Raw genomic sequence first — 53,757 nt, forward strand, 5'->3', positions numbered from 1 at the left:
CGCCGACGAGCTGCTCGCCGACCCGAAGGAGCGCAGCGAGCACGTCATGCTCGTCGACCTCGCCCGCAACGACCTCGCGAAGGTGTGCGTGCCGGGCACGGTCGCCGTCACCGAGCTCATGGCGATCGAGCGCTTCAGCCACATCATGCACATCGTCTCGACCGTCGAGGGCCGGATGCGCGACGACGCGAGCGCCGTCGACGCGTTCCGCGCCACCTTCCCCGCCGGCACGCTCTCGGGCGCGCCGAAGCCGCGCGCGCTCGAGCTCATCGATGAGCTCGAGCCCGCCCAGCGCGGCGTCTACGGCGGCGTCGTCGGCTGGCTCGACCTCGCGGGCGACGCCGACCTCGCGATCGCGATCCGCACCGTCACGATGCGCGACGGCGTCGCGCACGTGCAGTCGGGCGCCGGCCTCGTCGCCGACAGCGACCCCGAGGCCGAGCTGCAGGAGGTGCGCAGCAAGGCGGCCGCGCCGCTGCGCGCCGTCGCCGTCGCCTCGTCGATGCGCGCGCCAGGAGCGCGCCCGTGACCGAGCGGCGAGCGCCGAGCGGCCGCGTCGTCGCGGTGCTCGGGCTGCTGCTCGCCGGTGCGCTCGGGCTGCTCTCGGCGACGCAGCCGTGGGGGAGCGCGACGCTGCTCGACGGCCGCGAGCTCGCCGTCGCCGGGCAGGACGTCGCGGGCGCGCTCACGACGCTCTCGCTCGCGAGCGTCGCGCTCGCGCTCGTGCTGCCGCTCGCGGGCCGCGTGTGGCGGCTCGTGCTCGGCGCGCTCGCGCTGCTGCTCGGCGGGCTGCTCGCCGCGCACGCGGCTGCCTCGCGCGGCGGCGTCGGCACCGCCCTCGAGGCGCTCGTCGCCGATGCCACCGGCCTCGCCGGCACCGCCCAGCAGGCCGAGCTCGCGGCGTCGTCGACGACCGCCTGGCCCGTGCTCGGCGCGGTCGCGGGCGCGCTCGGCGCGGCCGTCGGCGTCTGGGTGCTCGTCACCGCGCGCCGCTGGCCCGAGCGGGCCGCGCGCGCCGCCCGCTACGAGCGGAGCGGATCGGGCCTCGCCTGGGATGTCATGGACGACGGCGACGACCCGACTCGATAGACTTGGGCTCGTGGCGCGCCAGCGCGCCGGAGGACGAGACCCGAGGAGCATCGTGAGCGCACGCACCGGCATCACCGAGCAGCACGCAGCTGAGCTGACCAACGCCGAGCAGGACGAGACGTTCGGCGACCCGGGCCACGGCCACTCGCGCGCCGCCTGGATCAGCGTCATCGTGATGATCGCCGCGTTCGCGATCGGCACGCTCTTCTTCGTGCTCGACATGCCCGCGCTCGTGTGGGCGAGCGCCGGTCTGCTCGTCATCGGCATGGTGCTCTGGCCCATCCTCAACCGCGCCGGCTTCGGCCCGCAGGGCCACTAGGCCGTGCTCGACGCGCTCACCGCGGGCGCGCTCGAGGACGCGGCTCGGCGGCGCGAGGCGCTGCCCGCCGACCGCCTGGAGTCGATCGCGCTCTCGACCCCGACGCCCCTCGACGCCGTCACCATCCTCGGCACGCCCAAGCCCGACTCCGCCGGCCCGCACATCATCGCCGAGGTGAAGCGCGCGAGCCCGTCGAAGGGCGCGCTCGCCGACATCCCGGAGCCCGCGTCGCTCGCCGCGCGCTACGAGGCCGGCGGTGCGAGCGCGATCAGCGTGCTGACCGAGGAGCGCCGCTTCCTCGGCAGCCTCGACGACCTGCGCGCCGTGCGCGCCGCGGTGTCGGTGCCGGTGCTCCGCAAGGACTTCATCGCCGACGAGTACCAGCTGCTCGAGGCGCGCGCGTTCGGCGCCGACCTCGCGCTCCTCATCGTCGCCTCGCTCGCCCCCGCTCGGCTCGCGCAGCTGCACGACGTCGCGACCGGCCTCGGCCTCTCGGTGCTCGTCGAGGTGCACGACGAGCACGAGATCGATGCCGCGCTCGAGGCGGGCGCGCGCATCCTCGGCGTGAACACGCGCGACCTCAAGACGTTCACGATGCATCCTGAGCGCTTCGCCGAGCTGCGCGCCCGCATCCCCGCGGGCGTCGTCGCGGTCGCCGAGTCGGGCGTGCGCGACGCGACCGACGTCGCGCGATACCGGCAGGACGGCGCGGATGCCGTGCTCGTCGGCGAGGCGCTCGTCACCGACGGCGACCCAGCGTCGCGCGTCGCAGAGTTCGGGAGGGCCGCATGACCGACACCGCAGCTTCGCTTCGAGGACACCACGGCCCCTGGTTCGGGGGCTACGGCGGCGTCTTCATGCCCGAGCCGCTCATGGCCGCGATCGACGAGCTCGCCGCGTGCTACGAGGCGTGCCGCGTCGATCCGGCGTTCCAGGCGGAGTTCGCGCGCCTGTCGCGCGACTACACCGGCAGGCCGTCGATGCTCACGGAGGCGAGCCGCTTGAGCGAGATCGCCGGCGCGCGCATCCTCCTCAAGCGCGAGGACCTCAACCACACCGGCAGCCACAAGATCAACAACGTGCTCGGCCAGGCGCTCGTCGCGCAGCGGCTCGGCAAGACCCGCCTGATCGCCGAGACCGGCGCCGGCCAGCACGGCGTCGCGACCGCGACCGCCGCGGCGCTGTTCGGCATGGAGTGCGTCGTCTACATGGGCGAGGTCGACACCGAGCGCCAGGCCCTCAACGTCGCGCGGATGCGGCTGCTGGGCGCAGAGGTCGTGCCCGTCACGAGCGGCTCCCGCACCCTCAAGGACGCCATCAACGAGGGGCTGCGCGACTGGGTCGCGAACGTCGACTCGACGCACTACCTCATGGGCACCGTCGCGGGCCCGCACCCGTTCCCGGAGATGGTGCGCGACTTCCACCGCGCGATCGGCGACGAGGCGCGCGAGCAGACCATCGCGATGACCGGCGGGCTGCCGGATGCCGTGCTGGCGTGCGTCGGCGGCGGCTCGAACGCGATGGGCATCTTCCACGCCTTCCTCGACGACGCCGACGTGCGCCTCATCGGGCTCGAGGCCGCCGGCGACGGCGCCGACACCGAGCGCCACGCGCTCTCGATCGAGCGCGGCGAGCCCGGGCTCCTGCACGGCATGCGCACGTACCTGCTGCAGGACGGCGACGGCCAGACGCTCGAGTCGCACTCCATCTCCGCCGGCCTCGACTACCCGGGCGTCGGTCCCGAGCACGCGTGGCTGCACGACATCGGCCGCGCCGAGTACCAGCCGGTGAGCGACGCCGAGGCGATGGACGCCTTCCTCGCGCTCACCCGCTCCGAGGGCATCATCCCGGCGATCGAGTCGGCGCACGCGATCGCCGGCGCGATGCGGCTCGCGAAGGAGCAGCCCGGCTCGACGCTGCTCGTCTCGCTCTCGGGGCGCGGCGACAAGGACGTCGCGACGGCGGGCCGCTGGTTCGACGTGCTCGACGAGGACGCGAGGCAGCAGTGACGCGCATCACGACCGAGGCGGCGATCCGCGCGAGCGGCAACCGCGCCCTCATCGGCTACCTGCCCGTCGGCTTCCCCGACCTGGAGACGAGCGTCGAGGCGGCCGTCGCGATCGCCGAGGCCGGCTGCACGGCGATCGAGCTGGGCGTGCCGTACTCCGACCCGGGCATGGACGGCCCCGTCATCCAGGCCGCGACGCAGTCGACGCTCGAGCGCGGCTTCCGCCTCGAGGAGCTCTTCGAGGCGGTCGCGGCGATCACCGCGCGCACGGACGTGCCGGTGCTCGTCATGACCTACTGGAACCCGGTGCTGCGCTTCGGCGTCGACCGATTCGCCGAGCGGCTCGCCGCCGCCGGCGGCGCCGGACTCATCACGCCCGACCTCACGCCCGAGAACGCCGAGGAGTGGCTCGCCGCCGCCGACCGGCACGACCTCGACCGCATCTTCCTCGCGGCCCCCTCGTCGTCCGACGCGCGCATCGACAGCGCCGTCGCCGCGTCGCGCGGCTTCGTCTACACCGTGTCGACGATGGGCACGACCGGTGCTCGCACCGACGTCGACCAGGCGGCCCGGACGCTCGCCGATCGCATCGCCGAGCGCGCCGAGGCCGCGGGCACGACGGCGCTGCGCTGCGTCGGCCTGGGCGTCTCGACGGCCGAGCAGGTGCGCGACGTGCTCGACTACGCCGACGGCGCGATCGTCGGCTCGGCACTCGTCCGCGCGCTCGGCGCGGGCGGCGTGACCGCCGTGCGCGAGCTCGCCGCGTCGCTCGCCGCCGGTACACTCGACGGCGGCCCGGCCGCCGCGCCGACCGGCACCGGCGTCTCCAGTCCCGACACCACGAGCCCCGACACCACGAGCCCAGAGAAGAGCGCAACCGCGTGACCCCCCTCCTCCAGAGCATCCCGAGCCCGAGCCCCGAGTGGCAGCAGGTGCCGCTGGGCGCATGGCTCGACGCCATCGGCGTGCTGCCGCTCGTGCAGGGCTCGGTGCCCGTCGCCATCGTCGTCGGCGTCGTGCTCGGCCTCGTCCTCACCGTCGTCGTGCTGCTCGTCTGGGCGCTCACCGGCCGGCTGACGAAGCGGGACGCGATCGGGACGCTCATCTGGTCGGTCGTCATCGGCATCGCGCTCGCCCTCTTCCTGCGCATCGTCGGCCCCGAGTGGGGCATCCAGACGTACGCGCTGTGCATCCTCGGCGGCATCGTCGTGGCGACGGTGCTCACCGGCTGGCGGCTGCGCCAGCGCGGCGTCGACGCCGGCTACGTCATCGACATCGGCGTCTGGGCCGTGCTGCTCGGCATCGTCGCGGCGCGCGCGTTCCACGTCGTGACCCACCCGGACGACTACTTCGGTCCCGGCCGCGACCCGATGACGGCGCTGTACATCTGGGAGGGCGGCATCGCCATCTTCGGCGCCCTCATCGGCGGCGCGATCGGCGTGTGGATCGGCTGCCGCCAGACGGGCGTGCGCTTCACGGCGTTCGCCGACGCGCTCGCACCCGGGCTGCTGCTCGCGCAGGCCTTCGGGCGGCTGGGCAACTGGTTCAACCACGAGCTCTTCGGCCAGCCCACAGGGCTCCCGTGGGGCCTCGAGATCGAGGCCACGAACCCGGCGTTCCCGATCGGGCTGCCGCCCGAGACGCTCTTCCACCCCACGTTCGCGTACGAGATCGTCTGGAACGTGCTCGGCGCCGCCGTGCTGCTGTGGATCGACCGCAAGCGCGACGTGCACTGGGGCCGCCTCGTCGCCCTCTACCTCGTCTGGTACGGCCTCGGCCGATCGGTCTTCGAGACCATCCGCCTCGACCCGTCCGAGCTGTTCCTCGGCATCCGCACGAACGTGTGGATGGCGTTCCTCGCGATCGCGCTCGGCGTGGTCGTGTGGGTGGTGCAGACGCGCCGCCACCCGGGCCTCGAGCCCTCGCCCTGGACCCCCGGTCGCGGACCGGAGGCCTCGGAGGGCGTAGACTCTGAGGTCTACACGGACCTCCCCGAGTCCCGCACCCAGGACGAGGCGGAGATCACCGCCGCAGAACCCGCGGCCGCTACCAAGTAGTCCTGCGCGCTCCTGGGCGCGCTCGCGGGCCGACGGCGTCCCGCTCCGACCGCACGCAACACAGCACAGGAGCACGATGCGCACCATCAGCGACCGATCGAACGGGGCCTTCACCTCGCGGGGCCTCGGCCTGCCGACGGCCTCGGGGATGTACGACCCGAGGCACGAGCGGGACTCGTGCGGCCTGGCGATGGTCGCCACGACGCGCGGGACGGCAGGCCACGACATCGTCGCGCTCGCGCTCGACGCGCTGCGCAACCTCGAGCACCGCGGCGCGGTCGGCTCCGACGCGGGCACGGGCGACGGCGCCGGCATCCTCACGCAGATGCCCGACGCGTTCCTGCGGGCGGTCGCCGGGTTCGAGCTGCCGGAGCCGGGCACCTACGCGGCCGGGCTCGCGTTCCTGCCGCTCGACGCATCCGCTCGCGCCACCGCGAGGGAGCGCATCGAGGAGATCGCCGGCCAGGAGCGGCTGCGCGTGCTCGGCTGGCGCGAGGTGCCCACCGTGCCCGACGCGCTCGGCAAGCTCGCGCGCGGCGCGATGCCCGCGATCGAGCAGCTGTTCGTCGCCGCCGCCGGCACGCCCGTCGCCGGGCTCGAGCTCGACCGGCTCGCCTGGCGCCTGCGCAAGCGCATCGAGCGCGAGGTGGGCGAGTACCTGCCGTCGCTGTCGAGCCGCACCATCACCTACAAGGGCATGGTGACGACGCTCCAGCTCGAGCCGTTCTACCCCGACCTCTCCGACGATCGCTTCGAGACGAAGCTCGCGATCGTCCACTCGCGCTACTCGACGAACACCTTCCCGTCGTGGCCGCTCGCGCAGCCGCTGCGCATGATCGCCCACAACGGCGAGATCAACACCGTCGAGGGCAACCGCAACTGGATGCGCGCCCGCGAGTCGCAGCTCGCCTCCGAGCTGCTCGGCGACCTGCGCCCGCTCAAGCCCATCGTCACGCCCGGCATGAGCGACTCGACGTCGTTCGACGAGGTGCTCGAGCTGCTCACGCTCGCGGGCCGCTCGCTGCCGCACGCGATCATGATGATGGTTCCGCAGGCGTGGGAGAACCAGACCGACATGCCGCAGGACCTGCGGGACTTCGCCGAGTACCACTCGCTGCTCATGGAGCCGTGGGACGGGCCGGCCGCGATCAGCTTCACCGACGGCACGGTCGTCGGCGCGACCCTCGACCGCAACGGCCTGCGCCCCGGGCGCTGGCTCGAGACCTCCGACGGCCTCGTCGTGCTCGCGAGCGAGACGGGCGTGCTGCCGATCGAGCCCAGCCGCGTCGTGCGGCGCGGCCGGCTGCAGCCGGGCAGGCTCTTCGTCGTCGACACCGAGGCGGGCCGCGTCGTGCCCGACGAGGAGATCAAGCGCGAGCTCGCGTCGATGCAGCCGTGGGGGGAGTGGCTCGAGTCGAGCCGCATCCACCTTGCCGACCTGCCCGACCGCGAGCATGTCGCGCACACCGCGGCATCCGTCGCCCGCCGCCAGCGCACCTTCGGCTACACCGAGGAGGAGGTGCGCATCCTCATCGCCCCGATGGCGAAGACGGGCGCCGAGCCGCTCGGCGCGATGGGCTCCGACACCCCGATCGCCGCGCTCTCGAGCCGGCCGCGGCTGCTGTTCGACTACTTCAAGCAGGCGTTCGCGCAAGTGACGAACCCGCCGCTCGACAGCTTGCGCGAGTCGATCGTGACGAGCATGTCGATGGGCATCGGCCCCGTGCGCAACCTGCTCACCGCGACGCCGTCGCACGCGAGCCAGATCATCGTCGACTTCCCCGTGATCGACAACGACCAGCTCGCGAAGATCCGCTCGATCGACCGCACGCCCGGCTCGCGCCGCACCGTGGTCGTGAAGGGACTCTACCGGGTCGACGACGGGCCCGCCTCGATGGAGCGGCGCATCGACGAGATGTGCCGCGAGGTCGACGAGGCCATCGCCGACGGCGCGCAGTTCATCATCCTCTCCGACCGCGACTCGACCGACCAGCTCGCGCCCATCCCGACCCTGCTCATGACGAGCGCTGTGCACCACCACCTGATCAAGGCATCCACCCGGATGCGCGCAGGCATCGTCGTCGAAGCCGGCGACGTGCGCGAGGTGCACCACGTCGCGCTGCTCATCGGCTACGGCGCGAGCGCCGTGAATCCGTACCTCGCGATGGAGACCGCCGAGCAGCTCGCGCTCTCGGGGCAGCTCGGCGCCGACGTCGACACCGCGGTGCGCAACGTCATCAAGGGTCTCGGCAAGGGCGTGACGAAGATCATGTCGAAGATGGGCATCTCGACCGTCGGCGCCTACGGCGGCGCGCAGGCGTTCGAGGCGATCGGCCTCTCTCGCGAGCTCGTCGACCGCTACTTCACGGGCACGCACTCGCCGCTCGGCGGCGTCGGGCTCGACGTCATCGCCGAGGAGAACCGCCTCCGGCACCGCTCCGCCTACCCCGACGAGCGCGCCCCCATCGCGCACGAGCGGCTCACGACCGGCGGCGAGTACCAGTGGCGCCGCGACGGCGCCCCGCACCTGTTCAACCCCGAGACCGTCTTCAAGCTGCAGCACTCGACGCGCACGGGGCGCTACGACGTCTTCCGCGAGTACTCGCGGCTCGTCGACGACCAGGCCGCGGAGCTCAAGACGCTGCGCGGCCTGCTGCGGCTGCGCACCGCGGCCGAGCCGGTGCCGATCGACGAGGTCGAGTCGGTCGCCTCGATCGTGCGGCGCTTCTCGACCGGAGCGATGAGCTACGGCTCGATCTCGCAGGAGGCGCACGAGACGCTCGCGATCGCGATGAACCGGCTGGGCGCGAAGTCGAACACCGGTGAGGGCGGCGAGGACGTCGACCGGCTGCTCGACCCGGAGCGCCGCAGCGCGATCAAGCAGGTCGCCTCGGGACGCTTCGGCGTCACGAGCATGTACCTGACGCACGCCGACGACATCCAGATCAAGATGGCGCAGGGCGCGAAGCCGGGGGAGGGCGGGCAGCTGCCGCCCGGCAAGGTCTACCCGTGGGTCGCGCGCACGCGGCACGCGACCGCCGGTGTCGGGCTCATCTCGCCGCCGCCGCACCACGACATCTACTCGATCGAGGACCTCAAGCAGCTCATCTTCGACCTCAAGCGCTCGAACCCCGCGGCGCGCGTGCACGTCAAGCTCGTGTCGCAATCCGGGATCGGCGCGGTCGCCGCGGGCGTCGCGAAGGCGAAGGCCGACGTCGTGCTCGTCTCCGGGCACGACGGCGGCACGGGCGCGAGCCCGCTCAACTCGCTCAAGCACGCCGGCACGCCGTGGGAGATCGGGCTCGCCGAGACGCAGCACACGCTCATGGTCAACGGCCTGCGCGAGCGCGTGAGCGTGCAGGTCGACGGCCAGCTGAAGACCGGGCGCGACGTCATCGTCGGCGCGCTGCTCGGGGCGGAGGAGTTCGGCTTCGCGACCGCGCCGCTCGTCGTCTCCGGCTGCATCATGATGCGCGTGTGTCACCTCGACACGTGCCCCGTCGGCGTCGCGACGCAGAACCCGGCGCTGCGCGAGCGCTTCACCGGCAAGCCGGAGTTCGTCGTGCAGTTCTTCGAGTTCATCGCCCAGGAGGTGCGCGAGCTGCTCGCGTCGCTCGGCCTCCGCAGCCTCGACGAGGCGATCGGCCGCGGCGACCTGCTCGAGGTCGACCGCGCGATCGAGCACTGGAAGGCCGACGGCCTCGACCTCGCTCCCGTGCTGACCGCGCCGCACGGCGTGCAGGGCGCGCCGCGCAGGACGACCGAGCAGGACCACGAGCTCGAGCTCCAGCTCGACTCACGGCTGCTCGAGCCGCTCGCGCGAGCGCTCGACGCCGGCGAGCGACTCGAGCTCGACCTCGAGATCGCCAACACCGACCGCGCCGTCGGCACGATGCTCGGCAATGCGGTGACGCGCCGCGCGGGCGCCGACGGGCTCGAGCCCGGCACCGTCGACCTGACGCTGCGCGGCTCGGCGGGCCAGTCGCTCGGCGCGTTCGTGCCGCGCGGCATCGCGCTGCGCCTCCACGGCGACGCCAACGACTACGTCGGCAAGGGTCTCTCCGGCGGCCTCATCACCGTGCAGCCCGCGGCCGACGCCGCGCTCGTCGCCGAGCAGAACGTCATCGCCGGCAACGTGATCGGCTACGGCGCGACGAGCGGCGAGCTCTACCTGCGCGGCATCGTCGGCGAGCGGTTCCTCGTGCGCAACTCCGGCGCGACCGCCGTCTGCGAGGGTGCCGGAGACCACGCGCTCGAGTACATGACGGGCGGCATCGCCGTCATCCTCGGACCGACGGGCCGCAACATCGGCGCCGGCATGTCCGGCGGCGTGGCCTACCTGCTCGACCTCGACGAGCGACTGCTCAACCAGGACTCGTTCCACCAGGGCGAGCTGCGGGTCGAGCAGCTCGCCGAGGAGGACGAGATCGAGCTGCGCGCGATCCTCGCGCGGCACGTCGAGCTGACCGGCTCGAGCGTCGCCCAGCGACTGCTCGACGGCGGGCTGCAGCGCGTCTCGAAGCTCGTGCCGCGCGACTGGGCGATGGTGCGATCCATCCGCCTCGACGCGCAGCGGCAGGGCGTCGACCCCGATTCGGACAACATCTGGCGGCAGATCCTGGAGGTGACCGGTGGCTGATCCTCGTGGATTCCTGAAGGTGACGGAGCGCGAGCTCCCCAAGAAGCGACCGGTGCCGGTGCGCATCCTCGACTGGCGCGAGATCGGCGAGCCCGGCGACCGCGCCGTGCTGCGCCGGCAGGCGGGCCGCTGCATGGACTGCGGCGTGCCGTTCTGCCACCAGGGCTGCCCGCTCGGCAACCTCATCCCCGAGTGGAACGACCTCACCTGGCGCGGCGAGGGCAGGGCGGCGAGCGACCGACTGCACGCGACGAACAACTTCCCGGAGCTCACCGGCAGGCTGTGCCCCGCGCCGTGCGAGTCGTCGTGCGTGCTCGGCATCAACCAGCCCGCCGTCACGATCAAGTCGATCGAGCAGGCGATCGCCGACGAGGCGTTCGCGAACGGCTGGACCGAGCCGCACCCGCCCGCGCGCCTCACGGGCAAGACGGTCGCGGTCGTCGGATCGGGGCCCGCGGGGCTCGCGGCGGCCCAGCAGCTCACGCGCGCCGGCCACACCGTCGCGGTGTACGAGCGCGACGACCGCATCGGCGGCCTGCTGCGCTACGGCATCCCCGACTTCAAGCTCGAGAAGCGGCAGCTCGAGGCGCGCCTCGCGCAGATGACCGCCGAAGGCACGCGCTTCCGCGCCGGCGTCGAGATCGGCCGCGACATCACCTGGGAGCAGCTGCGCGAGCGCTTCGATGCGGTCGTCGTCGCGACCGGCGCGCCGGTCGCGCGCGAGCTCGACATCCCCGGCCGTTCGCTCGACGGCGTGCACCTCGCGATGGACTACCTCGTGCAGCAGAACCGCGCGGTCGCCGGCACGGTCCCCGACAACCAGATCACCGCATCCGGCAAGCACGTCGTGGTGCTCGGCGGCGGCGACACGGGATCCGACTGCATCGGCACGGCCCACCGCCAGGGCGCGCTGTCGGTCACGAACCTCGCGATCGGCGTGCAGCCGCCGTCGGAGCGCCCGGAGCACCAGCCGTGGCCCGTGCACCCGACGATCTTCGAGGTGCAGTCGAGCCACGAGGAGGGCGGCGAGCGCAACTACCTCGTCTCGACCGTCGAGCTGCTCGCGAACAAGGCGGGCGAGGTGCGTGCGCTCAAGGTCGCCGACACCGAGATCGTCGATGGGGTGCGCCACCCGAAGGCGGGCACCGAGCGCGAGATCCACGCCGACCTCGTGCTGCTCGCGCTCGGCTTCACCGGCGCGGATGCGTCGATCGGCGAGGCGCTCGAGGTGCCGTTCGAGCGCGGCGTGCCCGAGCGCCGGCCCGACTTCAGCACCGACCAGCCCGGCGTGTTCGTCGCGGGCGACGCCGGTCGCGGCGCCTCGCTCATCGTCTGGGCGATCGCCGAGGGGCGCGCGGCCGCTGCGGCGGTCGACGCGTACCTCGAGGGCGCGACCGAGCTCCCGGCCCCCGTGCGGGCGACCGATCGGCCCTTCGCCGCGGTCTGACGGCGCGCGGTCCGGCAGCGGGCGCCTCCCTCTGGAAGGATGGGGGTGTCCGTGCCGAACACCCAGGCGGCGCGAGGATGGAAAGAGAACCCGATGAGACGAGCCAAGATCGTCGCGACGTGGGGGCCGGCGCTCGCCGGCTACGAGAGCACGAAGGCCGCGATCGCGGCCGGCGTGAACGTCGCGCGCATGAACCTCAGCCATGGAGACCGAAGCGTCCACGAGGAGGTGTACGCCAACATCCGACGCGCCTCCGACGAGCTGCGCCTGCCGGTCGCCATCCTGGTCGACCTGCAGGGTCCGAAGATCCGCCTCGGCAAGATCCCCGACGGCCCGTTCGAGCTCTCCGAGGGCGCGCGCTTCACGATCACGACCGACGACATCGTCGGCAACGGCGAGCGCGCCGGCACGACGTTCGCGGGCCTGCCCGCCGACGTGCGTCCCGGTGACCCGCTGCTCATCGACGACGGCCGCATCACGCTGCGCGCGGTCGAGGTGAGCGAGACCGAGGTCGTCACGGAGGTCGTCGTCGGCGGTCCCGTGAGCTCGAACAAGGGCATCAACCTGCCCGGTGTGGCCGTCAACGTGCCCGCGCTGAGCGAGAAGGACGAGTCGGACCTCCGATGGGCGCTCGACCTCGGCGCCGACATCATCGCGCTCTCGTTCGTGCGCGACGCCTCCGACATCGTCCGCGTGCACGAGATCATGGCCGAGGAGGGCAGGAAGCTGCCCGTCGTCGCGAAGATCGAGAAGCCGCAGGCCGTCGACAACCTCGCCGACATCATCGACGCCTTCGACGCGATCATGGTCGCCCGCGGCGACCTCGGCGTCGAGCTGCCGCTCGAGCAGGTGCCGCTCGTGCAGAAGCGCGCGATCGAGCTCGCCCGCCGCTGGGCGAAGCCCGTCATCGTCGCCACCCAGGTGCTCGAGTCGATGATCGAGAACTCGCGGCCCACGCGCGCCGAGGCGAGCGACTGTGCCAACGCCATCCTCGACGGTGCGGATGCGGTCATGCTCTCGGGCGAGACGAGCGTCGGCAAGCACGCGATCACGACGATCGAGACGATGGCCCGCATCGTCGTCGCGGCGGAGGAGATGGGCCTCGGCCGCATCCCGCCGCTCGGCACGAAGCCGCGCACGCAGGGCGGCGCCGTGACGCTCGCCGCGCTCGAGGTCGCCGAGTTCGTCGACGCGAAGGCGATCGTCGTCTTCACCGAGTCGGGCGACTCCGCGCGCCGCATGTCGCGGCTGCGCAGCGCCATCCCCATGTTCGGGTTCACGCCCGACCCCGAGGTCGAGTGCCGGATGCAGATGATCTGGGGCATGAACACGCACCTCGTCGACCGCGTCACGCACACCGACGAGATGATCGCGCAGGTCGACGACGTGCTCATCGGCAAGGGCCTGGTGGCGAAGGGCGAGAAGGTCGTCGTGATCTCCGGGATGCCTCCCGGCACCTCGGGGTCGACGAACGACCTCCGCATCCACCGGGTCGGCGACGTGCACGCCGAGGCTGCGCCCGCGTATCACGGCCTGCGCCGCATCCAGGTGCCGCACCCGTCGGCGCCGCATCCGACCGACGCGTAGCGAGCGCCGCGCGACGAAGGGCTCGAGCCGGTCTTCGGCTCGAGCCCTTCGTGTCGCGTGCCGGTGGTGGGACTCGAACCCACACTCCTCGCGGAAGCGCATTTTGAGTGCGCCGCGTCTGCCGATTCCGCCACACCGGCTCGAGACCGCGGCCAGCCGGTCTCGATGCGAACACTAGGCTAGTGGTCATGACCGACGACCTCTTCGCCGAGCCCGAGCTCGACACCGCCGCGCCCGCCGAGCCCACCTCCCGAGCGCGCACCGTGCTGGTCGCCGAGGACGAGTCGCTCATCCGCCTCGACATCGTCGAGACGCTCCAGGCGGCCGGCTTCGACGTCATCGGCGAGGCCGGCGACGGCGAGCGCGCCGTCGAGCTCGCGAAGGAGCTGAAGCCCGACCTCATCGTCATGGACGTGAAGATGCCGAAGATGGACGGCATCACGGCGGCCGAGCGCATCAGCGCCGAGAAGATCGCGCCCGTCGTGCTGCTCACCGCCTTCAGCCAGAAGGAGCTCGTCGAGCGCGCCGGCGAGGCCGGGGCGCTCGCCTACGTCGTGAAGCCGTTCACGCAGAACGACCTGCTGCCGGCGATCGAGATCGCGCTCGCGCGCTGGGACCAGATCCGCACGCTCGAGAGCGAGGTCGCCGACCTCGCCGACCGCTTCGAGACGCGCAAGATCGTCGACCGCGCGAAGGGCCTGCTCAACCAGCGCATGGGCCTGGCCGAGCCCGAGGCGTTCCGCTGGATCCAGAAGGCCTCCATGGACCGCCGCCTCACGATGGCCGAGGTCGCGCAGGCCGTCATCGAGCAGCTCGGCACCCCCAAGAAGTAGCCCGGGCAGCGCGCCCCGCGCCCCGCAGTGGCGCCTCCCGCCCCTGAGTTGTCATTCCCGCGCGTGAGTGGTCATGCCCGCGCGTGAGTGGTCATGCCCGCGCGTGAGTGGTCATGCCCGCGCGTGACTGGTCATGCCCGCGCGTGAGTGGTCATGCCCGCGCGTGACTGGTCACTCCCACCGCTGAGCGGTCACGCGTGCGTGTGAATGGTCGTCCCGCCCATGAGTGCTCATCCCCGCGTCTGACTTGTCGTTCGCGCGCTTGAACCTCCGTCAGCTCGCGGAGCGTCATGCCGTGCACAGGCTGGTTCTCCACAGCTCAGGCCGCCGCCGAGCGTCTCCCTGCAGCGATGCGAGCATCATCCTCCGCATGCAGAGTTCGTACGGCTTCACGATCAGGGAAGGCCTCGACCGGGGATACACCGCGGCCGAGCTGCGTTCGATGGCATTCTCGCGCCCAGCTCGCGGCGCCCGCATCACCGCGGCAGTCGGTGACGAGGCGCGAGCGCTGCTCGAGGCTGTCCGCGTGCTCGCGCAGGATGACCACTTCTTCTCCCACACGACCGCCGCGCGCATCCACGGCATGCCGCTGCCGTTGCGGTACGAGAAGGAGGCCAGGGTGCATCTCGCGTCTCCGACCGGCGGCTCTCGGATGCGACGGCCTGGCGTCGTCGGTCACCGCCTCAAGTCTGAGGTGGAGGAGGTCGACGGGATGCGGGTAGAGGCAAGGGCCGACACCTTCGTGCACCTCTCGACGATGCTGAGTCTCGAGGAGCTGGTCGCAGTCGGGGACTGGTTGGTATCGACGAAGCGGCGTGCTCCGCTGACCGTCGAAGACCTGAGGGATGCGCTGCGTCGCTACGAAGGAGCGCGCGGGCTCCACCTGGCTCGGAGAGCGCTGGCCCTCGTCTGCGTCGGGTCTGAATCGCCGCGCGAGACGCTCCTGCGGCTCCTGATCATCGGCGCGCTGCCAGAGCCGATGCTGCAGCACGAGGTGTTCGACGCGACAGGCGCGTTCGTAGCGCGACTCGACGTCAGCTGGCCACGACTCAAGCTCGGCGTCGAGTACGACGGCGAGCACCACAGCGATCCTGCGCAGCAGGAACGTGACCGCATCCGGCTCGAGAAGCTGCGGGCACTGGGCTGGCACATCATCGTCGTCACGAAGGACGATCTCGTCGACGGCGGCAAGGTGCTTCTGCGCCAGATCGTCGCAGCGTACGAGCGGTACTCCTCGTGGAATGCTGCCTGAGCGGCGTCGGGGGTTCGCACACGCATGCGCGCTCGAGTCCGCGGAAACCGTCGCTGACGCTCTCGAGTGGCCGCTCTGGGTGCGCAGTGCGCGCAGCGCGGTAAGCGACCACTCACGAGCGGCAGTGACCACTTGGCGTCGCACGTGACCACTCACGCGCGGAAGTGACCACTCACGGGCGGGAGTGACCACTCACGGGCGGGAGTGACCACTCACGCGCGGGAGTGACCACTCAGCGTCGCACGTGACCACTCACGAGCGGCAGTGACCACTCACGCGCGGGAGTGACCACTCAGGGCCGGGAGTGACCGCGCGGGGGCTGGCGGAGCAGGGGCGGCGCGGCGGGTCGCGGGTCAGGGACGGCGCTTGATGAAGTTCGTGATGCGGAGGGTCGAGGCGCGATTGCCGTCGTCGTCGGTGCAGACGATCTCGTGCACCGTCATGGAGCCGCCGAGGTGCACCGCCGTGCACTCGGCCGTCACCCATCCGCTCGTGATCGAGCGCGTGTGCGTCGCGTTGATGTCGACCCCCACCGCGTAGCGGCCCTCGCCCGCGTGGATGTTCGCGCTGATCGAGCCGAGGCTCTCGGCGATGACGCAGTAGGCGCCTCCGTGCACGAAGCCGACCGGCTGGCGATTGCCCTCTGCGGGCATCCGCGCGATCGAGTGCTCGGCGGAGAGCTTCAGGAACTCGATCCCCATGCGCGAGCCGAGCTCTCCGCCCGGCACGTCGCCCTGCGCCTCGAGCACCGCTCGCGTCTGCGCGTCGGGCTGGATGGGCTGGCTCACGTGGGCTCCGGGGCGGTCGTGTCGGGGGCGGCGGCTAGGCTGACTGCCGTGTCGGACTCGAAGCCTACCCTCATGGTCATCGATGGCCATTCCCTCGCGTTCCGGGCGTTCTTCGCTCTGCCGCTCGAGAACTTCGTCAACTCGGAGGGGCAGCACACCAACGCCATCCACGGGTTCCTGTCGATGCTCCTCAAACTGCTGCAGGACCACAAGCCCACGCACCTCGCGGTCGCGTTCGACATCTCGCGCTTCTCGTTCCGCACCCGCGAGTACGCCGAGTACAAGGGCACGCGCGACGAGACGCCCAAGGAGTTCAAGGGCCAGGTGCCGCTGCTCGAGGAGGCGCTCCACGCGATGGGCGTGCGCACCCTCTCGAAGGAGGACTACGAGGCCGACGACATCCTCGCGACCCTCTCGGTCGAGGGCCGCAAGGCCGGCATGGACGTCTTCGTCGTCTCGGGCGACCGCGACACGATCCAGCTCGTCAACGACGACGTGACGCTGCTCTACCCCTCGGTGCGCGGCGTCTCCGAGCTGAAGCACTACACGCCCGAGACCGTGCGCGAGCGCTACGGCATCGAGCCGGAGCAGTACCCCGAGATCGCCGCCCTCGTCGGCGAGACGAGCGACAACCTCACCGGCATCGACAAGGTCGGCGAGAAGACCGCGGTGAAGTGGATCACCCAGTACGGCACCGTCGAGAACCTGCTCGCCCACGCCGACGACATCAAGGGCGTCGTCGGCAACAACCTCCGCGAGCAGCGCGATCGAGCGGAGCGCAACCGCCGGCTCAACAAGCTGCTCACCGACGTCGACCTCGGCGTCACGCCCGACGAGCTCACGCGCGGCCAGGTCGACGAGGCGAAGCTGCGCGAGGTGTTCCAGCGGCTGCAGTTCCGCACGCTGCTCGACCGCGTGCTCAAGCAGGAGGGCAGCGGCGAGGCCGTCGCCGCCCTCGAGCCCACGGTGCAGGCGCCCGCGGTGCAGAAGCTCGTCGACGAGGAGCTCGACCTCTGGCTCGAGCGCGCCAAGGGCACCGTCGCCGTCTCGATCGCGCCCGACGGCACCGGCGGCATCGCCGGCTTCGGCGTCGCGACCGAGGGCGCGAGCGCCTACGTGCCGTACAAGTCCGGCACGGGCGACTATGACGGATTCGTCGCCTGGCTCGCGTCCGACGCACCGAAGGCGCTCCACGACGTCAAGGCGTCGATCAAGGTGCTCGAGCGCGCAGGGCTCGCGCTCGGCGGCGCCGCGCACGACACGCGCGTCGCCGCGTGGCTGCAGACCCCGACCGCGCCGCCCAAGACGTTCGAGCTCGACTGGCAGACCGAGGCGCTGCTGGGCGCGACGCTGCCGGCGCCCGACCCGAACCAGCTCGTGCCCGAGATCGAGCCCGAGGAGCTCGGCACGGTCGCGTGGCTCACCGGCGAGCTCTCCCGCGCCCAGCGACCGCGGCTCGACGAGGGCACGCTCGGCGTGCTCGACGACATCGAGCTGCCGCTCATGCCCGTGCTCGTGCGCATGGAGCGCCAGGGCGTGCACATGGACCGCGAGGTGCTGCAGCGCATCCATGACCAGATGCGCGAGCAGGCGGCAGGGCACGCGCAGGCCGCCTACGGCGTCATCGGTCGCGAGGTGAACCTCGGCAGCCCGAAGCAGCTGCAGTCGGTGCTCTTCGAAGAGCTCGAGATGCCCAAGACGCGCGCGACGAAGACCGGCTACTCGACCGACGCCCAGTCGCTCGCCGACCTGCAGGAGACCAACCCGCACCCCTTCCTCGGGCTCCTCCTGCAGCACCGCGAGACCATGAAGCTCGCGCAGATCATCGAGTCGCTGCTCAAGGCCATCCACGACGACGGGCGCATCCGCACGCGCTACGACCAGACGGGCTCCGCATCCGGCCGCCTCTCGTCGAACGACCCCAACCTGCAGAACATCCCGGTGCGCACCGAGGTGAGCCGCGAGATCCGCTCGGCGTTCACCCACGGCCCCGAGTTCGAGACGATGCTCACGGCCGACTACTCGCAGATCGAGATGCGCATCATGGCGCACCTCTCGGGCGACGAGGGCCTCATCGAGGCGTTCCTCTCGGGCGAGGACCTGCACCGCTTCGTCGGCAGCCGCATCTTCGGCGTCGAGCCGAGCGAGGTGACGGCCCTCCAGCGCGTCAAGGTAAAGGCCATGAGCTACGGCCTCGCCTACGGGCTGAGCGCGTTCGGGCTCTCGAAGCAGCTGCGCATCTCGCAGGCCGAGGCGAAGCAGCTCATGCTCGACTACTTCCAGCGCTTCGGCGGCATCCGCGACTACCTGCGCGGCGTCGTCATGCAGGCGAAGGACGACGGCTACACGACCACGATCTTCGGCCGCCGCCGACCCTTCCCCGACCTCACGTCGTCGAACCGCATCCTGCGCGAGGGCGCGGAGCGGCAGGCGCTCAACTCGCCCATCCAGGGATCGGCCGCCGACATCATCAAGCGCGCCATGATCGCGATCGACCGCCGCATCGACGACGAGGGGCTCGGCTCCCGCATGCTGCTGCAGGTGCACGACGAGCTCGTGTTCGAGGTCGCGAAGGGTGAGCGCGGGGCGCTCGAGGCGATCGTGCGCGCCGAGATGGGCGGCGCGGCCGACCTGTCGGTGCCGCTCGAGGTGCAGGTCGGTGTCGGCGCCAACTGGGACGCCGCGGCGCACTGAGCTCGCACGCCGCGCCGACGCGCGCCGCGTCAGCGGATCATCGGCGGCGGAGGGCGGAACGCGATCGCGGTGCCGAGGATGCCGCACAGCAGCAGGCCGGCAGCGAGCGCCGTCGCCCACGCGCCCTTCGGGGTCGAGAGGGCGAGGTCCGAGCCACCGATGAGCGGCACGGTCGCCGCCACACCGGCCGTCAGCAGCAGCGCCAGGCCGAGCCCCACGACGCGGCCGGCGCGCGAGCCGATCGAGCCGAGGCCGAAGCCGCCGAGCACGAGCGCGAGCGCGACGCCGATCGCCCCACCGCCGAGGCCCGCCGTGAGCAGCGCCTCGAGCGCGCCGGGCTCGAGCATCGCGAGCAGCGCGAACGCGATCGGCGCGAACCCCAGCAGCCAGGCGCGGCGCGCGCGGCGCGCGTGCAGCGCGTGGGCGAGCCCGATGCATCCGCCCGCGATCGCGCCGGGGAGGAGGACGGCGCCGATCGTCCACCACGAGAAGGCGGATGCGGTGTCGGCGAGCACGACCATGTAGGCCCGCAGCGCAGCAGCCCACGTCACGCCGATGAGCGCGCCCAGCGCGGCCGCGAGGGCCGGATGCCGCACGACCGGCGAGCCCGCGGCAGACCCGGTGACGTCGTGCACGGGGCACCCCCTCGATCCGCTCGGGGCCGAGCCGGCACCGGCGCGCTCATCGTCCTCTCAGCCGATCCGGCGGGTCAAGCGCCTCGCTCGTCCTAGGCTCGCCTCATGACTCCAGACGCACTCCGATTCGGCCTCTTCGTCCCGCAGGGCTGGCGCCTCGACCTCGTCGGCATCGACCCGGCGGCGCAGTGGCAGCGGATGCTCGACGTCGCCCAGCGCGCGGACGCGGGCGCGTGGGACTCCATCTGGGTCTACGACCACATGCACACGACGCCGCAGCCGACCGACGAGGCGACGCACGAGGCGTGGACGCTCATGGCCGCCCTCGCGGCGAGCACCTCGCGCGTGCGGCTCGGCCAGATGTGCACGTGCATGGGCTACCGCAACCCCGCGCTGCTCGCGAAGATCGCCGCGACCGTCGACCTCATCTCCGGCGGCAGGCTCGAGTTCGGCATCGGCGCGGGCTGGTACGAGCACGAGTGGCGCGCCTACGGCTACGGCTTCCCGGGCGTCGGCGACCGGATCTCGGCGCTGCGCGACGGTGTGCAGATCATCCAGCGGCTGTGGGCCGAGGGCGAGGCGACGATCGAGTCGCAGTCGTTCACGGTCGACGGCGCCATCTGCCGGCCGCAGCCGCTGCAGCTCGGGCGCGACGGCCGGCCGCGCATCCCCACGTGGATCGCGGGCGGCGGCGAGCAGCGCACGCTCCGCTACGCCGCGAAGTGGGCGGATGCGACGAACTTCGGCGGTGCACCCGCCCAGTTCGCGCGCAAGCGCGACGTGCTGCTCGGCCACCTCGAGAAGGAGGGCCGCGACCCCGCCGAGGTGCGGCTGACCTCGAACCTCAACATCGTCGTGCGCGAGACCGAGGCTGAGGCGCGCCGCGTCGTCGACGAGGTGAACGCCCGCGCCGACTCCGCCATGCGGCCGGAGCACGCCAGCACGGGCTTCTCGACGAAGGGCGCCGTCGTCGGCACCCCGCAGCAGGTCATCGATCACGTCGCGGCGCTGCGCGAGGCGGGCCTCGGCACCCTCATCGCCTACATGCCCGAGGTCGCGTTCGAGCAGGACGGGATCGAGCTCTTCGAGCGCGACGTGATGGGCGCCCTGGCCTGAACCGCGGGCCGCGCCGACGGCTCTAGGCTGTCGCCATGACTGACGCCAACGTCGGCGCACCCGCGCGCCCGCAGACCGACATCGACCGCATCGCCGAGGACTACGTCCACCGAGCGGCCCTCCTCAACCCCGAGATCAACGTCTACGTCGGCCTCGAGGGCGACAAGGCAGGATTCGGGGACTACTCGCCCGAGGGTCGTGCCGTCGGCGCCGCGCTCGCCGCCGAGACCCTCGCGAGCCTCTCGGCGGCCGAGCCCGTCGACGACATCGACTGGGTGACGAAGACCGACCTGTCGCGCGAGCTGCAGCTGGAGCTCGACGTCGAGGCCTCCGGCTGGGGCGACCGCGACCTCAACAACCTCGCGAGCCCCGCCACGGGCATCCGCGACATCTTCGACCTCATGGCGACGGGGGCCGAGGACGACTGGGCGACGATCGCCGAGCGGATGCGCAACGTGCCGGCCGCGATCGACGGCTACATCGCCTCGCTCCGCAACGGCATCGCCACGGGCAACACGCCCGCGGCCCGCCAGATCGACAACGTGCTCGAGCAGTTCGCCGACTACCAGCCCGGCGCCGGCTTCTTCCACGAGTTCGCCGGCTCCGCGAAGGCGGGCGACGCCGAGCTGCCCGAGTCGCTGCGCGCCGACCTCGCGAAGGCCGCGAGCGTCGCGACCGAGGCGCACGCGCGGCTCGCCGACTTCCTGCGCGGCGAGCTCGCCGCATCCGCCAACCCGGTCGACGCCGTGGGCCGGGAGTTCTACTCGCTCATGTCGCGCCGCTTCCTCGGCGCCGACGTCGACCTCGACGAGACCTACGCGTGGGGCATCGAGGAGCTCGAGCGCATGCGCGACGAGCAGGAGGCGATCGCGCGCGAGATCAAGCCCGGCGCGACGGTGCAGGAGGCGATCGCGTTCCTCGACGGCGACGCGAGCCGCAAGCTGCACGGCACCGACGCGCTCAAGGCCTGGATGCAGGAGACGAGCGACCGCGCGATCGACGAGCTCGGCCGCTCGCACTTCGACATCGCCGAGCCCATCCGCGCGCTCGAGTGCATGATCGCGCCCACCCAGACCGGCGGCATCTACTACACCGGCCCGGCCGACGACTTCTCGCGGCCCGGCCGCATGTGGTGGTCGGTGCCCGAGGGCGTCACCGAGTTCGACACGTGGCGCGAGCTGACGACCGTCTACCACGAGGGCGTCCCGGGCCACCACCTGCAGATCGCGCAGGCGACGTTCAACCGCGGCCAGCTCAACCTGTGGCGCCGCGCATTCGCCGGCACCTCGGGCCACGCCGAGGGCTGGGCGCTCTACGCCGAGCGGCTCATGGAGTCGCTCGGCTACCTCGACGACCCGGCCGACCGGCTCGGGATGCTCGACGGCCAGCGGATGCGCGCCGCGCGCGTCGTGCTCGACATCGGCGTGCACCTCGGCAAGCCGCGCCTCGACGGCACGGGGGAGTGGGACTTCGACTACGCGTTCGAGTTCATGAAGTCCAACGTCAACATGAACGAGCCGTTCGTGCGCTTCGAGGTCAACCGCTACTTCGGCTGGCCGGGACAGGCGCCGTCGTACAAGATCGGCCAGCGCATCTTCGAGCAGATCCGGGATGCGGCGAAGGACGCCGAGGGCGACGCGTTCGACCTCAAGCGCTTCCACTCGCGGGTGCTGAACATCGGCGGCGTCGGCCTCGACACGCTCCGCGAGGCCGTCCTCCGAGGCGCGTGACCGCGCTCGAGGCAGCCGCGGCGCAGCGCGAGCCGGTCGAGCACTTCGACCAGCTCGCGCTGCTCGAGCTCGCCGCGCTCGGCGCGCACGCGGGCGAGCCGATCGCCGTGTGCGACCGCGCCCGAGCGGAGTCGACGCGGCTCGTCGCCGAGGAGCCGCAGCCCGGGCCGCCGAGCACGGGCCTGCGCGGCCTGCTGCGCGGCCGAGCCGCGGAGCGCGAGCTCGAGGCGCGAGTGGATGCGTGGCACGAGTCGCTCGACGCGCTCGAGGCCGAGACCGAGGCGGCGCTCGCCCGCTGGCGCGCCGCCGCCGACCCCGCGCTCATCGCCGTCGCGACGGCGGACCGCGACGCCGCGATCCGCTCGCTCGTCGAGCGCGGACTCTTCGACGAGGCGCTCGGCGAGGGGATGTGCGCGGAGCCGCTCGGCACGATGCTCGTGCGGTCGGCGCTGGCACACGACTGAGGCCCACGACTCAGGCGCACGACTGAGGCCGGCGATGGAGGCCCGCGCGGCCGCCATGCGCGGTTGTCCGGGCCGACGGACCCGGTGTAGGCTTGCCGGGTCACTCGTGTGGTGACGAATCCAATCCGAACGCTGGATGGGCATCCGCATGCCCTCCGGCCCGATACCCCCAACAAGGCACCTTGAACTCTATGACCACTGCAACGACCACGGCTCCCAAGCAGGTCGCTGTGAACGACATCGGCTCGGCCGATGACTTCATGGCCGCCGTTGAGAAGACCCTGAAGTTCTTCAACGACGGCGACCTCATCGAGGGCACCGTCGTCAAGATCGACCGCGATGAGGTCCTTCTCGACGTCGGCTACAAGACCGAGGGCGTCATCCCCTCGCGCGAGCTCTCGATCAAGCACGACGTCGACCCGACGGAGGTCGTCGAGGTCGGCGACACCGTCGAGGCGCTCGTCCTCCAGAAGGAGGACAAGGAGGGTCGTCTGATCCTCTCCAAGAAGCGCGCCCAGTACGAGCGCGCATGGGGCGACGTCGAGCGCATCAAGGACGAGGACGGTGTCGTCACCGGCACGGTCATCGAGGTCGTCAAGGGCGGTCTCATCGTCGACATCGGCCTGCGCGGCTTCCTGCCCGCGTCGCTCATCGAGCTGCGCCGCGTCCGCGACCTCACGCCGTACCTCGGCCAGGAGATCGAGGCGAAGATCCTCGAGCTCGACAAGAACCGCAACAACGTCGTGCTCTCGCGTCGTGCGCTGCTCGAGGAGACCCAGTCGGCATCGCGCGGCCAGTTCCTGCAGTCGCTCCAGAAGGGCCAGGTCCGCAAGGGCGTCGTCTCGTCGATCGTCAACTTCGGCGCGTTCGTCGACCTCGGCGGCGTCGACGGCCTCGTGCACGTCTCCGAGCTCTCGTGGAAGCACATCGAGCACGCGTCGGAGGTCGTCGAGGTCGGCCAGGAGGTCACCGTCGAGATCCTCACCGTCGAGCTCGACCGCGAGCGCGTCTCGCTGTCGCTCAAGGCGACGCAGGAGGACCCGTGGCAGATCTTCGCCCGCACCCACGCCATCGGCCAGGTCGCACCGGGCAAGGTCACGAAGCTCGTCACGTTCGGCGCGTTCGTGCGCGTCGCGGACGGCATCGAGGGCCTCGTGCACATCTCGGAGCTGTCGTCGAAGCACGTCGAGACGGCTGACCAGGTCGTCGCGGTCAACGACGAGGTCTTCGTGAAGATCATCGACATCGACCTCGAGCGCCGCCGCATCTCGCTCTCGCTCAAGCAGGCGAACGAGGGCGTCGACCCCGAGGGCACCGACTTCGACCCGGCGCTCTACGGCATGCTCGCCGAGTACGACGAGCAGGGCAACTACAAGTTCCCGGAGGGCTTCGACCCCGAGACGAACGAGTGGAAGGAAGGCTTCGAGTCGCAGCGCGAGGCCTGGGAGGCCGAGTACGCCGCAGCGCAGACGCGCTGGGAGGCGCACAAGGCGCAGGTCGCCGCTGCTCGCGACGCCGAGCTGCACACGAGCGAGGCACCTGCGGGAGCGTCGTCGTTCGGCGGCTCGACCGAGGAGTCCGGCGTCGGCACGCTCGCCGACGACGAGGCGCTCGCCGCACTCCGCGAGAAGCTCACCGGCTCCGCCGAGTAGCACCCCCACGAAGCGGGCCGCACCTGACCGGTGCGGCCCGCTTCCGCGTTCCCGGCGAATGCGCGTGGCAGGATCGCTGCATGCCCCTCGTCGAGCCGCTCCCGCACGCCCTCGAGTACGCCGATCGGTGGCTCGCCTACCGGCGCTGGCGCCTGCGGATCCCGGGCGTGCAAGTCGCCGTGCGGGTCGGCGGCACCCTCGTGCTCGACAGCGCCCACGGCACGGCCGATCAGGCGACGGGGGAGGCGCTCTCCACCCGGCACCGCTTCCGCATCGCCTCCCACTCGAAGTCGCTCGCCGCGCTCGCCACGATGCGGCTCGTCGAGGCCGGGCGCGTGCGGCTCGACGACGAGGCGCAGCAGCACGTGCCGGCGCTGGCCGGCACCGACGCGGGCGCGCTGCTCGTCCGCGAGCTCGTCTCGCACGGGGGCGGCGCGGTGCGCGACGGCGACGACGTCGCGCACTGGCACCTCGCGGCCGACTTCCCCGACGCCGAGCGCCTGCTCGCGCTCGCTCGGGCGGGCGTCGCGCGCATCCCGGCGTCGACGGAGTTCAAGTACTCGAACGTCGGCTTCGGCCTGCTCTCGCTGGTCGTCGAGGCCGTGACGGGCTCGAGCTACGCCGACGCGCTCGAGTCGCTCGTGCTCGCGCCGCTCGGGCTCTCGGCGACGAGCGCCGACCTGCCCTCCGATCCGCCCGCCGACCTCGGCCCGCTCGTCACCGGCCCACTCGTCACTGGGCACGGCGCCCTCCACTCCGAGGCCGAGCGCGCGACGCTCGGCAGCCCCGCGACCGGCGCCCTCGCCGCCGCGACCGGTGCCGTGTCGACGGCGGCGGAGCTCACCGACCTGCTCCGCACCGTCACCGACGCGGACGACCGGCTGCTGGAGGCGGCGAGCCGCCGGCGGATGCGGCAGCAGCTGTGGTCGACGACGGGGCGCGACGGGAGCTCGGCCGGGTACGGGCTCGGGCTCATGCTGCGCGAGATCCAGGGCCGCACGTGGGTGGGCCACGGGGGAGCGTGGACGGGACAGGCCACGCGCACGCTCGTCGACGCCGAGCGCGACGTCGTGGTGAGCGTGCTCACGAACGCGATCGACGGTGCCGCCGAGGAGCTCGCGGTCGGCGTCGCGCGCATCGTGTCGACGGCGCTCGACCCGGTCGAGGCGCCCGACGACGAGGCACTCGCGCTCGCGCGCTCCTTCGAGGGCACGTTCTCGAGCATCTGGGGCCGCGTCGACGTCGTCGAGCTCGGCGGCCGGCTGCTCGCGATCGCGCCGACCGCCGCCGATCCGCTCCAGGCGGTCGACGTGCTCACGCCCGAGGATGCGGACCGGGTGCGGATCGCGGCCGCCACGGGCATGGGCTCCGGCCACGAGCTCGCGATCGCCGAGCGCGACGCCGACGGCCGGGTGGCGCGCTGGCGCGGGGCGTGGCACATGGATGCGGTCGCAGCCGTGCCCGGCGAGCAGCGCGCGGGCTAGGAGTCGGCGAGCCGCTGCGTCGCCGACCGCAGGTCGGCGTTGCGCCTGCGCTTCGCGGTGCGCCAGAGCGACCAGCCGAGCAGCCCGAGCATCGCGAGCGCGAGCAGCACGAGCAGCGGCGCGACGATCGCGAGCAGTGAGATGCCGATCGCGCCCACGTCCTCGATCGTCGAGACGACGGGCGCCGCGGCCCCCGCGGTCGCGACGTTCGCCGCGGGCCGTGTGACGGCCTTGCCCACGTGCACCGCGAGCGCGATCACGGCGCCGACGACGATCGGCACCCACTGGTTCGACGCGAAGAACGCGGCTGGGTCGGTGACGGCGACCGTGGATGCGGTCGACGACGACCCGAAGGCGAGCCCGCCGGCCGTCGGGCGCACGATCGACTGGATGACGTCGTTGACGCTGTCGACGGCGGGGATCTTGTCGGCGACGACCTCGACGACGAGCAGCACCGCGAGGATGCCGAGCACCCAGCCGTTCGACAGCCACGCCCACCCGTCCGGCAGCTGCAGCGCATCCGGGAAGAAGCGGTTCGCGACGCCGACGACGAGCAGCGGCACGTAGGCGTTCATGCCGGCGGCCGCAGCCAGTCCGGTGCCGGTCAGGACCTCGAGCACGATGCCTCCCCTCCGCGGCGGATCGCCGCCTGCCGCGATCGTAGCCGTGGGAGCCGCCGCGTGCGCCGACAGCCCGCCGCGCGCGGTAGCGTCATCCCATGAGCGCCCCGGGCACGGCGAGCCGCACCGACGCGGTGCGACCCGACCGTACCCGCGAGCGCGCCACCGCCGTCAACCAGCTGCTGCTCGCCGCGGCGTGCCTCGTCGCGTGCGGACTCGTGGTCGTGGTGGGCGAGCTCGCATCCGGCGACGTGCTGTTCGTCGGCATGCTCGTGCTGTTCGCGCTCACCGTCATCGCGCTCATCGTGCCCTGGAACCGCGTGCATCCGCGCTGGGTGGGCATCGTGCCGATCGGCGACCTGCTCGCGATCTTCCTGCTGCAGCTGGGGGATCCCGACTCCGAGCTCTGGCTGCTGTGGATGGTGCCCGCGACCTGGCTCGCGACCGTCGGCGGCTGGCGCGGCCTCGTGGTCGGCGCGGGCGGCTCGTCGGTGCTCTTCTGGGTCGCGCACGTCATGCTCGACCAGGCCATCAACCCCGTGGAGACCTACCTCGGCCCGCTCGCGCTCTCGGCCGCATCGATCGTGGCGTACGTCGCGGCGCGGCGCGCCGCCGCCCAGCGCGCGCTGCTCGACGAGCAGGCGTCGTACCTCGACCACGCCGTCGAGCGGGCGCGCCGGCAGGAGGACGCGGTGAGCGAGGTGCTCGACGCGGTCGACTTCGGCGTCGTCCGGATCGGTGCCGACGGGTCGATCTCGGTCGAGAACGACGCGCACCTGCGGCTCAACGCGTTCGACGAGTCCGCGGAGCTCTACGACGCCGACGGCGTGACCCGCGTCGAGCCGGGCCAGTCGCCGGCCGCGCGCGCCCGCAGGGGCGAGGTGTTCGAGAACGTGCTGTGCTGGCAGGGCCGGCCGGGCGAGGGCAGGCGCGCGCTGCAGTCGACGGCGCGACGGCTCGTCGACGTCGACGGCGCCGACGTCGGCGCGATCCTCATCACGCGCGACGTGACCGCCGAGCAGCTCGCGGGCCAGATGCGCGACGAGCTCGTCGCATCCGTCTCCCACGAGCTGCGCACACCGCTCACGAGCGTGCTCGGCCACCTCGACCTCGCGCTCGACGGCGGCGACGTCGGGCCGCACGCTCGCCGCAGCCTCGAGATCGCCGAGCGCAACGCATCCCGCCTGCTCGTCATCATCGGCGACGTGCTCGCCGCCACCGGCGACGGACCCGGGCGCTTCGACGTCACGCTCGTGCGCGAGGACCTCGCGCGGGTCGTGCAGGCGTCGCTCGAGGCGATGGAGCCGCGTGCCGCCGCCCGCAACATCCGCATCGACACCGCGGGCATCGAGTCGGTCGAGGCCGACATCGATCCGCTGCGCATCCGGCAGGTCGTCGACAATCTGGTCGGCAACGCCGTCAGCTACCACACCGGCGACGGCCTCATCGAGGTCGGCGTCACGTGCGACGACAAGCACGCGTGGCTCGTCGTTCGCGACGACGGGCCGGGGATCCCCGAGGAAGCGCTGCCGCGGCTCTTCGAGCGCAGGTTCCGCGCCGCCCCGGTCGGCAACATGTCGCCCGGCAACGGCCTCGGGCTCGCGATCAGTCGCGACCTCGTGCGCGCGCACGGCGGCGAGATCACCGTGCAGAGCGAGCCGGGCGGCGGTGCGACGTTCGTCGTGCGCCTGCCGCTCGTCAGACGAGGAGCCATGGCATGACGCTCGACATCGGCACCATCCAGTTCCTCACCGCGGTGGTCGTGCACGTCGCGGGCGGCGTGTTCGTGCTCGAGACCATGCTCCGCAAGGACGACCGCGCCGGGCGCGTCTGGGCGCTCGGCTTCATCTGCGCCATGATCGCGACCGAGGCCTACATCGTTCGGCTCGTGAGCGGCGACGCGTGGTGGCTCGTCGGGGTCGGCAACGCGGCCTGGACCGCGGCGCTCGGCCTCCTCTGGCTCGGCTGCCGCGTCTTCAACGGCCACCGGCTGCGCCGGACCGCCGCGACGGTGGTCGCCGGGGCCGCGCTGACGCTCGGCCTCGTGCTCTTCGACGGCCAGGAGGCGGAGGGCCGCTCGGCATGGCTCGTGTACGGCCTCAACGCCGTGTTCTCGGGCCTCACGGCGTTCGAGGCGACGCAGGGCTCGATGCGGCGCAGCCGCACCGCGCTGGGGCTGAGCGCGACCCTCGGCCTCGTCGCGGTCCTGCAGCTCGCGCGCTGCGTGATCGTCCTCGCCTTCGACGCCGAGCATCCGCTCCTCCAGACCCGCCTCGGCACGCCGTTCGTGAGCATCCTGACGATCTGCGTCGTGATCGTGACCGTCGTCGTCACCTCGGTGCTGCGCGCGGAGCAGGTGCGGCTGCGCGGCACCGAGGACTCGACGCTCATGGCGATCGCGCCCGACGGCGTGCTGCTGACGCCCTCGTTCGTGCGGGTGCTCGGCGGCCGGCTCATGCGCGCGAACCGTCGGGCCGAGCTGTTCGCGGTGCTCGTGGTGAAGATCGACGCGCTCGGCCGCATCTCGACCGCGTTCGGCGCCGACGAGGCCGAGCACGTGCGCCAGGCCGCGCGCGCCGCGGTGCGCAGGCTCTCGCCGACGACGGCCGCGATGGGCACCGACGACGAGGGCCAGCTGCTGCTCGCGTTCCAGCCCGCGTCACCCGCCGAGGCGCGCCAGCTCGCCTCCCGCATGCACCGAGCGATGCTCGACCAGCTGCGCACGGCGGGCGTGCCCGTGATCCCGCCGATCGGCATGGGCCTGAGCGTCACGAGCACGAGCGGCTACGACCGCGAGACGCTGCTCGACGCGGCGCGCGCGGCTGCGCGGCGCGCGATCCAGAGCGACGACGTCAGCGTGGTCGTCGCCGGCGAGGACGACGACGCCGACGGGGCCGATCGCGGCGGTCAGGCCGTCCTGCGGTAGCCCACGCCGCGCACGGTCTCGATCCAGCGCGGCTCGGACGGTGACTCGCCGAGCTTCCTGCGCAGGTTCGCGACGTGCACCTCGATCGCGCGCGCGTCGTGCTCGCTCAAGTAGTGGTCGGGCTCGCCGCGCTCGCCGCGCAGCATGCCGGCGAGCTGCAGCTTGCTCACCACGCGCCTGCCGGAGCCGAGGAGCATCCGCAGGATGTCGAACTCGCTGCGCGTGAGCTCGACCTCGCTGCCCTCGAGCTCGACGACCCGGGCGCCCGGCTCGAGCCGCAGTCCGCGGTGCTCGAGCGGCACGGCGTCGATGTCGTCGTCGATCCACGGCGTCGACGGCGGCTGCGCCGCCTGCATCGGCGCGGTGACGAGCGTCGACTGGGGCGTCGGCACCGAGGGCGCCGACGGCGCGGCGGGGGACGCCGCGACCTGCCCGACCGACGGGTGGGAGGAGGCGAGCGATCGCGGCCTGCGCATCATCGCCTCGATCCGGGCGCGCAGCTCGCGCGGCCGGAAGGGCTTGACGATGTAGTCGTCCGCGCCCGTCTGCAGGCCCACGAGCGTGTCGATCTCATCGCCTCGAGCGGTGATCATCACGAGGTAGGCCGTGCTGATGCTGCGGATCTGGCGCGCGGTCTCGAAGCCGTCGATGCCCGGCATGTTGACGTCGACCGTGACCACGATCGGATCGTGCTCGCGCACGAGATCGACGCCGGTGGCGCCGTCCGCGGCGGTGTGCACCCGGAACCCGCCCTGCGTCAGGACCTGCGCGAGCAGCTCCCGGATGTCTTCGCCGTCCTCGATGACGACCGCGACGTCCTCGTCCATTGCATCCCCACGTTCCGCACCTCGTGACGCGGTGCTTCGAGGTGATCGTACCGTCGACGCGGGCCCCTGAAGACCGTCCGGCCCGCGCGGCGGCATCATGCGGGCCGCTCCGCGGTCGAACGGGGTCCGCGCCAGAGCATCGCGGCGGCCACGAGCGCCCCGAACAGCGCGAGCAGCGGCAGCCCCACCTGCGGCTCGAGCACTGCCGCCGCGACGCCGCCCACGACCGGCACGCGCACCGTCGGCTGCCACGCCCGGGCGCCGACGATGTGCTCGGCGGCGACGGCCGGCTCGGCCTCGTCGCTGCGCGCGATGATCGACCACTCGCCGTCAGGGAGCCGTGAGATCTCGATCACCCGCTCGGTGACGAGCTGGGTCGCGCCCGCGATCGGCAGGCTGATGATGTCGCCCGGGCGCAGCTCCGCCGCCGGGACGGGTGTCGAGACGACGAGGTCGCCGGTGACGAAGGCCGGCCGCATCGCGTCGGTCGCGATCACCGAGGTGTGCGCGAGACCGGCGAGCGCCGCTCCCCACAGGACGGCCGTGATGGCGGCCGCGAGCGCGCTCAGCGCCAGCAGGGCGATGGCCAGGCGACGGATCGCAGCCACGGCTCCTCCCTCCGGCGCGGATTGCGGCGAGGCTACGACCGTCGCCTCAAGGGCGCTGCCGCCCGGCCGCAGTGCGCCCTTGCCGTTGCCTCAGCACCTGCCGTGCGAGACTCGATCCATGCCCCTCGTCGCGCTCACCGGCGGCATCGCCTCCGGCAAGTCCACGATCGCCGACCGGCTCGCCTCGCGCGGTGCCGTCGTCGTCGACGCCGATGCCGTCGTGCGCGAGCTGCAGCAGCCCGGCATGCCCGTGCTGCTCGCCATCGCCGACGCCTTCGGCGAGGGCATGCTGCTCGCCGACGGCTCGCTCGACCGCGCGGCCCTCGGCGCGGTCGTGTTCGCCGACGACGAGGCGAGGCAGCGGCTCAACGCGATCGTGCACCCCGCGGTCGCCGCGGAGTCGGCGCGCCGCTTCCGCGAGGCGCTCGAGCGCGACCCGCGGACCGTCGTCGTCTACGACGTGCCGCTGCTCGTCGAGGCGCGCGCCGACGACCCGTGGGACCTCGTCGTCGTCGCGCACGCGCCGGCCGAGACGCGGATCGCCCGGCTCGTCGCGCTGCGCGGCATGACCGAGGCGGATGCGCGAGCGCGCGTCGCGTCGCAGGCGAGCGACGAGCGCCGGCTCGCGATCGCCGACGAGGTGATCGACACCGACGGCGACGTCGAGCACACCCTCGCGCAGACGGACGCGCTGTGGGAGCGGCTGTCCAGCGGGGATGTGGGCGCCCGCTCGTAGGCTGGAGGCATGCAACCCACCCGTGCAGTGCGGCCCTTCGAGGTCATCAGCGACTACACGCCCTCGGGTGACCAGCCCAAGGCGATCCGCGAGCTCACCGAGGCCCTCGCGCGCGGCGAGACCGATGTCGTGCTGCTGGGCGCGACCGGCACCGGCAAGAGCGCGACGACCGCGTGGCTCGTCGAGCAGGTGCAGCGCCCGACGCTCGTGCTCGCCCACAACAAGACGCTCGCCGCGCAGCTCGCGAACGAGTTCCGCGAGCTGCTGCCGAACAACGCCGTCGAGTACTTCGTCTCGTACTACGACTACTACCAGCCCGAGGCGTACATCCCGCAGACCGACACCTTCATCGAGAAGGACTCGTCGCTCAACGCCGAGGTCGAGCGCCTGCGGCACTCCGCGACGAACGCGCTGCTGTCGCGCCGCGACGTCGTGGTCGTCTCGACCGTCTCGTGCATCTACGGCCTCGGCACCCCCGAGGAGTACCTCGAGGCGATGGTCGCGCTGCAGATCGGCATGCGCATCGACCGCCAGGCGCTGCTGCGCCGCTTCGTGTCGATGCAGTACCAGCGCAACGACGTCGCGTTCACCCGCGGCACGTTCCGGGTGCGCGGCGACACGATCGAGATCATCCCGATGTATGAGGAGCACGCGATCCGCATCGAGCTCTTCGGCGACGAGATCGAGGCGCTCTCGAAGCTGCACCCGCTCACCGGCGAGGTGCTCGAGACGCTCGAGTCGGTCTCGATCTTCCCCGGCAGCCACTACGTGGCCGGCAACGAGCGCATGCAGCGCGCGATGGACCGCATCCGCGACGAGCTCGACGAGCGACTCACGGTGCTCGAGCGGGAGGGCAGGCTGCTCGAGGCCCAGCGGCTCCGGATGCGCACCACGTTCGACCTCGAGATGATGGAGCAGATCGGGTTCTGCTCGGGCATCGAGAACTACTCCCGGCACATCGACGGCCGCGAGGCCGGCGAGCCGCCGCACTGCCTGCTCGACTACTTCGCCGACGACTTCCTCGTGGTGATCGACGAGTCGCACGTCACGGTGCCGCAGATCGGTGCGATGTACGAGGGCGACGCGAGCCGCAAGCGCTCGCTCGTCGAGCACGGGTTCCGCCTGCCGAGCGCGCTCGACAACCGCCCGCTCAAGTTCGACGAGTTCCTCGAGCGCACGCCGCAGAAGGTCTACCTGTCGGCGACGCCCGGCAAGTACGAGATGGGGCTCGCCGGCACGGTCGTCGAGCAGATCATCCGACCGACGGGACTCGTCGACCCGCAGCTCGTCGTCAAGCCCACGAAGGGCCAGATCGACGACCTGCTCGAGGAGATCCGGGTGCGCGCCGAGCGCGACGAGCGCGTGCTCGTGACGACGCTCACGAAGAAGATGGCCGAGGAGCTCACCGAGTACTTCACCGAGGCGGGCGTGCGCGTGCGCTACCTGCACTCCGACGTCGACACGTTGCGCCGCGTCGAGCTGCTCACGCAGCTGCGCCAGGGCCTGTTCGACGTGCTCGTCGGCATCAACCTGCTGCGCGAGGGCCTCGACCTGCCCGAGGTGTCGCTCGTGGCGATCCTCGACGCCGACAAGGAGGGCTTCCTGCGCTCGTCGACGTCGCTCATCCAGACGATCGGGCGCGCCGCACGCAACGTCTCGGGCGAGGTGCACATGTACGCCGACCGCATCACCGACTCGATGCGGCTCGCGATCGACGAGACCGATCGCCGCCGCGCCGTGCAGGTCGCGTACAACCTCGAGCACGGCATCGATCCGACGCCGCTGCGGCGCCGCATCGCCGACATCACCGAGGTGCTCTCGCGCGAGCAGGCCGACACCGACGAGCTGCTGCAGGGCTCCCGCCGCGGCGCTCCGACGCCGAGGCTCGCGCGCGACCGCTCCTCGATGGACGGCCCGACGCAGCTCGAGTCGATCATCGCCGACCTCACGGCGCAGATGACCGAGGCGGCGGGCGAGCTGAAGTTCGAGCTTGCGGCGCGCATCCGCGACGAGCTCCACGACCTGAAGCGCGACCTGCGGCAGATGCGTCAGGCGAGTTAGGAAGGGCCATTTCTGGCCCTTCCTCGCCTGACGCCGAGGCCGTCCTCGGCCGAGGAGGCGAGCTAGAGCGGCGGCCCTTTCGGGCCCCCGCCTCGCCGCGCGCCGAGGCCCGTCCCGTCCCGAGGGGCGAGCGAGAGCGCCGGCCCTCTCGCAGCTCAACCCAGCCGCTGCACCCCGACGACCGCGAGCAGCCGGAGCCGCTCCGCGCTGACCGTGCCGGGCGTCGCCGTGAAGACGAGCAGCCGCTGCCCGGTGTCGGCGTCGATGAGCCGCTGGCACTGCGCCTCGATCTCGCCGAGCTCGGGGTGCACGAGCACCTTCTCGGGGCCGTGGGCGACGCCCACCTCGTGGGCCGCCCAGATGCCCCGGAACTCCTCGCTCGACGACCGCAGCGCGGCGACGATGCGCTGCGCGCGCTCGGCCGTCACGGGGTCGGCCGCCGCCTGCCGCAGCTCGGCGATGAATGCGCGGCCGCGCAGGCCGTGGTCGCGCTCGGGGTAGACGGCGCGCGACGCGGGATCGGTGAACCAGCGATGCACGACGGATCGGTCGAGCCCCGTGCGCGCCGTCACGTCGCCGAACAGGGCGGCCGCCGGCGCCGTCTGCACGAGCACCTCGCCGATCGCGGACAGCACCTGCACGGGGGTGTCGGCGAGCCGATCGAGCACGCGCATGAGGCCGGGGGCCACGTGCTCGTCGAGCACCGTGCGCTGCGGCTCGAGCCCCGCGAGCCGCAGCAGGTGGTCGCGCTCGGCGCGATCGAGCCGGAGGCCGCGGGCGATCGCGGCGAGCATCTGCGTGCTCGGCTGCGTCGACCTGCCCTGCTCGATGCGCGTGAGGTAGTCGACGCTCATGAGGCACAGGGCCGCGAGCTCCTCACGGCGGAGCCCCGCGGTGCGGCGGCGGGGGCCGCGCGCCAGCCCGACGTCCTCCGGCTGCATCGCGAGCCGGCGCGAGCGCACGAAGTCGGCGAGCTGGGCGCGGTCCATGCCGCCAGTGTGCACCTCAGAGCCTCGCGCCGCCGGAGACCTCGATGCGCTGCCCCGTGACCCAGCCGGAGCGCGGATCCGCGAGCAGGGCGATCGCGCCGCCGATGTCGGTCGGCTCGCCCACGCGGCCCAGCGCCGTCATCGCGACGATGCCGCGCCGGTACGCCTCGTCGTCGCGGATCATCCCGCCGGCGAAGTCGGTCGCCGTCGGGCCGGGTGCGATCGCGTTGACGGTGATGCCGCGGTGCCCGAGCTCGGCGGCCCAGGAGCGCGTCAGCGACTCGACGGCCGCCTTCATCGCGCCGTAGACCGACATGCCGGGTGCCGTGAACCGCGCGAGGCCGCTCGAGAGCGTGATGATGCGGCCGCCGTCCGCGATGAGCGGCTCGAGCGCCTGCGTCAGCAGCACGACGCCCTTGACGTGGACGTCGAACAGCTGCTGCACCGCGTCCTCGTCGATCGCGCCGAGCGGGGTGCGGCCGGCGACGCCGGCGTTCTGCACGAGCACCCCGAGCCGGTCGCCGCCGAGCGACGCGAGGGCGTCCGGCAGCGCGGTCGCGAACGCGCCGACGGATGCGCCGTCCGCTGCGTCGAGCTGCAGGGCGACCGCGCGCCGGCCTGTCGCGACCACGCGGTCGACGACCTCCGCCGCCTGCGACTGGCCCGTGCGGTAGGTGATGACGATGTCGTGGCCGCTGTCGGCGAGGGCGAGCGCCGCGGCTCGGCCGAGCCCGCGGCTGCCGCCGGTGATGAGTGCGATGGGCATGTGCGTCCTCCTCCGCCGGGGACGCTCCCCGGCGGGATCGAGCATCGACCGATCCTCCCGCGGCAGCCAGGGCGCGACCATCGGGGGAGCGGCGCTCCCAGGCTGCTAGCTGCGCCCCATGCGCGAGTAGGCGCCGAGCACGAGCCGCTCGGAGTCGATGAGGTAGCGCTCGAGCGCGTCGGCCGCCGCCTCCGGGCCGTCGCCGGTGAGCGCCTCGAGCACGGCGCGATTGCGCGCCACGAACGGTCGGTGCAGCGACTCCGGGTCGTCGATCGCGAGGAAGGCGAGCCGCAGCTCCGCGGCCAGCTGGCCGTGCGAGCGCTCGAGCCTCGGACTGTCGGAGAGGGCGATGAGCGCGCGGTGGAAGGCCATGTTCGCGGTGCCGACCGTCACCCAGTCGCCCGCCTCGACCGCCGACTCGCCGCGCTCGAGCGCGAGCCGCATCACGGCGACGCCCGGATGCAGCGGGGACGCGGCGCGCAGCACACCGCACTCGATGAGTCGCCTGGCGCGGTAGATGTCGATGACGTCGGCGGTCGAGGGGGAGGCGACCGAGACGCCGCGGTGGGGCACGTGCTCGACGAGCCCGTGCTGGGCGAGCACGCGGAAGGCCTCGCGCAGGGTGTTGCGCGAGACGCCGAGCTGCGCCGCGAGCGCAGCCTCCGACAAGCGAGCGCCGGGCTCGAAGTCGCCCGCGATGATCTGCTCGCGCAGCACGTCGGCGAGCGAGGGAGCGGGCTGGAGCATGGCTCGATCGTAGGGGCACCGCAACGTGCTCGAAACACGATCGACGCAGATTGTTCAACAATCTGCGCCAGTCTGCCCTACGATGATGGTGCTCTCGGTCGCGCGTCCGCGAACGGAGGGCCCACCGATGGAGATGGGAACCGCGATGTCCGACGCACAGCAGGCCACCGAGTCCGAGCCCGACGCGAAGCAGAAGGCGAAGGCGTTCGCGAGGAGCCGCAGGGGCCCGATCCTCGGCGCCATCTTCCTGATGGCGACCTCGGCGATCGGCCCGGGGTTCATCACGCAGACCGCGACCTTCACGGCCACGCTCGGCGCCGCGTTCGCGTTCGCCATCCTCGTCTCGGTGCTCATCGACTTCGCCGTGCAGATGAACATCTGGCGCATGATCACCGTCTCCGGCAAGCGCGCCGGCGACCTCGCGAACGACGCGGTGCCGTACTCCGGCCACGTGCTCGCCGTCCTCATCGTCATCGGCGGGCTCGCGTTCAACATCGGCAACATCGCCGGCGGCGGGCTCGGCCTCAACGCCCTGCTCGGCATCGATCCCAAGATCGGCGGGCTCCTCACCGGCCTGCTCGCGATCGGCATCTTCCTGTTCAAGAAGGCGGGCCGCGCGGTCGACCTCACCGTGATGGTGCTCGGCCTCGGCATGATCCTCATGACGGTCGTCGTCGCGATCGCCTCGGCCCCGCCGGTCGGCGAGGCGCTGCGGCAGACCTTCGTGCCCGACACGATCAACTTCGCCACCATCACGACGATCGTCGGCGGCACGGTGGGCGGCTACATCACGTACGCGGGCGCGCACCGCTACCTCGAGTCGGGCCTCACCGGGACCGACCACATCAAGGGCGTCCACCGCGCCTCGATGCAGGGCATCCTCGTCACCGGCATCATGCGCTACGTGCTCTTCCTCGCGATCCTCGGCGTCGTCGCCTCGGGCGTCGCGCTCGACGTCTCGGGCCAGGCCGCCAACCCGGCGGCGCAGGCGTTCGGCGTCGTGCTCGGCGACGCGGGCATCCGCATCTTCGGCTTCATCTTCTGGGCCGCGGCGCTCACGTCGGTGATCGGCGCCGCCTACACCTCGGCGACGTTCCTCTCGGTCTTCTCGAAGCGGCTCGCGGGCGGCTGGCCGCTGCAGCTCGCGACGGTCGCCTTCATCCTCGTCTCGCTGCTCGTCTTCGCGCTCATCGGCACCGCCCCGGCCGCGCTGCTCGTCTTCGTCGGCGGCTTCAACGGGCTGATCCTGCCGATCGGCCTGTCGATCTTCATGTACATCGGCTGGTTCCGGCAGCGCGACGTCCTGGGCGGCTACCGCTACCCGAAGTGGCTGCTCATCGTCGGCACGATCGCGACCCTGCTGAGCTTCTGGATGGGCGCGAACTCGATCGGCCCGATCTTCGCCTTCCTCGGCATGGGGGCGTGAGCATGAGCACCATCGACCTCAACTCCGACCTCGGCGAGAACGTGCCGGACCGCGTCGTCGGCGACGACGAGGCGATGCTGCGCGTCGTCACGAGCGCCAACGTGTCGTGCGGGTTCCACGCCGGCAGCCCCGAGGGCATCCGGGCGACGCTCGAGGCGGCGGTCGCGAACGGCGTCGCGATCGGCGCGCATCCCGGCTACCGCGACTACGAGGGCTTCGGGCGCCTCGCGCGAGACGTGGACTCCGCCACCCTGCAGGCGCACGTCGAGTACCAGCTCGGCGCGCTGCAGGCGCTCGCGGGCGCCGTCGGCGGCATGGCCGTCTACGTCAAGCCGCACGGCGCGCTCTACAACACGATCGCCCGCGACGAGCGGCAGGCGAAGGACGTCGTCGCCGCGATCCGCGCGGTCGACCCGTCGCTCGTGCTGCTCGGGCTCGCCGGCGGCGTCGTGCTCGACGTCGCCGAGCGCGCGGGGCTCGAGACCGCCGCCGAGGCGTTCGCCGACCGCGCCTACACGCCCGAGGGTCTGCTCGTCTCGCGCACCGAGCCGGGCTCGGTGCTGCACGACCCGGCGCTCGTCGCGGCGCGGATGGTGCGGCTCGCGCACGAGGGCGTCATCGAGGCGGTGGACGGCACCGACGTCGCGGTGCGCGCGGAGTCGATCTGCGTGCACGGCGACAGCGCGGGCGCGATCGCGATGGCCGAGGCGACGCGCGCGGCGCTCGAGGCGGCGGATGTGACGATCGCACCCTTCGCGGGGACCGCGCGATGAGCGCCAGGGGGATGAGGGCCAGCGCGACTGCGGCGCAGCTCGCCGAGGCGCGCGAGGCGCGCGCCTCCTACCGCGCGGGCACCGTCGTGCCCACGAGCGGCGTCGCGCACGGCCTCGTGCAGGCGAACCTCATCGCCGTGCCCGCCGACTGGGCGTTCGAGACGCTGCTGTTCGCGCAGCGCAACCCGAAGCCGATGCCCGTGCTCGAGGTGCTCGAGGCGGGGCGCGTCGAGTCGCGGCTCGCGCCGGGGAGCGACGTCCGCACCGACATCCCCGCGTACCGCATCTGGCGAGACGGCGAGCTCGCCGAGGAGACGGCCGACGCGAGCGCCGCGTGGGTCGAGCATCCCGACCTCGTCTCGTTCCTCATCGGCTGCTCGTTCACGTTCGAGGCGGGGCTCGTCGACGCGGGCATCCCCATCCGCCACCGGGAGGCGGGGCGCAACGTGCCGATGTACCGCACGAGCACCGCGTGCGCGAGCGCCGGGCGGCTCGGCGGCGAGCTCGTGGTCTCGATGCGGCCCATCCCGGCGGGGAGGGTCGCCGACGCGGTCGGCATCTCGGGCCGCTACCCGGCCGTGCACGGCGCGCCCGTGCACGTCGGCGATCCCTCGTCGCTCGGCATCGCCGACCTCGACGCGCCCGACTTCGGCGACCCGCCCGCGCTGCAGGACGGCGACGTGCCCGTGTTCTGGGCGTGCGGCGTGACGCCGCAGGCCGCGATCATGGCGTCGCGCCCGCCGTTCGCGGTGACGCACGCGCCGGGGCACATGTTCGTCACCGACGTGCCGGACGCCGAGTTCCTCCGGTGACGGGCTCGCCGACGCGCGTGCTGCCCGCGGCCGACACCGCGCTGCTGCTCGAGGCCGCCGACCTCGACGCGGCGATGCGCCTGCTACCCGCGCTGCGCGACGCGGCGCTCCCCGGCGTCACCGAGCTCGTGCCCGCCGCGCGCACCGTGCTCGTGCGCTTCGACCCGACGCTCGTCGCGGCCGACGTGCTCGCGGAGCGGCTCCTCGCGGTCGAGCCCGCTGAGGCGGCGGCCGCGAGCGACCACGTCGTCACGATCCCCGTGCGCTACGACGGCGAGGACCTCGACGAGGTCGCGCGACTCCTCGGCGTGCCGGCAGACGAGCTCGTCGCCCGCCACCAGGCGGCGACCTGGACGGTCGCGTTCACCGGCTTCGCCCCCGGCTTCGGCTACCTCGTCGGCGACGACCCGCTCTTCGACGTGCCGCGCCGCTCGTCGCCGCGCACGCGCATCCCCGCCGGCTCGGTCGCCCTCGCCGGCCGCTTCTCGGGCGTGTACCCGAAGGAGAGCCCGGGCGGCTGGCAGCTCATCGGTCGCACCGACACCGCGATGTGGGACCTCGAGCGGCAGCCGCCGGCGCTCCTCGCGCCCGGCGCGACCGTGCGCTTCGAGCGCGTTGAGCGAGCGCTCGCGACCATCGCGCCGGCCGAGCGCGAGCCGGTGCTCGCCGAGCACGCGATCGAGGTCGAGCGCCCGGGGCTCCAGCTGCTCGTGCAGGACCTCGGCAGGCCGGGACTCGCGGCGCAGGGCGTCGCGGCCTCGGGCACCGCCGACCGCACGGCGCTCCGCGAGGCGAACCGCGCCGTCGGCAACGCTCCCGGCGAGGCGGGGCTCGAGCTCGCGGGCGGCGGCGCGACCCTGCGCTTCCGCGGCGCGGCCGTCGTCGCCCTGACCGGCGCGCTCGTCGACGCGTCCATCGAGGGCGCGACGGCGCAACCGGTCGAGCACGGCCGGGCGATCGCGGTCGACGACGGCGACGCGCTGCGCATCGGCGCGGTGCGCGACGGCATGCGGGCGCTGCTCGCCGTGCGCGGCGGCATCGCGCTCGAGCCCGTGCTCGGGAGCCTCGCGACCGACACGCTCGCCCACCTCGGCCCAGCGCCGCTCGCCGCGGGCGACGTGCTGCCGCTGCGCGGACCCGCCGCGGGCATCGCCGCCGTCGAGCGCACGCGCGCACCGCGCATCCCGCTGCCGACGGCGGGGGAGGAGACCGTGCTCGAGATCGTGCTGGGCCCGCGCACCGAGTGGTTCACCGGCGACGCGCTCGAGCACCTCACGGGCCAGCCGTGGACGGTCTCGGCCCGCTCCGACCGGGTGGGCGTGCGGCTCGAGGGCGCCGTGCCGCTCGAGCGCGCCCGCGCCGGCGAGCTCGAGAGCGAGGGCGCGGTCACCGGCGCCATCCAGGTGCCGCCCGACGGCCAGCCCGTGCTCTTCCTGCCCGACCATCCGCTCACGGGCGGCTACCCGATCATCGGCGCGGTCGTCGACCGCGACCTCGACCTCGCGGGCCAGCTCCCGCCGGGCGCCCGCATCCGGTTCCGCGTCGCGGCACCGTCATCGTCACCATCCGGAAGGACCTCGTGGACACGATCCTGATCGCCAACCGCGGCGAGATCGCCGTGCGCATCGCTCGCGCGTGCGCCGAGGCCGGCTACCGCTCGGTCGCCGTCTACGCCGACCAGGACGCAGACGCGATGCACGTGCGGCACGCCGACGCGGCGTTCGCCCTGGGCGGCTCGACGGCGGCAGAGACGTACCTGAGCATCGACGCGCTGCTCGAGGCCGCCCGCGCGAGCGGCGCCGACGCCGTGCACCCCGGCTACGGCTTCCTCTCCGAGAGCGCCGCGTTCGCGCGCGCGGTCGAGGATGCGGGACTCACCTGGATCGGACCGAGCGCCGACAGCATCGACGCGCTCGGCGACAAGGTGACCGCCCGGCGCATCGCGCAGCAGGCGGGCGCGCCGCTCGCCGCCGGCACCGACCGCCCGCTCGCCGACGCCGACGAGGCCGTCGCGTTCGCGCGCGAGCACGGGCTGCCCGTCGTCGTCAAGGCGGCGTTCGGCGGCGGCGGCCGCGGGCTCAAGGTCGCCCGCACGATCGACGAGGTGCCGGATGCGTTCCACTCGGCCACGCGCGAGGCCGTCGCGGCGTTCGGTCGCGGCGAGTGCTTCATCGAGCGCTTCCTCGAGCGGCCGCGCCACATCGAGGCGCAGGTGCTCGGCGACGGCCGCGGCGGCGTCGTGGTGGTCGGCGACCGCGACTGCTCGCTGCAGCGGCGCAGCCAGAAGCTCGTCGAGGAGGCGCCGGCGCCCGGGCTGAGCGACGCGCAGCGAGCGCGCATCCACGAGGCCTCGCGCGACATCTGCGCCGCCGTCGACTACCGCGGCGCCGGCACCGTCGAGTTCCTGCTCGCGGCCGACGGCACCATCTCGTTCCTCGAGGTGAACACGCGGCTGCAGGTCGAGCACCCCGTCACCGAGGCCGTCACGGGCGTCGACCTCGTGCGCGAGCAGCTGCGCATCGCCGAGGGCCTCGGCCCGTCGATCAGCGCGACGCCGGCGCCGGTCGGCCACGCGATCGAGCTGCGCCTCAACGCCGAGGACCCGGGCCGCGGGTTCCTGCCGAGCCCCGGTCGCGTCACGGCGCTGCGCGTGCCCGCGGGACCGGGCGTGCGCTGGGACGCCGGCGTCGAGGTCGGCGATGCGGTCGAGGCTGCCTTCGACTCGCTCGCGGCGAAGCTCATCGTCCACGCGCCCGACCGCGATGCCGCGCTCCTTCGGCTGCGGCGCGCGCTCGGCGAACTCGAGGTCGAGGGCATCGCCACGGTCGCGCCGTTCGCGCTCGCGCTGCTCGACGAGCCCGACTTCTCGACCCAGGGCTTCGCCGTCTCGACCCAGTGGATCGAGACCGAGCTCATGCCGCGCCTCGAGCCGCAGCTGCGGCCCGCGCCGTCGCCCGCGAGCGCGCTGCGACGGGTGCCGATCGAGATCGACGGCCGTCGCGTCGTGCTCGGGCTGCCGGCCGCGCTGCTCGCCGAAGCGGGTCGGGTCGGCGCCGGCGCACCCGCGGCCGCGGAGCCCGAGGCGGATGCGGGCGCGCTGCGGTCGCCCGTGCCCGGCACCGTCGTCAGCTGGCTCGTCGCGCCCGGCACCGCGGTCGAGGAGGGCCAGGAGGTGGTCGTGCTCGACGCCATGAAGATGGAGACGAGGGTCGCGGCGCACCGAGCCGGCACGCTCGAGCGCGCGGTCGAGGAGGGCGCGAGCGTCGCGGTCGACGAGACCCTCGCGCGCATCTCCGGCTGAGCCCACGGCGAACGCGCGGGGTGCATGTCAGTGGCCGCTCGTAGACTCGACAGGTGACATCCACGATCCCCACCACCACCTCGAGCTCGGCAGAGCTGCACGTCCGCGGTGCCCGCGAGCACAACCTCAAGGACGTCGACCTGCGCATCCCGCGCGACGCGCTCGTGGTGTTCACCGGCCTCTCGGGATCGGGCAAGTCGTCGCTCGCGTTCGACACGATCTTCGCCGAGGGTCAGCGCCGCTACGTCGAGTCGCTGTCGGCGTACGCGCGCCAGTTCCTCGGGCAGGTCGACCGGCCCGACGTCGACTTCATCGAGGGCCTGAGCCCCGCGGTGTCGATCGACCAGAAGTCGACGAACCGCAACCCGCGCTCGACGGTCGGCACCATCACCGAGGTGCACGACTACATGCGCCTGCTGTGGGCGCGCATCGGCGTGCCGCACTGCCCCGTGTGCGGCGAGCGCATCCAGCGCCAGACCGTGCAGCAGATCGCCGACGAGCTCATGGACCTGCCGGAGCGCACCCGCTTCCAGATCCTCGCGCCGGTCGTGCAGCAGAAGAAGGGCGAGTTCGCCGACCTGCTGCGCAACCTCGTCGCGACCGGCTACTCGCGCGCCGTCATCGACGGCGAGCTCGTGCAGCTCGCCGACGCGCCCGCGCTCAAGAAGCAGGTGAAGCACGACATCGCCGTCGTCGTCGACCGCATGGTCGCCGAGCCCGGCATGCTCTCGCGGCTCACCGACTCGCTCGAGACGGGCCTCCGGCTCGCCGACGGCCTCGTCACGATCGACTACGTCGACCTCGACGACGACGCCGACGACCGTCGCCGCATCTTCAGCGAGAAGCTGTCGTGCCCGAACCGTCACCCGGTCGCGCTCACCGAGATCGAGCCGCGCACGTTCTCGTTCAACGCGCCGTTCGGCGCGTGCCCCGAGTGCACCGGCATCGGCACCCGCATGGCCGCCGACCCCGACCTCGTGATCGCCGACGAGGCGCTGTCGCTGCGCGAGGGCGCGATCCTGCCGTGGACGCAGTCGGGCAAGGGCCTGTACACCTACTTCGAGCGCCTGCTCGGCGGCCTCGCGAGCGAGCTCGGCTTCTCGCTCGACACCCCGTGGAGCGAGCTCGACGGCGACGTGCGCCAGGTGATCCTGCACGGCACCGAGGGCAACGTCATGGTGCAGTGGCGCAACCGCTACGGCCGCCAGCTGCGCTACGCCTCGGGCTACGAGGGCGTCATGCCCTACATCCAGCGGAAGCACGCCGAAGCCGACAGCGACTGGGTTCGCTCGAAGCACGGCGAGTTCCTGCGCGAGGTGCCGTGCCCCGAGTGCGGCGGCGCGCGACTGCGCCCCGAGGTGCTCGCGGTGCTCGTGCACGGCAGCTCGATCGCGCGGGTCTCCGACCTGAGCCTCGAGGAGGCGCACGCCTTCATGCACGGCCTCGAGCTCGACGAGCGCGAGTCGACGATCGCCGCGGCGGTGCTGCGCGAGATCCGCGCGCGGCTCGACTTCCTCATCCGGGTCGGCCTCGGCTACCTGTCGCTCTCGCGCGCGGCGGCGACGCTCTCGGGCGGCGAGGCGCAGCGCATCCGGCTCGCGACGCAGATCGGCGCGGGCCTCACGGGCGTGCTCTACGTGCTCGACGAGCCGTCGATCGGCCTCCACCAGCGCGACAACCGCAAGCTCATCGGCACGCTCGAGGCGCTGCGCGACCTCGGGAACACGCTCATCGTCGTCGAGCACGACGAGGACACCATCCGCACGGCCGACTGGGTCGTCGACATCGGTCCCGGCGCGGGCGAGCAGGGCGGCGAGGTCGTGCACTCCGGCAGCTACGAGGACCTTCTCGCGCACCCGACGTCGCTCACCGGCGCCTACCTCTCGGGGCGCGAGACGATCCCGACGCCCTCGGTGCGCAGGCCGATCGACCCCGACCGGATGCTGCGGGTCGAGGGAGCGCGCGCGAACAACCTGCAGAACGTCTCGGTCGACATCCCGCTCGGCGTCTTCGTCGCCGTCACGGGCGTCTCCGGCTCCGGCAAGTCGACGCTCGTGAACGACATCCTCCACAAGGTGCTCGCGAACGCGCTCAACGGCGCCCGCCAGGTGCCCGCGAAGCACACGCGCGTCACGGGCCTCGGCCACCTCGACAAGGTGATCCACGTCGACCAGGGCCCGATCGGCCGCACCCCGCGGTCGAACCCCGCGACCTACACGGGTGTCTTCGACAAGATCCGCAACCTCTTCGCCGACACCGCCGAGGCGAAGGCCCGCGGCTACCTCGCGGGCCGGTTCTCGTTCAACGTCAAGGGCGGGCGCTGCGAGGCGTGCCAGGGCGACGGCACGCTCAAGATCGAGATGAACTTCCTGCCCGACGTCTACGTCGAGTGCGAGGTGTGCCACGGCGCGCGCTACAACCGCGACACGCTGTCGGTGCACTACAAGGGCAAGTCGATCGCGCAGGTGCTGCAGATGCCGATCGAGGAGGCGGCCGAGTTCTTCGCCCCCATCTCGTCGATCCACCGGTACCTCAAGACGCTCGTCGACGTCGGCCTCGGCTACGTGCGGCTCGGCCAGGCCGCGACGACGCTCTCCGGCGGCGAGGCGCAGCGCGTGAAGCTCGCGACGGAGCTCCAGCGCCGCACCTCGGGCCGCGCGATCTACGTGCTCGACGAGCCCACGACCGGCCTGCACTTCGACGACGTGCGCAAGCTGCTCGAAGTGCTCGACGGCCTCGTCGAGAAGGGCAACACCGTGCTGACGATCGAGCACTCGCTCGACGTCATCAAGTCGGCGGACTGGGTCATCGACCTGGGCCCCGAGGGCGGCTCCGGCGGCGGCACGATCGTCGCGACCGGCACCCCGGAGGAGGTGGCGGAGGTCGCGGAGAGCTACACGGGCGGATTCCTGAAGGAGATGCTGGGCGCGGTCGCGCGATGAGCGGCGACGGCGCGTCGCACGAGGGCTCCTCGCGACCGGCCGTGACCGGGGCACCGAAGCCGCGGCCGTCACGGACCGTCGCGTACAAGCCGGCGCCGGGCACCATCCCGACCGCTCCCGGCGTCTACCGGTTCCGCGACGAGCACGAGCGCGTGCTCTACGTCGGCAAGGCCAAGAACCTGCGCCAGCGGCTCTCGAACTACTTCCAGCCGCTCGAGGCGCTGCACGAGCGCACCCGACGGATGGTGCTCACGGCCGTGCGCGTCGAGTGGACGATCGTCGCGACCGAGTACGAGGCGCTCCAGCTCGAGTTCACCTGGATCAAGGAGTTCGAGCCGCCGTTCAACGTGCAGTTCCGCGACGACAAGTCGTACCCGTACCTCGCGGTGACGATGGGCGACGACGTGCCGCGAGCGCTCATCACGCGCAACCGCGGCATGCGCGGCGCGCGCTACTTCGGGCCGTACACGAAGGTGTGGGCCATCCGCGAGACGCTCGACCTGCTGCTCAAGGCCTTCCCGATGCGCTCGTGCAGCCAGTCGATCTACGACCGCGCGGAGCGCACCGGCAGGCCGTGCCTGCTCGGCGACATCGGCAAGTGCTCGGCGCCGTGCGTCGGCCGCGTCACGCACGAGGAGCACCGCGCGACGGCGAACGACCTCGTCACGTTCATGAACGGCGGCGACCAGGACTTCGTCGACCGCGTGCGCGAGCAGATGCAGCGCGCGAGCGCGCGGCTCGAGTTCGAGCGCGCCGCGCGACTGCGCGACCAGCTCGCCGCGCTCGAGACGGTGCTCTCGCGCACGAGCGTCGTGCTCGCCGACGGGGTCGACGCCGACGTGTTCGGCCTCGTCCACGACGAGCTGAGCGCGGCCGTGCACCTGTTCGCGGTGCGCGGCGGACGCATCCGCGGCACGAAGTCGTGGGTCGTCGACACCGAGATCGACCTCACCGACGGCGAGCTCGCCACCCAGGTGCTGCGCATCGCGTACGACGGGGGCGACCCGCCGGCGCGCGAGGTGCTGCTGCCGAAGCAGCCCGACGCCGTGCCCGAGGTCGAGGCCTGGCTCACCGATCGGCGCGCCGACCACGGCCTCGGCGGCCGCGTCGCGGTGCGCGTGCCGCAGCGCGGCGAGAAGCGCCGGCTCGCCGACTCGGCGGCGGTGAACGCCGCGCACGCGCTGCAGGTGTCGCGCACGAAGCGCACGAGCGACTACGTCACGCGCACGCAAGCGCTCGCCGACCTGCAGGAGGCGCTCGGCATGACCGAGGCGCCGCTGCGCATCGAGTGCTTCGACGTCTCGCACCTCGGCGGCACGGGCGTCGTCGCCTCGATGGTCGTGTTCGAGGACGGGCTGCCGCGCAAGGACCAGTACCGCCGGTTCGCGATCGCGCAGACGACCGACGACACCGACTCGATCTTCCAGGTCATGACCCGGCGGGCGCGGTACCTCGTCGAGGGCGATCCCGACGACACCGGCTCGCGCTTCGCGTACGCGCCGCAGCTGCTGCTCGTCGACGGCGGCAAGCCGCAGGTGCAGGCGGCGCAGCGCGCCCTCGACGACGCCGGCGTGCGCGGCATCGCCCTCGCGGGCATCGCGAAGCGGCTCGAGGAGCTGTGGCTGCCCGGAGAGGAGTTCCCGGTGATCCTGCCCCGCTCGAGCGAGGCGCTGTACCTCGTGCAGCGGCTCCGCGACGAGGCGCACCGCGTCGCGATCAGCTACCAGCGGCAGAAGCGCTCGAGCGCGATCGAGTCGCAGCTGAGCGGCATCCCCGGCCTCGGCCCCAACCGCGTGCGCGCGCTGCTCAAGCACTTCGGGTCGGCGAAGCGCGTGCGCGAGGCGAGCGCCGAGCAGCTCCGCGAGGTCGCCGGCGTCGGTCCCGCGCTCGCCGAGGCGATCGCACGAGCCCTGGGCTCGGGGCCGAGCGGTGCCGATACGATGGAGGGAGCAGCCCAGCGACAGGAATCGGAAGCGTGAACGCCAGAGAGATCGTCATCATCACCGGCATGTCCGGCGCAGGGAGGACGACGGTCGCGAACGCGCTCGAGGATCTCGGCTGGTTCGTCGTCGACAACCTCCCGCCGACCATGCTGCGCGCGCTCGTCCGCACCGCGGGCGCTGGCGCCTCGACCGAGCCGAAGCTCGCGATCGTCGTCGACGTGCGCGGCGGTGCGCTCTTCGACGACGCGAAGCGCTTCGTCGAGATGCTCCGCAACGAGCAGAGCGTGCGCGTGCTCTTCCTCGAGGCGAGCGACGCCGAGCTCGTGCGCCGCTACGAGCAGGTGCGCCGCCCGCATCCGCTGCAGGGCGACGGCACGATCCTCGACGGCATCCGCACCGAGCGCACGCGGCTCGAGCCGCTGCGCGGCATGGCCGACGACCTGCTCGACACGACCGGGCTCAACCCGCACCAGCTGACCACCCGGGTGGGGGAGCGCTTCGCGCCCGGCGGCGAGCTCGAGGTGACGCTCACGGTCATGAGCTTCGGCTTCAAGTACGGGGTGCCGGTCGACGCCGACCTCATCGCCGACATGCGCTTCCTGCCCAACCCGTTCTGGGTGCCGGAGCTGCGCGGCCACGACGGCACCGAATCCGTCGTGTCCGACTACGTGCTCGAGCAGCGCGGCGCGGCGGAGTTCGCCGACCGCTACCTCGAGGCGCTCAGCCCCGTGCTCGAGGGCTTCGCCCGCGAGAACAAGCTGCACGCCGTGCTCGGCGTCGGCTGCACGGGCGGCAAGCACCGCTCGGTCGCGATGGCCGAGCACCTGGGCAAGCGCCTCTCGGGCCGACCCGGCCTGCGGGTCGCCGTGAAGCACCGAGACCTGGGGCGCGAATGACGAGAGGAGCCGGCGTGACACTCACCGACGACGTCAAGGAGGAGCTCGCGCGGGTGCGTGTGACGCGCCCCCAGACGAAGGCGGCGGAGGTCGCGACGCTGCTGCGCTTCGCCGGCGGCCTCCACGTGATCTCGAGCCGCGTGGCGGTCGAGAGCGAGCTCGACTCCGCCGCGGTCGCGCGGCGACTGGCGCGGAGCATCCTCGAGCTCTACGGCGTGCGCGCCGAGATCGCGAAGATCTCCTCGTCGTCGAACCGCACGAGCGGCGCCTACCTCGTGCGCGTCATCGCCGAGGGCGAGACGCTCGCCCGGCAGACCGGCCTCATGGATGCGCGGCGACGGCCCGTGCGCGGCCTCCCGAACAAGGTCACGACGGGCTCGCTCGAGGACCTCGCCGGCATCTGGCGCGGCGCCTTCCTCGCGCAGGGCACGCTCTCCGATCCCGGCCGCTCGGCGGCGCTCGAGGTCGCGTGCCCCGGCAACGAGGCGGCGATGGCGCTCGTCGGTGCCGCCGGCCGGCTCGGCGTGCCCGCGAAGTCGCGCGAGGTGCGCGGCGCGCACCGCGTGGTGATCCGCGAGGGCGAGCCCATCTCGCGCATGCTCACGACCATGGGCGCGCACGAGACCGTGCAGGCGTGGGCCGAGCTGCGGCAGCGCCGCGAGGTGCGGGCGACCGCCAACCGGCTCGTGAACTTCGACGACGCGAACCTGCGGCGCAGCGCCCAGGCGGCGGTCGCGGCGAGCGCCCGCATCGAGCGAGCGCTCGAGATCCTCGGCCCGGAGGTGCCGGAGCATCTCGCGTACGCCGGCCGGCTGCGGCTCGAGCACCGCGACGCGAGCCTCGACGAGCTCGGTCACCTCGCGAGCCCGGCGATGACGAAGGACGCCGTGGCCGGGCGCATCCGCCGCCTGCTCGCGATGGCGGACCGCGCGGCACAGGACCAGGGCATCCCCGACACCGAGGCCGCGGTCCCCGACGACATCGACGTGTGAGGAGCGGCCCGCCCGCCGCTCAGCGCCGGTGGCTAGGATCGGAACGACCCACCGGCGCGTCCTCCGCGCCAGAGAGGAGAGCCAGCCATGGCCGTCTACACCCTTCCTGAGCTCCCGTACGACTACGCGGCGCTCGAGCCCCACATCTCCGCGAAGATCATGGAGCTCCACCACGACAAGCACCACAAGACCTACGTCGACGGTGCGAACACGGCGCTCGAGAAGCTCGAGGCCGCGCGCGACGCGGACGACTTCGGCGCGATCAACAAGCTCGAGAAGGACCTCGCGTTCCACCTCGGCGGGCACGCGAACCACACGGTCTTCTGGAACAACCTGTCGGGCGACGGCGGTGGCGAGCCCGAGGGCGAGCTGCAGGCAGCGATCGGCGAGTTCTTCGGCGGCTTCGGCAAGTTCCAGAGCCACTTCAGCCAGAACGCCACGGCCATCCAGGGCTCCGGCTGGTCCGTGCTCGCGTGGGACTCGGTCGGCTCGCGGCTGAACATCTTCCAGCTGTTCGACCAGCAGGGCAACATCCCCGTCGGCACGCACCCCATCCTCATGCTCGACATGTGGGAGCACGCGTTCTACCTCGACTACCTCAACGTCAAGGCGGACTACGTCAAGGCGTTCTGGAACATCGTCAACTGGCAGGACGCGCAGGCCCGCTTCGACGCGGCGAAGGCGCAGACCTCAGGTCTCATCCTCCGCTGACCCCCATCGTCACCATGTGACCGGGGCCCCGGGCACCGCGCCCGGGGCCCTTCCACCCCGAACGTCAGGAATACGCACCATGACTCTGAAGGTCGCCATCAACGGCTTCGGCCGCATCGGCCGCAACTTCGTCCGTGCAGCGCTTGCCCAGGGCGCTGACATCGACATCGTCGCGGTCAACGATCTCACCGACAACAAGACCCTCGCCCACCTGCTGAAGTACGACTCGGTCGCCGGCGTCCTCGGCGCCGAGGTCGGCTCCGACGACGGCTCGATCCACGTCGGCGACGACGAGTTCCGCGCCTTCGCCGAGAAGGATCCCGCGAAGCTGCCGTGGGGCGACCTCGGCGTCGACGTCGTGATCGAGTCGACCGGCCGCTTCACCAAGGTCGAGGACGCCTCGGCGCACCTCACCGCCGGCGCGAAGAAGGTCATCCTCTCGGCACCCGCGAAGGGCCCCGCCCCCACGTTCGTGATGGGCGTCAACCACGAGCAGTACGACCCCGAGACCGACCACGTCATCTCGAACGCCTCGTGCACGACGAACTGCCTCGCGCCGCTCGCCAAGGTCTTCCACGAGTCGTTCGGCATCGAGCGCGGCCTCATGACGACGATCCACGCCTACACGGCCGACCAGAACCTCCAGGACGGCCCCCACAGCGACCTCCGCCGCGCACGCGCGGCGGCCCTGTCGATCATCCCGACCTCGACCGGAGCGGCGAAGGCCATCGGCCTCGTGCTGCCGGAGCTGAACGGCCTGCTCGACGGCTACGCCCTGCGCGTGCCGGTGCCGACCGGCTCGATCACCGACCTCACGGTGCAGACGCGCGACGGCCTGACGGTCGAGGAGGTCAACGCGGCCTACCGCGCGGCCGCCGAGTCGGGACCGCTCAAGGGCTACCTGCAGTACACCGACGAGCCGATCGTCTCGGCCGACATCGTCGGCAACCCGTTCTCGTCGATCTTCGACTCCGGCCTCACGAAGGTGATGGGCGACCAGGTGAAGATCTCGAGCTGGTACGACAACGAGTGGGGCTACTCCTGCCGCCTCGTCGACCTCGCCGCGCTCGTGGGCTCGAAGCTCTGATCCGCATGGCGATCCGCACGCTCGACGCCCTCGGCGACCTCTCCGGCCGGACCGTACTCATCCGCTGCGACTTCAACGTGCCGCTGCAGGACGGGAAGATCACTGACGAGGGCCGCATCGTCGCGTCGCTGCCCACCCTCCGCGCCCTGCTCGAGCAGGGCGCGAAGGTGGTCGCGATCTCGCACCTCGGCCGCCCGAAGGGCGCGCCCGAGGCGCAGTACTCGCTGGCGCCGGTCGCCGCGCGGCTCGGCGAGCTCCTCGGCACCGAGGTCGCGTTCGCGACCGACACGGTCGGCGAGGAGGCGCAGCGCGTGCGGATCGCCCTGCAGGACGGGCAGCTCGCGCTGCTCGAGAACCTGCGCTTCGATCCTCGAGAGACCAGCAAGGACGACGAGGAGCGAGCGACGTTCGCCGCCGAGCTCGCCGCCGGGGCCGACGCGTTCGTCTCCGACGGCTTCGGCGTCGTGCACCGCGCCCAGGCGAGCGTCGTCGAGCTCGCGGGGGCGCTCCCGAGCGCCGCCGGCCTGCTCGTCGAGCGCGAGCTCGAGGTGCTGTCGCGCCTCACCGAGACGCCCGAGCGGCCGTACGCGGTCGTGCTCGGCGGCTCGAAGGTCAGCGACAAGCTCGGCGTCATCGAGCACCTGCTGCCGCGCGTCGACCGGCTGCTCATCGGCGGCGGCATGCTCTTCACGTTCCTGAAGGCGCAAGGGCACGAGGTGGCGTCGAGCCTGCTCGAGGCCGACCAGCTCGACCGCGTGCGCGAGTACATCGCCGACGCCGAGCAGCGCGGCATCGAGCTGCTGCTGCCGACGGATGTCGTGGTCGCCGCCGCGTTCGACAAGGACGCGGAGCACGAGACGGTCGCGGCCGACGCGATCGGCGGCTCGCGCTTCGGCGACGCCGGCATCGGCCTCGACATCGGCCCCGAGTCGGCGGCCGCGTTCGCGGACGCCATCCGCGGGTCGCGCACCGTCTTCTGGAACGGGCCGATGGGCGTGTTCGAGATGCCCGCGTTCGCGCACGGCACGAAGGCGATCGCGCAGGCGCTCACCGAGACCGAGGGCCTCGCCGTCGTCGGCGGCGGCGACTCCGCGGCCGCGGTGCGCCAGCTCGGCTTCGACGACACCGACTTCGGCCACATCTCGACCGGCGGCGGCGCGAGCCTCGAGTTCCTCGAGGGCGCGAGCCTGCCCGGCCTCGAGGCACTCGGATGGGAAGGACGATGATGGCGAACCGCACACCGCTCATCGCGGGCAACTGGAAGCTGAACCTCGATCACCTGCAGGCCATCGCGCTCGTGCAGAAGCTCGCGTGGACGCTGCAGGACGGCAAGCACGACCACGCCGCGGTCGAGGTGGCGGTCTTCCCGCCCTTCACCGACCTGCGGAGCGTGCAGACGCTCATCTCGGCGGAGCGCTTCGAGCTGCGCTTCGGCGCGCAGGACGTCTCGGAGCACGAGTCCGGCGCCCACACGGGCGAGATCTCAGCGTCGATGCTCGCGAAGCTCGAGTGCTCCTACGTCATCGTCGGGCACTCCGAGCGCCGGCAGGACCACGCGGAGTCTGACGCGATCGTCGGCCGCAAGGCCGCCGCGGCGCTCCGCCATGGCATCGTCCCGATCGTCTGCGTGGGGGAGACGGCCGACGACCTCGAGCAGCACGGCGCCTCCGCGGTGCCGGTGCAGCAGCTGCGCGACGTGCTCGCCGAGCTGCCCGCGACGGGCGAGATCGTCGTCGCCTACGAGCCCGTCTGGGCGATCGGCTCCGGCAAGGCCGCGACCGCCGACCAGGCGCAGCAGGTGTGCCAGGCGCTCCGCCAGGTCGTCGCCGAGGTGCGCGGCGACGAGGCGGCGGCGGCGACGCGCATCCTCTACGGCGGCAGCGTCAAGTCGGGCAACATCGCGGGCTTCATGCGCGAGCCGGACGTCGACGGCGCGCTCGTCGGCGGCGCGAGCCTCGACGCGACGGAGTTCGCGGCGATCAGCCGATTCCAGCAGCACGTCGGCACCTGAGCGGCTCGCGAGACCGGAGCACCCCTGCGAGCATCGCTGCGATAGGATGCTCCTTGGACTTCACACGCCCCGGGGAGCGACCCGGGCCGTGCATTCGGCCATCGCCGAAGAATTGAGAAGAGGGCTAGTGGAGATTCTCCAGATCATCATGCAGGTGATCCTCGGCGTCACATCCGTGCTGCTGACGCTGTTCATCCTGCTGCACAAGGGTCGCGGCGGCGGCCTGTCCGACATGTTCGGCGGCGGTGTCGGCGGGTCGCTCGGCTCGTCCGGCGTCGCGGAGCGCAACCTCAACACGATCACGGTCGTCGTGAGCCTCGCATGGCTCTCCGCGATCGTCGTGCTCGGCCTCATCACCAAGTTTGCAGGTATCTGATGGCTTCTGGCGGCAGTGCGATCCGTGGCTCCCGCGTCGGCGCGGGCCCCATGGGCGAGCAGGACCGGGGCTTCCACGCCGAGCGCGTGGCGGTCTCCTACTGGGACGCGATGGGCAACGAGACGGTCCGCTACTTCGCGGCCGACCTCCCCGAGGACGAGATCCCCGAGGTGATCGACTCCCCGTCGACCGGCCTGCCCGCGGGTCGCGACAAGGAGAACCCGCCCCAGGTGGCGAAGAACGAGCCCTACAAGACGCACCTCGCGTACGTGAAGGAGCGCCGCACCCCCGAGGAGGCGGTGCAGCTCCTCGACGAGGCGCTGCAGAAGCTCCGCGCCGCGGAAGGCCGTGGCTGACCCACGCCGTAGCCGACTCAGCTCTTCGAACGACGAAGCGGCCGCCCTCTTTCGAGA

At 72.5% G+C, this 53,757-nt stretch carries 45 protein-coding genes and 1 tRNA gene; 37 read left to right on the forward strand and 9 right to left on the reverse strand.

The window, feature by feature from the left end; translation table 11 throughout:
• From ABD106_RS02395 to pyk, 10 genes are all read left to right on the forward strand, one after another.
• Positions 1-529 (forward strand): anthranilate synthase component I family protein (locus ABD106_RS02395; RefSeq protein ID WP_343916923.1); only part of this gene is annotated, 529 nt, incomplete at its 5' end.
• A complete protein-coding gene (locus ABD106_RS02400) occupies positions 526-1,089 on the forward strand; it encodes a Trp biosynthesis-associated membrane protein (RefSeq protein ID WP_343916925.1) in 564 nt (187 codons plus the stop codon). The genes ABD106_RS02395 and ABD106_RS02400, both read left to right, overlap by 4 nt.
• A gap of 94 nt (positions 1,090-1,183) precedes the next feature.
• On the forward strand, positions 1,184-1,408 hold the full coding sequence (locus ABD106_RS02405; RefSeq protein ID WP_343917868.1) for a DUF6704 family protein: 225 nt from the start codon (positions 1,184-1,186) through the stop codon (positions 1,406-1,408).
• A 3-nt stretch (positions 1,409-1,411) separates the two neighbouring features.
• Positions 1,412-2,200 carry an indole-3-glycerol phosphate synthase TrpC gene (gene trpC, locus ABD106_RS02410; protein ID WP_343916927.1) on the forward strand — a complete coding sequence of 263 codons (789 nt, stop codon included), beginning with the start codon at positions 1,412-1,414 and terminating at the stop codon, positions 2,198-2,200.
• Entirely contained in the window at positions 2,197-3,417 is a 1,221-nt protein-coding gene (gene trpB / locus ABD106_RS02415) for a tryptophan synthase subunit beta (RefSeq protein ID WP_343916929.1), read from the forward strand. Before trpC ends, trpB begins: the two co-directional genes overlap by 4 nt.
• Complete coding sequence (gene trpA, locus ABD106_RS02420; RefSeq protein ID WP_343916931.1) at positions 3,414-4,301, forward strand: tryptophan synthase subunit alpha; 888 nt, start codon at positions 3,414-3,416, stop codon at positions 4,299-4,301. The genes trpB and trpA overlap by 4 nt, the downstream gene beginning before the upstream one ends.
• Positions 4,302-4,534: 233 nt before the next feature.
• Positions 4,535-5,473, forward strand: a complete 939-nt coding sequence (gene lgt / locus ABD106_RS02425; RefSeq protein WP_343917870.1) for a prolipoprotein diacylglyceryl transferase — start codon at positions 4,535-4,537, stop codon at positions 5,471-5,473.
• A gap of 76 nt (positions 5,474-5,549) precedes the next feature.
• On the forward strand, positions 5,550-10,112 hold the full coding sequence (gene gltB, locus ABD106_RS02430) for a glutamate synthase family protein (RefSeq protein WP_486281947.1): 4,563 nt from the start codon (positions 5,550-5,552) through the stop codon (positions 10,110-10,112).
• Complete coding sequence (locus ABD106_RS02435; RefSeq protein ID WP_343916933.1) at positions 10,105-11,559, forward strand: glutamate synthase subunit beta; 1,455 nt, start codon at positions 10,105-10,107, stop codon at positions 11,557-11,559. The genes gltB and ABD106_RS02435 overlap by 8 nt, the downstream gene beginning before the upstream one ends.
• Before the next feature lie 93 nt (positions 11,560-11,652).
• A complete protein-coding gene (pyk, locus tag ABD106_RS02440) occupies positions 11,653-13,146 on the forward strand; it encodes a pyruvate kinase (RefSeq protein ID WP_343916935.1) in 1,494 nt (497 codons plus the stop codon).
• A gap of 58 nt (positions 13,147-13,204) precedes the next feature.
• On the opposite strand, the gene ABD106_RS02445 is transcribed toward pyk, so the two are convergent.
• Positions 13,205-13,286: transfer RNA gene (locus tag ABD106_RS02445), tRNA-Leu, on the reverse strand.
• Positions 13,287-13,334: 48 nt separating this feature from the next.
• Here ABD106_RS02445 and ABD106_RS02450 point away from each other — a divergent pair.
• The gene (locus tag ABD106_RS02450; protein WP_343916937.1) at positions 13,335-13,979 is read left to right on the forward strand and encodes an ANTAR domain-containing response regulator; all 645 of its coding nucleotides are present in this window, start codon (positions 13,335-13,337) and stop codon (positions 13,977-13,979) included.
• 226 nt (positions 13,980-14,205) lie between these two features.
• Entirely contained in the window at positions 14,206-15,231 is a 1,026-nt protein-coding gene (locus tag ABD106_RS02455; RefSeq protein WP_343916939.1) for an endonuclease domain-containing protein, read from the forward strand.
• Between the two features lie 353 nt (positions 15,232-15,584).
• On the opposite strand, the gene ABD106_RS02460 is transcribed toward ABD106_RS02455, so the two are convergent.
• Positions 15,585-16,007, reverse strand: coding sequence for a PaaI family thioesterase (locus tag ABD106_RS02460; protein WP_425545717.1), 423 nt, complete (start codon positions 16,005-16,007; stop codon positions 15,585-15,587).
• Between the two features lie 84 nt (positions 16,008-16,091).
• On the opposite strand from ABD106_RS02460, the gene polA reads away from it, so the two are divergent.
• Positions 16,092-18,713, forward strand: a complete 2,622-nt coding sequence (gene polA / locus ABD106_RS02465) for a DNA polymerase I (RefSeq protein ID WP_343917876.1) — start codon at positions 16,092-16,094, stop codon at positions 18,711-18,713.
• Between the two features lie 29 nt (positions 18,714-18,742).
• On the opposite strand, the gene ABD106_RS02470 is transcribed toward polA, so the two are convergent.
• Complete coding sequence (locus ABD106_RS02470) at positions 18,743-19,348, reverse strand: hypothetical protein (protein WP_343916941.1); 606 nt, start codon at positions 19,346-19,348, stop codon at positions 18,743-18,745.
• A 105-nt stretch (positions 19,349-19,453) separates the two neighbouring features.
• Between ABD106_RS02470 and ABD106_RS02475 the strand changes: the two genes are divergently transcribed.
• From ABD106_RS02475 to ABD106_RS02495, 5 genes are all read left to right on the forward strand, one after another.
• Positions 19,454-20,464: an LLM class F420-dependent oxidoreductase gene (locus ABD106_RS02475; protein WP_343916943.1), complete on the forward strand. Its 1,011-nt coding sequence runs from the start codon at positions 19,454-19,456 to the stop codon at positions 20,462-20,464.
• Positions 20,465-20,499: 35 nt separating this feature from the next.
• Positions 20,500-22,194 carry a DUF885 domain-containing protein gene (locus ABD106_RS02480; protein ID WP_343916945.1) on the forward strand — a complete coding sequence of 565 codons (1,695 nt, stop codon included), beginning with the start codon at positions 20,500-20,502 and terminating at the stop codon, positions 22,192-22,194.
• A complete protein-coding gene (locus ABD106_RS02485; RefSeq protein ID WP_343916947.1) occupies positions 22,191-22,658 on the forward strand; it encodes a hypothetical protein in 468 nt (155 codons plus the stop codon). Before ABD106_RS02480 ends, ABD106_RS02485 begins: the two co-directional genes overlap by 4 nt.
• A 191-nt stretch (positions 22,659-22,849) precedes the next feature.
• Entirely contained in the window at positions 22,850-24,310 is a 1,461-nt protein-coding gene (gene rpsA, locus ABD106_RS02490) for a 30S ribosomal protein S1 (RefSeq protein WP_343916949.1), read from the forward strand.
• 80 nt (positions 24,311-24,390) lie between these two features.
• Positions 24,391-25,794, forward strand: a complete 1,404-nt coding sequence (locus tag ABD106_RS02495; protein ID WP_343916951.1) for a serine hydrolase domain-containing protein — start codon at positions 24,391-24,393, stop codon at positions 25,792-25,794.
• On the opposite strand, the gene ABD106_RS02500 is transcribed toward ABD106_RS02495, so the two are convergent.
• On the reverse strand, positions 25,791-26,414 hold the full coding sequence (locus ABD106_RS02500) for a DUF4126 domain-containing protein (protein WP_343916953.1): 624 nt from the start codon (positions 26,412-26,414) through the stop codon (positions 25,791-25,793). The genes ABD106_RS02495 and ABD106_RS02500 overlap by 4 nt on opposite strands.
• A 98-nt stretch (positions 26,415-26,512) precedes the next feature.
• Here ABD106_RS02500 and ABD106_RS02505 point away from each other — a divergent pair, with 98 nt between their 5' ends.
• Together ABD106_RS02505 and ABD106_RS02510 are read left to right on the forward strand one after the other, a co-directional pair.
• On the forward strand, positions 26,513-28,135 hold the full coding sequence (locus ABD106_RS02505) for a sensor histidine kinase (protein ID WP_343916955.1): 1,623 nt from the start codon (positions 26,513-26,515) through the stop codon (positions 28,133-28,135).
• Complete coding sequence (locus ABD106_RS02510; RefSeq protein ID WP_343916957.1) at positions 28,132-29,340, forward strand: diguanylate cyclase domain-containing protein; 1,209 nt, start codon at positions 28,132-28,134, stop codon at positions 29,338-29,340. The genes ABD106_RS02505 and ABD106_RS02510 overlap by 4 nt, the downstream gene beginning before the upstream one ends.
• Here ABD106_RS02510 and ABD106_RS02515 read toward each other — a convergent pair.
• Together ABD106_RS02515 and ABD106_RS02520 are read right to left on the reverse strand one after the other, a co-directional pair.
• Entirely contained in the window at positions 29,322-30,167 is an 846-nt protein-coding gene (locus ABD106_RS02515; RefSeq protein WP_343916959.1) for a response regulator transcription factor, read from the reverse strand. The two genes, ABD106_RS02510 and ABD106_RS02515, sit on opposite strands and share 19 nt — an antisense overlap.
• 95 nt (positions 30,168-30,262) lie before the next feature.
• The gene (locus ABD106_RS02520) at positions 30,263-30,775 is read right to left on the reverse strand and encodes a S24/S26 family peptidase (RefSeq protein WP_343916961.1); all 513 of its coding nucleotides are present in this window, start codon (positions 30,773-30,775) and stop codon (positions 30,263-30,265) included.
• 118 nt (positions 30,776-30,893) lie between these two features.
• Between ABD106_RS02520 and coaE the strand changes: the two genes are divergently transcribed.
• Together coaE and uvrB are read left to right on the forward strand one after the other, a co-directional pair.
• Positions 30,894-31,511 carry a dephospho-CoA kinase gene (coaE, locus tag ABD106_RS02525; RefSeq protein ID WP_343916963.1) on the forward strand — a complete coding sequence of 206 codons (618 nt, stop codon included), beginning with the start codon at positions 30,894-30,896 and terminating at the stop codon, positions 31,509-31,511.
• Between the two features lie 9 nt (positions 31,512-31,520).
• Complete coding sequence (uvrB, locus tag ABD106_RS02530) at positions 31,521-33,572, forward strand: excinuclease ABC subunit UvrB (protein ID WP_343916965.1); 2,052 nt, start codon at positions 31,521-31,523, stop codon at positions 33,570-33,572.
• A 155-nt stretch (positions 33,573-33,727) separates the two neighbouring features.
• On the opposite strand, the gene ABD106_RS02535 is transcribed toward uvrB, so the two are convergent.
• The 3 genes from ABD106_RS02535 to ABD106_RS02545 form a co-directional block, all read right to left on the reverse strand.
• The gene (locus ABD106_RS02535; RefSeq protein WP_343916967.1) at positions 33,728-34,561 is read right to left on the reverse strand and encodes a helix-turn-helix transcriptional regulator; all 834 of its coding nucleotides are present in this window, start codon (positions 34,559-34,561) and stop codon (positions 33,728-33,730) included.
• 16 nt (positions 34,562-34,577) lie between these two features.
• Entirely contained in the window at positions 34,578-35,327 is a 750-nt protein-coding gene (locus tag ABD106_RS02540) for an SDR family NAD(P)-dependent oxidoreductase (protein WP_343916969.1), read from the reverse strand.
• A gap of 105 nt (positions 35,328-35,432) precedes the next feature.
• Complete coding sequence (locus ABD106_RS02545) at positions 35,433-36,074, reverse strand: GntR family transcriptional regulator (protein ID WP_343916971.1); 642 nt, start codon at positions 36,072-36,074, stop codon at positions 35,433-35,435.
• A gap of 145 nt (positions 36,075-36,219) precedes the next feature.
• Here ABD106_RS02545 and ABD106_RS02550 point away from each other — a divergent pair, with 145 nt between their 5' ends.
• The 15 genes from ABD106_RS02550 (at position 36,220) to ABD106_RS02620 (ending at position 53,700) form a co-directional block, all read left to right on the forward strand.
• Positions 36,220-37,500: an NRAMP family divalent metal transporter gene (locus tag ABD106_RS02550; protein WP_343916973.1), complete on the forward strand. Its 1,281-nt coding sequence runs from the start codon at positions 36,220-36,222 to the stop codon at positions 37,498-37,500.
• Between the two features lie 2 nt (positions 37,501-37,502).
• A complete protein-coding gene (locus tag ABD106_RS02555) occupies positions 37,503-38,273 on the forward strand; it encodes a LamB/YcsF family protein (protein ID WP_343916975.1) in 771 nt (256 codons plus the stop codon).
• 11 nt (positions 38,274-38,284) lie between these two features.
• Positions 38,285-39,085: a putative hydro-lyase gene (locus tag ABD106_RS02560; RefSeq protein WP_343916977.1), complete on the forward strand. Its 801-nt coding sequence runs from the start codon at positions 38,285-38,287 to the stop codon at positions 39,083-39,085.
• The gene (locus tag ABD106_RS02565; protein ID WP_343916979.1) at positions 39,082-40,680 is read left to right on the forward strand and encodes a 5-oxoprolinase subunit B/C family protein; all 1,599 of its coding nucleotides are present in this window, start codon (positions 39,082-39,084) and stop codon (positions 40,678-40,680) included. The genes ABD106_RS02560 and ABD106_RS02565 overlap by 4 nt, the downstream gene beginning before the upstream one ends.
• The gene (locus ABD106_RS02570; protein ID WP_343916981.1) at positions 40,665-42,386 is read left to right on the forward strand and encodes an acetyl/propionyl/methylcrotonyl-CoA carboxylase subunit alpha; all 1,722 of its coding nucleotides are present in this window, start codon (positions 40,665-40,667) and stop codon (positions 42,384-42,386) included. Before ABD106_RS02565 ends, ABD106_RS02570 begins: the two co-directional genes overlap by 16 nt.
• 53 nt (positions 42,387-42,439) lie before the next feature.
• Entirely contained in the window at positions 42,440-45,328 is a 2,889-nt protein-coding gene (gene uvrA, locus ABD106_RS02575; protein ID WP_343916983.1) for an excinuclease ABC subunit UvrA, read from the forward strand.
• Complete coding sequence (uvrC, locus tag ABD106_RS02580) at positions 45,325-47,307, forward strand: excinuclease ABC subunit UvrC (RefSeq protein ID WP_343916987.1); 1,983 nt, start codon at positions 45,325-45,327, stop codon at positions 47,305-47,307. Before uvrA ends, uvrC begins: the two co-directional genes overlap by 4 nt.
• Positions 47,304-48,167 (forward strand): RNase adapter RapZ, encoded by an 864-nt coding sequence (gene rapZ, locus ABD106_RS02585; RefSeq protein WP_343916989.1) that lies wholly within the window; start codon positions 47,304-47,306, stop codon positions 48,165-48,167. The genes uvrC and rapZ overlap by 4 nt, the downstream gene beginning before the upstream one ends.
• A 14-nt stretch (positions 48,168-48,181) precedes the next feature.
• Complete coding sequence (gene whiA / locus ABD106_RS02590; protein WP_343916991.1) at positions 48,182-49,159, forward strand: DNA-binding protein WhiA; 978 nt, start codon at positions 48,182-48,184, stop codon at positions 49,157-49,159.
• A gap of 87 nt (positions 49,160-49,246) precedes the next feature.
• The gene (locus ABD106_RS02595; protein WP_343916993.1) at positions 49,247-49,870 is read left to right on the forward strand and encodes a superoxide dismutase; all 624 of its coding nucleotides are present in this window, start codon (positions 49,247-49,249) and stop codon (positions 49,868-49,870) included.
• A gap of 79 nt (positions 49,871-49,949) precedes the next feature.
• A complete protein-coding gene (gene gap, locus ABD106_RS02600; RefSeq protein WP_343916995.1) occupies positions 49,950-50,957 on the forward strand; it encodes a type I glyceraldehyde-3-phosphate dehydrogenase in 1,008 nt (335 codons plus the stop codon).
• A gap of 5 nt (positions 50,958-50,962) precedes the next feature.
• Positions 50,963-52,183 (forward strand): phosphoglycerate kinase, encoded by a 1,221-nt coding sequence (locus ABD106_RS02605; protein WP_343916997.1) that lies wholly within the window; start codon positions 50,963-50,965, stop codon positions 52,181-52,183.
• Complete coding sequence (gene tpiA, locus ABD106_RS02610; RefSeq protein WP_343916999.1) at positions 52,180-52,968, forward strand: triose-phosphate isomerase; 789 nt, start codon at positions 52,180-52,182, stop codon at positions 52,966-52,968. Before ABD106_RS02605 ends, tpiA begins: the two co-directional genes overlap by 4 nt.
• 127 nt (positions 52,969-53,095) lie before the next feature.
• A complete protein-coding gene (secG, locus tag ABD106_RS02615) occupies positions 53,096-53,344 on the forward strand; it encodes a preprotein translocase subunit SecG (protein ID WP_343917001.1) in 249 nt (82 codons plus the stop codon).
• Positions 53,344-53,700 (forward strand): RNA polymerase-binding protein RbpA, encoded by a 357-nt coding sequence (locus ABD106_RS02620; protein WP_343917003.1) that lies wholly within the window; start codon positions 53,344-53,346, stop codon positions 53,698-53,700. Before secG ends, ABD106_RS02620 begins: the two co-directional genes overlap by 1 nt.
• Positions 53,701-53,757: the final 57 nt, after the last annotated feature.

This window comes from Agrococcus citreus (assembly GCF_039527715.1).
In the GTDB taxonomy this organism is placed as follows: Bacteria; Actinomycetota; Actinomycetes; order Actinomycetales; family Microbacteriaceae; genus Agrococcus; species Agrococcus citreus.

Excerpts from the sequence above, each read along its gene's own strand:
- trpB (WP_343916929.1), top strand. The coding sequence starts at position 2,197 with ATGACCGACACCGCAGCTTCGCTTCGAGGACACCACGGCCCCTGGTTC.
- gltB (WP_486281947.1), top strand. The coding sequence starts at position 5,550 with ATGCGCACCATCAGCGACCGATCGAACGGGGCCTTCACCTCGCGGGGC.
- pyk (WP_343916935.1), top strand. The coding sequence starts at position 11,653 with ATGAGACGAGCCAAGATCGTCGCGACGTGGGGGCCGGCGCTCGCCGGC.
- ABD106_RS02450 (WP_343916937.1), top strand. The coding sequence starts at position 13,335 with ATGACCGACGACCTCTTCGCCGAGCCCGAGCTCGACACCGCCGCGCCC.
- polA (WP_343917876.1), top strand. The coding sequence starts at position 16,092 with ATGGTCATCGATGGCCATTCCCTCGCGTTCCGGGCGTTCTTCGCTCTG.
- ABD106_RS02475 (WP_343916943.1), top strand. The coding sequence starts at position 19,454 with ATGACTCCAGACGCACTCCGATTCGGCCTCTTCGTCCCGCAGGGCTGG.
- ABD106_RS02480 (WP_343916945.1), top strand. The coding sequence starts at position 20,500 with ATGACTGACGCCAACGTCGGCGCACCCGCGCGCCCGCAGACCGACATC.
- rpsA (WP_343916949.1), top strand. The coding sequence starts at position 22,850 with ATGACCACTGCAACGACCACGGCTCCCAAGCAGGTCGCTGTGAACGAC.
- ABD106_RS02495 (WP_343916951.1), top strand. The coding sequence starts at position 24,391 with ATGCCCCTCGTCGAGCCGCTCCCGCACGCCCTCGAGTACGCCGATCGG.
- ABD106_RS02505 (WP_343916955.1), top strand. The coding sequence starts at position 26,513 with ATGAGCGCCCCGGGCACGGCGAGCCGCACCGACGCGGTGCGACCCGAC.
- ABD106_RS02510 (WP_343916957.1), top strand. The coding sequence starts at position 28,132 with ATGACGCTCGACATCGGCACCATCCAGTTCCTCACCGCGGTGGTCGTG.
- ABD106_RS02515 (WP_343916959.1), bottom strand. The coding sequence starts at position 30,167 with ATGGACGAGGACGTCGCGGTCGTCATCGAGGACGGCGAAGACATCCGG.
- coaE (WP_343916963.1), top strand. The coding sequence starts at position 30,894 with ATGCCCCTCGTCGCGCTCACCGGCGGCATCGCCTCCGGCAAGTCCACG.
- uvrB (WP_343916965.1), top strand. The coding sequence starts at position 31,521 with ATGCAACCCACCCGTGCAGTGCGGCCCTTCGAGGTCATCAGCGACTAC.
- ABD106_RS02535 (WP_343916967.1), bottom strand. The coding sequence starts at position 34,561 with ATGGACCGCGCCCAGCTCGCCGACTTCGTGCGCTCGCGCCGGCTCGCG.
- ABD106_RS02540 (WP_343916969.1), bottom strand. The coding sequence starts at position 35,327 with ATGCCCATCGCACTCATCACCGGCGGCAGCCGCGGGCTCGGCCGAGCC.
- ABD106_RS02545 (WP_343916971.1), bottom strand. The coding sequence starts at position 36,074 with ATGCTCCAGCCCGCTCCCTCGCTCGCCGACGTGCTGCGCGAGCAGATC.
- ABD106_RS02550 (WP_343916973.1), top strand. The coding sequence starts at position 36,220 with ATGTCCGACGCACAGCAGGCCACCGAGTCCGAGCCCGACGCGAAGCAG.
- ABD106_RS02555 (WP_343916975.1), top strand. The coding sequence starts at position 37,503 with ATGAGCACCATCGACCTCAACTCCGACCTCGGCGAGAACGTGCCGGAC.
- ABD106_RS02560 (WP_343916977.1), top strand. The coding sequence starts at position 38,285 with ATGAGGGCCAGCGCGACTGCGGCGCAGCTCGCCGAGGCGCGCGAGGCG.
- uvrC (WP_343916987.1), top strand. The coding sequence starts at position 45,325 with ATGAGCGGCGACGGCGCGTCGCACGAGGGCTCCTCGCGACCGGCCGTG.
- ABD106_RS02595 (WP_343916993.1), top strand. The coding sequence starts at position 49,247 with ATGGCCGTCTACACCCTTCCTGAGCTCCCGTACGACTACGCGGCGCTC.
- gap (WP_343916995.1), top strand. The coding sequence starts at position 49,950 with ATGACTCTGAAGGTCGCCATCAACGGCTTCGGCCGCATCGGCCGCAAC.
- ABD106_RS02605 (WP_343916997.1), top strand. The coding sequence starts at position 50,963 with ATGGCGATCCGCACGCTCGACGCCCTCGGCGACCTCTCCGGCCGGACC.
- tpiA (WP_343916999.1), top strand. The coding sequence starts at position 52,180 with ATGATGGCGAACCGCACACCGCTCATCGCGGGCAACTGGAAGCTGAAC.
- ABD106_RS02620 (WP_343917003.1), top strand. The coding sequence starts at position 53,344 with ATGGCTTCTGGCGGCAGTGCGATCCGTGGCTCCCGCGTCGGCGCGGGC.